Genomic DNA, 57,671 nt, shown 5'->3' with positions numbered 1-57,671 from the left:
TAAAAGAGAGTGATTTATCTAAAATAAACAAGGCTTTTTTTACAGTTAATGGTTTTGTAAGTATAATATATATGGTATTTGTTATTTTAGATACTTACCTTGGAGGATTGTTATGGAAAATGTAATGGATATTATGAAGGTCTTACCTCACAGATACCCCTTTTTACTTGTTGATAGGATATTAGAGTTAGATGTTGAAAATATGAAGATAAAAGCATTAAAAAATGTAACTTACAATGAGCCTTTTTTTGTAGGACACTTTCCTGATAACCCTGTGATGCCCGGAGTTTTAATTATAGAGGCTATGGCTCAAGTTGGAGCCTACTTAATGTTAAAAAAGGCAAACATAACAAATGGGACCGTTTTATTTGCAAGTATAGAAGAAGCTAAGTTTAGAAAACCAGTAGTCCCGGGAGACCAAATTATTTTTGAAGTAGAAGGAATAAACATAAAAAGATCGATGGGAAAAATAAAAGCCGTTGCAAAAGTTGACGGGCAGGTTGTTTGTGAAGCAATCTTAATGGCAGCTGTTAAGTAAGGTAATGAACTTTAAAAAACTTTTTAATATACTTTTAAGTTTTTATCTGTTATTTGTAAACAGTCTTACACTAACACACTATCACGAAGATAACCATCCTCATCCTGACTGTCAAATCTGTGTACTACAACTAAACCAACAATCCCAAGACCCTAATGATTTAGGATTAGATTTTGAGATAGTAAAGTACCAAGAAAGTCATAAAGTTTTATCAACCCAAGTTTACATCTCAAAAATCATCCCAATAAACACTCTTCCAAGGTCTCCTCCTCTCTACTTATAAAAGTATTTACTTATTAGTTTTTTAACCTTTTAAAACCTAAAAACTTTAGAGAGAAGGTATAGACTATGAAGAAGTACTTATTAACAGCTTTAATACCTTTTACAGTAGCTACAGCTTCAGAGTTAGATGAGTTAAAAAAACAACTACAAGAACAACAACAGATAATCCAGCAGCTCCAAGAAAAAGTTAAGAAGCTTCAAGAAAACCAAGAGGTTTTAGAACAAACAAGGGAGAAGTTGAAAAATGTAGATGGAAGAGACCCAATTGAAAAGATACTTTCTAACCCATTCTCCCAAGCTAAGTTTGTTCCGGATATATCTTTACTTTTTGATTTTTCCTACGTAAGTAGAAATCTTACAGATGACGCTTATAAGTCTGTGATGATACCGGGATTTAATCACGGACTTTTCCACTCCCATGAAGGACATAAGGGAGAAGGCCCTTACAACGCCGAAAGAGGTTTTAACCTAAACTACACTCACCTTTCTATCGCTCAAACGGTAGACCCATACTTTGACTTGGTTGGCATATTCCACCTAAGAGAAGACGCATTTGAAATAGAAGAAGCATACATAAAAACAAGGCAGCTTCCATACAACTTAGGACTAAAACTTGGTAAGTTTTATAGTAGTTTTGGAAGGTTAAACCAGCAACACCATCACTACTGGGACTTTGTAGATGCACCCCTTGTGTACTATGCAATCTTTGGTCCTCACAACCTACTTGAAAAAGGAGCACAACTTACATGGCTTGCACCAACACCTTTCTACCTACAACTTGAACTTGAAGTTTTACAAGGAGATAACGAAAATAACTTCAACAGAAACGGCTTTACTGTAAATACGAAAAAAGATGGTACTGGTGATAATATTAAAATATCAGATACTAAAAAGCCAAACCTTTACACGTTTTTCATAAAACCATCCTTTGATATAGGTAATGTATCTATACTTACAGGTCTGTCTTACGCACAAGGTGGCACAAGAATAGACCACTTAGCAGATAAAGACCCTCACGCTTTATCCGGTACAACCAAAATCTACGGAGCTGACCTAACAGTTAGGTATAACATAGACTCTTACAGGTACATAACTTGGCAGTCAGAGTACTTATACAGAAAGTTTGACGGAAAAGTTTATAAGTATAATACAACAGGAGATTTAATCACACCTTCAAGGGAAAGTAAACAAAGTGGTTTTTACTCCCAAGTTGTCTATAAATTTGACCAAAGATGGAGAGCAGGTGCAAGGTATGACCTTATAAACAAAAACGATGTTTTTGTAAACGGAGTAAATAGTAATCTACCTAACAACCTTTACAGATACTCATTTATGATAGACTTTTTACCTTCAGAGTTTTCAAGGATAAGGCTGCAGTATAACTACGATAAAAGCCTGTTTACTGAAGACTTAAACAGAAAACTAAACCAAGAGATTATCATACAGTTCAACATCGCTATTGGAGCTCACGGAGCTCACGGATTTTAAAAAACTTTACAGGAGGTAAGGACAATGAAGAAGTTCTTATACATTTTTATCACTTTCTTACTAACTCTAAACATAGCAAACGCAAAAATGAAGATAGTTACAACTTATCCATACATAGCAAGTATTACCAAGGAAATAGTTCAGGATAAGGCTCAAGTTGATTATCTTGCTTTTGGCAATTTGGACCCTCACTTTGTAGTTCCAAAACCTTCTTTAACTGTAAAACTTAGAGATGCAGACCTTCTTATAATAAACGGAGCTTCCTTGGAAGTTGGCTGGCTTCCTCCACTTTTAAACCAAGCTAACAACGCTAAAATACAACCTTCATCATCTGCATTTTTAGACTTATTTCAGTTTGTGAAACTTATTGAAAAACCTGAGAATGTCTCAAGAGCTGCTGGTGATGTCCACCCGGAAGGAAACCCTCACTTTCACTTAGACCCTTACAACATCTTGGTAATATCAGACGTTATAACTGCTAAACTTTGTAAATTAGATACTAAAAACTGTCCGTCTTACGAAGAAAACAATAAAGCTTTTAAACAAAAATTCAAAGAAAAACTACAGCATTGGAACGAAAAACTTGCAAAAGTAAAAGGTATGAAGGTAGTTCAGTACCACAAACTTTATGACTACCTTTTAAACAGGTACCAAATTGTTGCAGTTGGTAGTATAGAACCTCTTCCTGGTATTCCTCCAACAGCAAGACACCTTGAAAAACTTATTGATACAATAAAAGTAGAAAAAGTAAGTCTTATACTACAAGATGTTTACCATCCTACAAAGCCAGCTCAATTTTTAAGTGAAAAATCAGGAGTAAAGTATGTGATACTTCCTCACGATGTTGGGTCATTACCTCAAGTAAAAGATATATTTACTTTATTTGATGAGATAGTAGAGAGGTTAACACAATGATTGAACTTCTTATACCACCTATTTTACTGAGTTTTGTTTTACTACTTATTCACTCTTACTACGGACTACAGATAATAAAAAGAAACATAATATTCACAGACTTAGCAATTGGACAGATGGCAGCTCTGGGAGTTGCCATCTCCCTTTACCTTTTTGGAGGAAAGTATTTATATCCAGTATCTCTACTTTTTGCAGTTTTTACAGCTCTCTTAATAGCTTATATAAACCACAAAGAGAAATCTCTCCAAGAAGCTTTTATAGGGTTAATCTATGCCCTTGGAATATCGGGAGTGTTTATAGTAATGTCAAAGTCTCCCCACGGATTAGAAGAGTTAAACAACCTACTTGCTTACGATATTCTCTTTACATCATATGGTGATATACTCAAAGTTTCTATTCTTTACTTATTTATAGGACTAGTTTTATACTTTTTTGTAAGAAAGATAGAAGGATTTTTAAAAGACGTTTTATTTTTTACAACCTTTGCAATAACACTAACCAGCTCTGTAAAACTGGCAGGAGTGTTAGTTGTCTTTTCAATACTTATAGCACCATCTTTAATAGCTTTAAAACTTTTTAATAAAAATCATATACTTTATGCTACTGCTGTAGGTTCATTACTAATATTAATATCTATAATACTATCTTACAACTTTGACCTACCAACAGGATACACTATAGTGTTTATAAATACATTATCAGCTTTAGCAACAATTTTATTCAAAAAATGATAAAATTACTTTATGAAACTATCAGTTTTAATTTTAACAAAAAACGAAGAGAGAAATATAGAAAGAGCAATAAGGAGCGTTTTAGGTATTGCCGATGAAATTATTGTTTTAGACAGTGGCTCTACAGATAAAACCGTTGAGATAGCAAAAAATTTGGGAACTACAGTTTTTTTCAGAGAGTTTGACGATTACACTTCTCAAAAAAATTATGGATTGAGTTTATGTAGTGGAGAATGGATTTTTGTTTTAGATGCAGATGAAGAACTTTCAAAAGAACTCCAAGAAAACATAAAAAGGGAACTTGAAAACCCTAAATATGAATGTTATGAGGTCCCAAGAAGAACTTACTACCTTGGTAGGTTTTTAAACTACGTATGGTACCCAGAGTATAGAAAAAGACTATTTAAGAAGGGAAAAGTAAGATATGAAGGGAAAATCCACGAAGAAGTTTTATGCCAAGGAAAAGTTGGAAGGTTAGAAGGAGACCTTTACCACTACTCTTACAAAGACCTTTACCACCAGTTTATCAAAACCATAGATTATGCCAAAAAAATGGCACAGGTTATGCACTCTCAAGGTAAAAAGTTTAAACTTTATAAACTCATACTAAATCCATTTATTATATTCTTTAAACTTTACTTTTTTAAACTTGGATTTTTAGAAGGTACAAGGGGATTTATAATAGCCTTTTCGGGATTTTTATACGTCTTTTTAAAATATGCTTTTCTATACGAACTTGAGCTTAAAGAAAAGTATAAAGATAAACTCTGGCTTTAAACTATTTTCAACAATACAACTGTTTTAACTCCTTTATCATCTTTTACAGTTATGATTAAATTCAGACTTGCATATTTATAAAAGTATTATTATATTATTTTACAATAATAGACTAAAAATACGGAGGAATAGAATGTTTAGTGAAAATCTACTTGACAGAAAATCAAGGGAACTTTTAGAGACAGCCAAGAGTATTGCCAGTAAAAACCAAGATTCAATGGTTGACACAGACCATCTACTAATGGCGTTTATCTCAAAAGAAGATAACCCTCTTGTAAAGATAATAGAAAAAAGAGGGATAGACACAAAATCTTTAAAAGAGAACATAACAAACTACATTCAAGACTTGTACTCACAGATAAACAAAGCCGTGTCTGAGTACACAGACTACATTAAAAACCTATACTCTCAACTATCTCAAGTAAGAACTCAAGCCCTTGAAATCTACAGAGAGTTAAAAGAAATAAAAGCTCAAAAAGAAAGATTAAAAAGAGAGCTATCTTACGAATCAAGCTTTTTCTTTGGTGGAGGGTCAAGGTTAGAGTTAGAGAGACTTTCTATATACGAAAAACAACTTGAGTCTAACCTTAACTCTCTAAAGTCTCAACTTATTCAACTAACAGACCCTCAAACAGCTGATAGATTTTTATCCGGAGATTTAAACTTACTATCTTTCATCTACAAAGTTATAGAAAACAGCTCTCTTATAAAACAGATAGATGACCTTGGATTTTCAAAAGATAGATTTGTAGAAAAAATAGTAGAAAACGTAGTAGGTTCAAAAACTCAAAAACAGTACGCATCTAAACTTATAAAAGTGTTAGAAAATGCCGAAAAAATAGCGTTTAACAGTGGTTCTACCGTTGTAAGTCCATCACATATTGCAACGGCTTTAATAGAATCAAAAGACACAATAGCTGGAAAAGTTTTAAATGAAATACTAAATTTTGATAAAAAAGAAGGAGGAAAAGAAAAGATGGAAGGAAAAAACATCCAACAAGAAATGGCAGAAGAGGAAAAATCTGCATTAGAAAAATTTACAGTAGATTTAACAAAGGCAGCAAAAGAAGGTAAACTCGACCCTGTTATAGGAAGAGAGAGAGAAATCCAGCAAGTAATAGAGATACTACTTAGAAGAACTAAAAACAACCCAGTACTCATTGGAGAGGCAGGAGTAGGTAAAACCGCTATAGTAGAAGGATTGGCTCAAAAGATAGTCAATAAAGAAGTTCCGGAAGAGTTACAAAACAAAAGAATCTTATCTTTAGATCTAGGTGCTTTGGTAGCAGGAACAAAGTACAGAGGTGAGTTTGAAGAAAGAATGAAATCACTTTTAGACGAGTTAAAGAAGGACCCTAATATAATCCTATTTATAGACGAACTTCATACAATCGTTGGAGCTGGTAAAGGAGAAGGTGCCTCAGATGCAGGACAACTTCTAAAACCAGCACTAGCAAGAGGAGAGATAAGGGTAATAGGTGCAACTACACTAGATGAATATAGAAAGTATATAGAAAAAGACCCTGCATTAGAAAGAAGATTCCAACCTGTTTACGTAGAAGAACCTGACATAGATACAACTATAGAAATACTTAAAGCTTTAAGACCAAGACTTGAAAAACACCATAACGTAAAAATAAGTGATAAAGCTATAGAAGCAGCTGCAAAACTTACAGGAAGGTACATACCTGCAAGAAAATTCCCAGACAAAGCAATAGACGCGTTAGACCAAGCTTGTGCAAGGAAGAAGCTAAAGCTTGTTTACGCATCACCAGAGGTTATAGAACTTGAAAGAAAAATAAAGATGTTAGATGAACAGATAGTTCAGGCATCTTTAGATGGAAATTATGAAAAAGAAGCAAAACTTAAGATAGAAAAAGCAAACCTTGAAAAACAACTAAAAGACCTAAAGGCCAAATCCTCAAACGAAAAAGCCAAGTTAGAAGAGCTTGAAAGACAGCTTCAAGAAGTAGAAAAACAGATAGAATTTTACAGCCAAAAAGGAGACTACGAAAAAGAAGCTGAGTACAAGATTAAAAAGGCTCAAATAGAAAAAGAGATAAAAGCATTACAGCAAAAGTTAGCAGAATCAGTTGTAGTAACAGAAAATGATGTTGCAGAGGTTGTAGCAGAATGGACAGGTATACCTATATCTAAGATGAAAGAAGAAGAAATGGAAAGACTACTCCACCTTGAAGAAGAAATGCATAAAAGACTAATAGACCAAGAACACGCAGTAAAATTAGTAGCTGAAGCGATAAGAAGAGCAAGGGCAGGACTGTCAGACCCAAGAAAACCACTTGCATCATTTATGTTCCTTGGACCTACAGGAGTAGGTAAAACAGAACTTGCAAAAACCTTAGCAGAGCTACTATTTGACGACGAAGATGCAATGATAAGGTTAGATATGTCAGAGTTTAAAGAAGAACACTCTGTTGCAAAACTAATCGGAGCTCCTCCGGGATACGTAGGTTACGAAGAAGGAGGAAAACTAACAGAAGCTGTAAGGAGAAGACCTTACTCTGTAATACTCTTAGATGAGATAGAAAAAGCACATCCAAGAGTGTTTGATTTATTCTTACAAGTTTTAGATGATGGAAGACTAACAGACTCACAAGGAAGAACTGTAAACTTTAGAAACACTGTTATAATAATGACTTCAAACATAGGAAGCCAGTATCTAACAATAATACCAGTTGACGCTCCAGAAGATGTTATAGAAAAAGAGTTTGAAATAGCAAAGCAAAAAGTTTTAGAAGAAGTTAAACACTACTTCAGACCAGAGTTTTTAAACAGGATAGATGAGATAATTGTATTTAAACCTCTATTCAAGAAAGATATAATCCAGATAATAGACTTGATGATAAACGCTCTAAACAAAAGACTACACGACAGAAACATAAAAGTAGAACTTACAGACAAAGCAAAAGAAGTTCTAATAAAACTTGGATACGATCCTGTTTACGGTGCAAGACCTATGAGAAGAGCTATCCAAAAGTACATAGAAACTCCACTTTCTGAAAAAATACTAAGAAGAGAAATAAAAGAAGGAGACACTGTTATAATTGATGCAGAAGGAGATAATTTAACATTCTCAGTTAAACAGTAAAGATTTACAAGAGCCCTTAAACGGGCTCTTTTTTAAAAGAAAACACAAAAACAATTAAAAATCCAACTATAAAAGACAACTCCAAAAGAAAAAAAGATAAGAGTTTTACGGCAGAAAAAACTTCACTTACGTACCTTATAAGAAGACCTGATAAATTGTCTATAAAACTACTTATAAATCCAAAAACACCTAAAATAAGACTTAAAGTTTTGTTAAATGAAGTAAAAAACAGAAGGTGAATTAAAGTAAATGAAATTAAAGCTAGTGGAATTAAGTGAGGATAGAAAACTTTAAAGACACCCTCTAAAGTTTTAGGTTTTGTATAAAGCTCTTGACTACCTAAATAGTAAGTTTTAACACACTCTACACAGAATCCTATTTTATTATAAAAAAGAAGTACATTTAACAAAAAAAATACAATAATACCAAAACTAAAAAGAGCAATGTTTAATTTTAATAGTTTTAAATTTGGGTTAGAGTTTATTTTTAGAAGACCATAAATAGACATAAACAACGACAAACCAACAAAAAACTGGAACGCTAAGAATAAAACAGGTTTTAAAATTAAAATATTTTCCAAGTAGTACACAATCAAATCACTAATACTATATAAAAGCCCACTAATAGAAGTAGCAACAATAATAAACAGTTTTATAGAAGGTTTATAGTTAAAGATGTTAAATATTGACAGAATTATAAATACAAGGAAGCTATTGATAAACAAGTTTATATGAACGTTTTCAATAACTTGTTTTATTGAAATCTTTTCTGGAAAATCAACGTCAGTAAAGTAATACTTAAAAAGAGATTCATAACCAAAACCAAAGTTTATATAGTAGTATAAAAATCCACTTAACCAAAATAAAAGAGCAAAAATCAAAAATCCCCACAGGCCAAAATAAACACCTTTATTTTTTCGAACATTTCCAGTTATTACAAATTTCATTTTTCATCTCCCACCAAAACCTTCCAAATTGCCAAGGCAAGTCTTGCATAGTCTGTTACAGCTTTTGAAGTTAACGTAGCACCAGATACGTTAGGAATATCAGACCTTGTTTTTATACTATCTTTATCTAACGACTTTCCTTTGAAATTTTTAAACCAATTTTCTTCGGGAAGATACTCAAGAGGCTCACCAAAATAAAGAACTTCAACAACATCCAACTTTCCGTCTGGTGTTATGGTATAAAGTACAATCTCTGGTTTTGTTCTAACTGTGTGTACATCCACATAACCATATGCTAAAATCTTTCCGTCTTTCTTAACTATATATAATGAGACTAATCTAGAGTCAAATTTTATCTTTGATAACTGTCTTATTTTCTCTACCTGCTGGGGTGATAAAGTAAAGTTTTTAACTTCAACAGTAGAGCCCGGATATATTCTTATTAACACATCTTCAGGCTTTTTACCACTTGCATAACTAAACAACGCTACAACCAAAATCAGTATTAAAAATCTTTTTAACATTTTATCCTCTACAATTTTTTCTAAAATTATACCCCCTCCCTCAACTCTTTCCATAATTTAAAACATAAATCCAAGAGTAAATCTATACTCATTTTCATCTTTCTTGTTTGGACTGTAATTCAACCTTACATAATCAGCTTTCAATGCAACTAGAGGATGTGGTTTGTAAGAGAAACCAAAATTATAAACGTTTAGCTTGTGTCCGTTTGGTTTTGTAAAGCCTGCTGGAACACTTTTATGAGTATTTAGATATTCATAGTTTCCAAAAAGATAAAACTCTTGCATCGTATCTAACTTAAACAGTCTTAAGATATCGTATGCAACTTGGAAGTAAAAACCTTCTTGTTTGGAAGGAAATCTTGTTATACCTAAATCATTTCCTATTTTTTTGGCATCATCTATCTTAACTGATGCACCTACAAATCTAACATCCCATCCTTTATCCTGATACCAAAGGTGAGGAGATATTATAGTAATATTTCCAATATCTGTTCCTCTTCTAAGACCTAATGCACTATCGCTTCCCCCTTTACTCTGTACATCTCCAGTCCAGAATGACATTCCTACTTTAACTTTATCAAATAAGTTGTAATCTAACCTTCCTGTAAAACCAACCTTTTCAGATACTGCTCTTGCACCTCTCTGGATTAAATTTTTAAGTGGTTGTGTATCACTATAACCACCGTTACCTTTTATCATTAATCCGTTAGTTATATAGAATTTGTATTCTAAATTGTTAATTTTACCGTATATACCTGCACCCATCTCATCCCAAGTTGATAAAAGTATTCTAGTCTCCAGAAAAGGTCTCTGAGCAGTCGGAAAAGTTGGAGGTTCGTGATATTCATTTATTATTCCAACAGGCATTAGTAGTAAACCACCCCTTACACCAAACTCAGGTCTAAAATTATAGTCTAAAAACGCAAACTCAGTCTTAAAGTATCCTCCTCCTGTTCCATGACTACCACTTGTAGAAGAATGTTCAAGTTCAAGTTCAGAGTTAAATTTTAATTTCTCGTTAAAAGCATATCCTAAATATATTATAAATCTTTGCATGTCAGCAATACTCTTTGCTCCGTCTCTGGCATTAACATCGTTGTGAACAAAGGTTAATTCTCCATAACCGCCTATAGAAATGCCCTTTGGATTAAACATTGCCTTTGAAGCTGCAGGACCAAGACCGTAGTAAGACTTGTTTTCAAACTCTGGCATAGCAAATTCAAGTCTAAGCTTTCTAATCTCTTCCTTTAATGCTTCCGTCTCTTGCTTTGTCTCAGAAGCCGTTTTTTGAGCTTCTTTTAACTCTTGTATCTGCTGTTGAAGTAGTTTTATCTGCTCTTCTAACATTTTTATTTTTTCATCGTTGTTTGCATAAGAAGAGACAGATATACCGGCTATTAAACCCATAACTGCAAGTTTTTTATACATCTTACATAACCTCCTAAATTCATTTTTAAAAATTATATTATATTGAGACTAAATCTCATATGATTTTTTGAGATAAGCGGTCATATAGAAACTATGATTTAGATAATAGTTTAAAAAGGTTTGAAGGTTAGATATTCAAAGTATTCAAGAAGCTTCTTATTAAACTCTACTCTACCATCTTGATATATTATCAAATATCCAAACGTTACATTTTCTAAAAACTTTTTTCTTTCCTTTTCATTCATTGCAAATATTCCTGTGCTTATTGCATCTGTAAAACTACACTCTTCATAAACTACAGAAACTTGTAGTATATCAGTTTTTTTACCTATTATATGGTTTTGAAAGTAATTTCCTGACGTAGAGAGGCAAAAGTCTCTCTTATTTAAACCTACAGCAACAACTGATTTATCAATAGGGTTGTATATACCAATATTTCTTTGATGACCCCAAACTTTTAAATCTCCAGCAATAGCAATAAAGCCTTTACTGGTAGATATTTTTTCATATGCTTTTTCAATGGCAAAACCTTTCCCTATTCCCCCTAAATCAATAGCCATATACTTTTTCTTTAGAAAAACTGTATTTTGTTTATAATCTAATACTATATTATTACAGTTTACTAACTTTTCAGCCGTTTTTCTATCTATCATCTTTAGTCTACGATGGTTTATCGTTATAGAACCAACAGTTATATCAAAGGCACCTTTAGTTAATTTACAAATCTCCATAGATTTTTTTATGACTTCAAAAGTTATAGGACTAACCTTTACCGGTCTTTTTCCTGCCATCTTGTTAATTAAAGATATTTCAGAATCATCTTTGTAATCGGACAAAAGGTCTTCTATCTCTCTTAGATATCTATAAGTTTCGTAAATTTTTTGTTCATCTTCTAAATCTATGATTGCATATGTTCCCATTAAATTAAACACCTTTTCCTCAGCTTTAGAAAAAGTGTATGATAAAATCAAGAAAAAAAGAAGCATTAATCTAGTCATATCAAGCCTTCAAAGGTTGCTATAACTGGAGCGTGGTCTGATGGTTTTGGGTCTCTTCTTCTACGTGGCCACAAATCAACTTCTACATCTTTTAAATACTTTACTAAAGGTTTAGATATAAGAATATAATCAATTCTCATTCCTTCATTTTTCCATATAGCTCCACCTATATAATCCCACCATGTAAATTGAATTTTATCAGGGTAAAGGAATCTAAAAGAATCTATAAATCCTAAATCTAAAAGATTTCTTAACAGTTCTCTTTCTTCTGGCATCGTACCAATAGAATCTTTCAGTAAAATTGGGTCGTATACATCTTTATCTTCTAACGCTATGTTTAAATCTCCAAGTAGAATTACTTTTTGATTGTTAACATCAAAATTTTCTTTAAGGAAAGAGATAAAATGTTTATACCAATCTAACTTATAATAATACTTTTCTCCCCCTCTTAAATCTCCGTGAGGTGCATAAGTGTTTATTATGTAAACATCGTTTATTTTAGTTATCAACACCCTTTTTTGATTATCAAAGTAGTCGTGGTTTAATCCATCTAAGACTCTATCCATAGGAAATTTTGATAAAGTTGCAACTCCGTTATATGCTTTTTGACCTAAAACTTCCTGATAAATAAATCCAACACTTCTAAACTCATCAAAAGGAAAGTTTTTTTCTTCTACCTTTATCTCTTGAAAGCATAAAACATCTATATCATAGTTCCTATGTTTTAGCCATTGTAAAACTAAATCTTTTCTGGCTTTAATTGAGTTTAGATTAAAAGTACATATCTTCATTCTTGCCCTTTAGAGATATTATTCCACATTTTATACATCCCTACAGCAAATATTATTAACACAGATAACCAAACTAAAAATAGTGCTATGTATCCGGATTTAGCAATAATCTTTTCTACTGTTAGTCCACCGTACTTAACTAAAAGTGTTATTGATATGACAACTGCTAAAGCTGCTATTAAAGAGTATCTCATTACCTTAATATTCCACGCAAGAGCAATACCTACTAACAAGAAAAATATTAATCCCAATGCAAGAATGTTTTGAATTATAAACTCCATAGCTTCTCACTTTCCTTTTTCAGTTTATTATCTATTATTATAATACTTTTAGTAGTATAAACGATACTTTATATAAGTATTAAAATACTTATCAGTTGTTCCTTTAAAACCTTTAAAATAATTAAAACCTACACTTAAGTTATCTTGTCTGAAAAAAGTTCCGCCAAATCCTCCACCAGATCCATATCCAACGCCAGTAACATCGTTATAACTTAAATCGACGCTTAAAAACGGTCTAAAAACTCTTACATAAGAGTTATCATTTTCATAACCAAATAAAAATCCAACCCCAATTTGATTGTAAGTGGATGGTAAAACTTTAGGGTTTGGATACGGAGATATTTTTTCTATACTTCCTTTGTATCCATCCTTTTCATTGTAAATACCGTGGGAAGTATACAATCTAAATGTATAATCAGGGTATCCTACTCTCAATTTGTAGTATAACTCTTCATAAATATTAAAAGACGTTCCTATTTTAACTTTATCTGAAGAGTAGTACTGATTATAAGAAGGATTTATAAAATAACTTAATCTATTGTTAAAGTTATAAGTCAAACTTAATCCAAATCTATTTTTCATTCCACCGTAAAGTAAATAAAGTGTGTCATCAGCAGGAAGATTTAAACCTACTCTTGAACCTAAATTCAATCTATTATAGATATATTGAGTGTAATCAATATCTATATAAGGATTAGAATTAACTGTATCTAAAACCCCAATACTTATAGTTAATTTTCCATTATAAAAGGTTTTTTGTAAACCTATGCTAAAATCTTTTCTCCCACTTGTATTAATAAGTCCTGAAGCCAGTTTTTGTATGTCAGAATTACTGTATCTTATAAATACTTTAACATTTTCTGTTATATCTTTATATAAATATATATCTTCTTCTACTGCACTAACATTTCCCCTTTCTGTATAAGAAACTTTAGATTCAAATTTAGATACATTTTCAACAATTAAATCCCTCTGTTGTTTATATAGAAGATAATCATCTGGATTTTCCTCCAATCCTTTGTACCCATACTCCATAGCTTTTTGAATTTCCCCCGTTCTTCTCAATGCTTCTACTCTATCTCTTATAGGTAGAACATCAATATAATCTTCTAACAGCTTTTGTTGCCAGTAGCTATCATCCATCCACAGTGCTAAATTCAGCTTCATCCAAGGTCTTAAAGAGTATCGATGTTTCCTCATTAAAAATTCTACTTTATTTTGATTTTCCAACATGAATTGATAAGATAAATATATATCTTGATACACATCAGGATGGAGCTTAGCTTTAGCAATTTCTAACATCTCATTAAACTTTCTTGAGTTTGTGAATTCCATTGCTACCTTTAAATAGTTTTCTAATTCTTCATCTGTATAGTTACCACTATCTATTTTTTTGTGTAAGTATTTGTATATTTTGTATTTCAAATACAAGCTTTGTTCAAATTTTCCGTAAAGATTTAATACATCGGCAAATAAAACAAGCTCACTAAGATTTTTACTCTCTCTTAAATTAGACAATAAGTGTAAAGCTTTCTTTCCATTTTGTAGGAAAAGATATAAAAATCCAAACTCTTTTCTTAAATAATTTTCGTATTTAGAATATTTTCTAACAAGAAACTTTGCCAAATTTTGATCTGATGTGTCTATAGCAGTGTATATAAGTTCTGATAGTAGTGTAGGACTGAAATTTTTATCTAATACAGTGGAAACCAAGTTTAATACCTTTTCTTTCTCACCAATTTTTAAAAGGCTATTTATATATCTGGAAAAAACTAAAATAGATTGGGATGGCTGAATTTTTTCTTTTTCTACAAAATCTACTATCTTTTTATAATCTTTAAGTCTAAATAAGCTTTCTATATAACCTTCTAATAAAATTTGAGCTTTATATTTTTCATACCCTTCGTAAGCAAACTTTTGAGATAATTTATAATTTTGTTTATAAAAGTAATAAGTGTAAAGCCTTATAAAATCTTGTAAAGAGGCTTTATTCATTTGGTATAGTTTAGTTGAAGCATAAACAGATGTATCAAAATCTTTTAAAGCCCAAGCTAAATTTGATAAAGTTTCAAGGTATTCTACTTTGAGATTTTCGTCATCTCCTCCACTAATTTTATCCAAGAAACTTTTCAAAACTTTGTAAGATTCTTGAAATCTTCTATTTGAATATAAAATATTTGAATAGAGAAGGACATCTCTTAAGTTAGGACTATGGTTTTCTATAAGTATTTTTCCATACTGTAAAGCATCTTTTACATCTCCGTAATTGTACAGTAAAAATACTAAGTTATAAAGTATTTCTTTATCTTTTTCTTTGTTGTAAAGCTCTTTTAAGATTGAAATAAGTTCTTTTATATCACCTGCGTTATAGTATATGTAGTAAATATTTTTAAAATCCCTATACTTTCCAGATTTTATGTCTTCTTCAATAAGTTGCTTTGCTATATCGAACCTGTTTACAGCTATAGCTAAGTTTACAAGGTCTTTTTTTACACTTTCATCTTTAGTTAATTGAAATAGTTTTAAGTAGGCTTGTAAACCTTCCTCTGGTTTTTTATTCCATATAGCTATCTGCCCAAGCATTTTTAACCAGTAAGGGTCGTTAGGATAGAGTTCAGCAGCTTTTTTGGCTACTTCGTATGCATTTTCTAAGTCTTGATTTCCTAAAAATGTTTGAACTAAAAGTTTTAAAAGCTCATTGTCTTTAAAAGTCAGCTTTTTCTCAGTTGTTTTTTTTACAGGTTTTATATCTTCTTCATAATTATTATTCTCTTTAACATTTTCTTCTAATTTTATATCATTTTTATCTTTTTGTAGCTCTTTACCTTCTATTACTATATCTTCAATCTCTGTAGCAAAAACTGGCGTTATAAGTAATGTACTTAACATTAACCTTTTCATCTAAAACCCTCTTTGCTTTATTTCTAAAGCAACTTTATGAGCAAATTTTGGGTCCCCTGTAGCTAAAGCTGTCTTTAATATGAATTTTGCCATTTCTGGGTCATTTAAAAAGTCCTTATAGTAAGTATCAAGAAATGTTTTTAAATCGTCATATCTTTTACTCCAAAGCAAGATTTCAAGGGACTTTTTAAAGTATTCTTTCCTTTTATTTAAGCTCTTTTCTAATAAGAACACTTCTTTATAAGTATTAAAAGCATTTGAAAAATCTTTTTGAGATAAGTAAACATTTGCCATCAAATCAAGCCATTTACTTTTATTTAAAGTATCAGTTTTGTACATATCTTTAATAAGACTTAAAGCAGAATTATAATCTTTTATGTACAAGTAAAGGTCAACTAACTTCTTGTAGTAATTAAAAGAGTTTTTAACATCTATAAGAGCTATCTCCTTTAGTGCTTTAGATGCAGAATTATAATCTTTTATTGCAATGGATATGTTGTAATACTCATTGAGCCATTTTAGACTGTTGTCTTTATCTACTTTTGATAATCTATAGGAGAGATTTTGTGCATCTTTATAATGCTGGGTAGCTAACGCTTGAGTATATGCCTGCTTTAACCAAAATATATCATCTTTTTTTATACTTACAGCTTTCATGGCAGTTTTATACGCTATATCCACAAATGCCATTGAAAGTGATTCATTGTATATACTTTTTAAAGTATTTAAGTCTGTAGTAGAGTTTAAACTATCTAATAAAATATTGTGCATTGATTGGATTAGTTCTTTTTGTCTTTCTACAGATGTATTTTTAGAAAAGTATTCCACTTTTAATATTTTATAACTCAAAATTTTTGCTTTAGACCTTATTTCAGGATTACTGTCTGACTCTAAATTCTTCAGTATAGTAAGAGCCTTTTCCTTATAACCAAGGTTTATGTATCTTTCGGCAAGCAATAATCTCAAATTATCGTCATCAGTTATCCTTACTAAATTTTCAAGATAGATGTTAGATAAATCTATGTTTGTATCTTCTTGAAAGATTAACTTTTCAATTTTACCTTTTGGAAATATTGCCACAGAAAGCACTACAACTATTAAAACAAATCCAAAAATCTCCTTATAGGAAAAAATCTCTTTAGTTGCAGTAGGCTTCCACATAGGCTTCTTTTTCTCTTTTAAATCTATATTCATGGATATGTTTAGCTCCAGATTCCAAAGAATAATTTTTAGGTTCTATACTTACTTTACAGTTTCGGTTAAAAATCCTAAACTCTAAAGGAAGATAACTTTTTAAACGAATTTTTACTTTATCTGCTTCTACTTTAAAATCTTCTATTTGACCGTTAGAATCTATTAAATAAAAGTTTGGCAGTGTATCACTATAGCTTAATTTGTAATCTCCTGAGTTATCTAAATGAATGTAAGTACTATCATTAATTTTTTTAAATCCAACTACACCTTTACTATTAAAAATATCAACTTTAACATCTTTATCCAATCTTACTGTCCTAAGATTACCTTCACCTCTGATTATAATAGAATCATCTCGTATATCTCTACATATAGCAGTGTTTCTAAATTCTAAAACTCTTTGATCATACTCTGATAAAAACATAGGATTTACCTCTTGAGACAAAGCATAGCTGTATACTTCATCTAAAGCTTTTAGTGATAAAAGTTTTTGTCCAGAATAAAAGTGGTAGTATATAAATATTGGTTTAAACCTATAAGGTTTATCTGTAAGTTTATATGCACTTATAACATTTATATAACCGTAGTAATCTTTCCATAAGTCTGTATAAATATTCTCATTTTGGATAGGAGCGTAGATTTGAAAATACTCATCTCTATTTAATCCCATAGGTCCTATATAACTAAAAAACGGATTTTTAGAGTCTATTACAGTATCACCACCGTTTGTGTTGTATATTCCCAGTTTATATGTTAATTTAATTGCTTCTTCACTTGGAACACAATCACCTGTCCACAAAAAAACTTTAACTTTTTTATCCTTTGGAGCTAATTTTTCGTTAATGTAATTAACAGAACCTATTATTTCTCTTTCCAAGGAAAAAGTATAACCTTTTATTGGTAAGCTATATCCTTCTGTATTATTCTTATTTCGTGATAATTCTTCTATTTTTCTCCATTCAAAAGGATGGGAAAAAGAATGGCTTGCTATTTCTACATTATCTAATTTAAATATAGATCTTGCCACTTCTTCTAATCGCTTACTTTTTTCAGAATAAAGACCTTCTGGGGATATCTCTCCTTCTATTATTGAGACTGTATGTGGGATGTTATATTTTTTTATAATTTTATCTCTTATAATCTCTCCAACTGTTTTAGAAGGCTCAAAGTCTGCCACACCAAAAAAAGCATCTCCATCAATGTGAGCTGTAAGTATTCTTCTTCCGTTTTCAGTTGTTATATCTAAAGCTGGAAAATCAGGATTAAAAATGTCTCTAAATACTTTTACAGGGTCAAAAACAAACAGTTCATTTTTACCAAAAATTCTTAAAAAACTTCCTTCTAAAGCATACCCTCCCCACTTTGTAATTGCAAAAGGAACAAACGCCTTACTGTTAACTTTAATAGTCAAAACTGGATTTCCTTCTTTCACATTAACTAATGGAATACTATCAAAATCAGGTTCTATTTCAAAGTAGTTGTATCTTTTCTCTAATATATCAGCTTTATCAAATGTAGACTTAATTCCATAATAGTTAATTCCTAAAAGACTTAATAAATCTTCAGAAACTGGAAAGTAGTCAAGGAAAAAAACTTTTATTCCATCGTCAATCTGTTTTTTTACCCAATCAATAAACCGTTTTTCATTTTCTACTTTAGAAAGTCTTATTAAAACTCCTGCATATTCATCAGCTAAGAATCTAGCCGGTAATCCTTTTTGTATATCCTGCAGTACTGGAATGTATCCTAAATATTCTACATATAACTGGTATAATCTATGGATAGTTGAATAGGCTACATCATTTTCCTTAGAGTCATAAAACATAAGTACCTTTCTTGGTATTAGTTGATATATACTTGTCCCAACTGTTTGTAAATTTTTGTCTGCTACATATGGAATAAACCCAAGTTGGTATATTTTTTGAGCTACTTCCTTTGCCAGTTTTTTATTTTTAGGGTCTACATAATCAATTACTATTACTATAAAACCCAAATTTTTAATTTGACTAAGCTTATCTAAAAGCCACTGAGTGTCCTCTTTACTCATTTTTTTATACTTCATACTTTTTACATCAATTCCATAAAAAAGACTTTCTGCAACAAACCCATCTACGATTCCTACGACCTTATCTGCTATCTCAAAGCCTCTATTTACTAAAATAGTTTTATTTGAATACTTCTTTCTTATTTCTTTTAAAAAATCTATCATGGAATCTTCGTAAGATTTAAACTCCTGAGGTTTTAAAACTTGTTGATAACTGTCTAACGTATCAAAGAATATACCATCAAATCTATCAAGATTTTTAATTACCTTCTCTATTAAAAATTTTTGATATTCTTTATTTCTTATATCAGCAATGTATGTTTTCCAAGCCTTGTTTTCTCCTAAAATCCAATCCTTTTTTATCTCTTTATAATAACTTCTATAAGGCTCTATCTCTCCAAGGGATACGTAAGCTATAAGTTTAGCTTTTCTATTTTTAATGTAAAACTTTTCATCAAACTTCTCCCAAGAAAAGTTATCAGGGTCTACAACAAGCCAATCATAAAGATAAAAAGCCTCTTCTGGTGGTTCTCTGTATATAAAACCAACTGCAATATCTTTTCCATAAGATTTTGAAAATAATCCCATATAAAAACTAAACAAACATAAAAGTCCTATAATGAACCTCATTTAAGAACCTCCTAAGCAGTATAATAGCAACAACATTACTAACAAGTAGTGAAAACACAAAACCATATCCGTAGTAGTAAGGTCCTAAATAAATAGTGATTAAAGAAAAAATAAAGTTTGAAACAGCAAATATTAACGAAGAAATCATAGATTCTATCCTTCTGTCAAAATAATTTAAAAGAGCCAAAATAGACATAAATACAAGCTGAAGGTAAGTACCAAGCATAAGTATATGTAATAAAGGAATGTAAAGTAAAGATATTTTAAATAAACTAAGTAAAAATTTATCAAAGAGTAAAAATATTACAAATGCTATTCCTTGAATTCTCATCGTATCCAATATAACATTCCTTGCAGAGAGGATCATCTCATCTCCGTATTCGAATATTTTCGGTAAAGTAGCCCCTTCTCTAACAGACCTATAATATCTATCGTAATACTCTGCAAACTCAACTTCTAATTTTAAGAAAAATATTGCCATCCCCGGAGCTATTGATATATAAGCCAAAAACATAGGTATATCGTAAACCAAAGAAGATTTAATAGGTCCCAAAACTTCAATACTTGTAAAAGGTGTAAACCAAAACACAAATTTATCAACCCATACCCCAAGGTTATAAAAAAATCCTGAGAATATTAAAGATATATAGATTTGACTTTTGTCAAAGAAATCAAATCTAAGCAAATTATCAGAATCATGATTTTTAATCATATAACTTACTAACATTAAGAAAAGTATAGACTGTCCTAAAAAGAATGAAAACATCACTCCATTTAATCCAAATTTTACCAATAATAGCGAAAGTATTAAAAAAGTTAAGTAGCCTACCGCAAAAGATAAAACTATAAATTTATAGCTTTTTAGACTACTTAATACAATGTTTATAATCCATATACCACAAAATAACGTAAAGTTAAAAGAAAATAGAATAATAAAAAGAGAACCTTGATCCTTAAAAGAAAATATACTGAATAAAAGTGAGAGTATAAAGCCTATTCCCATATTGAGAATCATATTACCTAATAGATTTGGAAGAACTAAGTTATATCTCCTTTCAAAGATTCTATCAGCTATAAACCTTGTAATCATTAGTTGGGAAAATCCAGTTAAAATTAGACTAAATGCTACAAGGTAAGTTACTATAACTTGAAATTGTATAATTATCTTTCTATCATTAACAATAGGACTTAATAAATAGTAAGATGAAATTAAAGTTATAATTGATATTAAATAAGGACCTGCACTTAAAATTGTTGAATATCCAAAAGCTTTTGCAATAGAACCTAAAGTTCTTTCTCTTAAGACTTTTCTTAGTTCAAAGCTTATACCTGCCATCTTTCTCTCATCTCAGCATAAATCTTTCTATAATTATTCAGAAATTGATCTTTAGTATAGAAAGTGTTTACCCTTTTTATTGCAGCTTCTTGACAAGATTGCCAAAAATTTTCATCTTCTAAAAGTTTTATATACGCCTGTGCTAACTTCTCAGGATTGGCTATAGGAACAACTTCCCCCGCTTTTCCTATCTTAATATCTTCATCATTTAAACCACCGTATATAAGCTGTCTACAGGACCCAACATCTGTTGCTACACATGGAACTCCAGCTGCAAAACCCTCTAAAACAACCAAAGGCATACCTTCACTTATTGAAGTAAGGGTCAATATTCCTGTTTTTGGGAAAATATCCTTTGGATTTTGAAAACCAAGAAACTTTACGTTATTTTCTAGCTTAAAAGTTTCTACAAGATTTAAACACTCATTATAATAATCAGGGTCTTCATCGGTAGGACCTACTATCCATCCTTCCACATCGGGAATTTTATTACTTACAATCCTCATAGCTTTTATAAACGTTTTAACGTCTTTTATAGGAACAACCCTACCTAAAAGAGTTATCACTTTAGGAATATAGTTAGGTCTTTGTTTTAAAACTTTTGAATATCCTTCAACATCAACTCCATTTGGAACAATTATACACTTATCAGGGTCAGCTCCATACGATATTTGAATTTCCCTTGCGGTAGAAAAAAGAGATATAATCAAATTACTTGCCTTATAGATAAATCTTCCAATACTTTCAAAAAATCTTATCCAAAGATTTCTTATATGGTCAAGCTCTCCTATATCCTTTTGGAAAAATAACCTTTTATCAACAAGCCAATCTGTATTTAATAGATCTATTTTTCTTTCTCTTGTATAGATTCCGTGTTCAGTTAATATAAATGGCTTTTTCCTATCATAGGAAAGTAATGATGCCAAAAATCCTGCATAACCTGTTGAAGGACTATGAACTATATCAAAGTTTGGAACTTTTTTTGCTAAATTAGCTATAACAAAAATAGGTGCGTGAATATTCCTTATAGTCCAAAAATAATCAATAAAAGGACTTTCTATTGCATAGTTAGAATACATGTTTGTAATAAAATTCCAAGATTCCTTACTATATAAAAAAATTTCTTTAGTTATCTCATCTGTATAAAAAGATAGAGATTTAAGTTTATCTGGAAATTCAGATTGTGTAAGATGATATTCCTTGAACCATTTATGAAGAAACTCAAGATAAGAAAAAGCCTCTTTTTTGGCTTTTACAGTTCTAGGAAACGTATCTTCATAATTAAAAAGATAATCTACAGACAAATACACAAGATTATTTGGAAGTTTATACTTTATCTCTCCATAGTCTTCTGGTCTACTTCCTAAAAATACAACACCAAAATTCAAATCTGAAAGACCATTTATCAAGTCATGAATCCACGTAGATACTCCACCTCGTATATATGGATAAGTTCCTTCAGCTATTAATAGCACATCTATTTTTTTTCTTTATCAATTATAACCGACATCTCCCACCCAAAAATCCTTTACAAATTTAACTCTTAAGTCTAAAACTAAGTCTAATTCTTTTAAAATATTTTTCACAGTTTTGTAATCTTTTTTATAAAAATAACATTCTGCAAGATAAGGTATAACTTTTGATTTTATATTTTTATCTTTAACTGCTTCTTTTAAAAATTCAGTTGCTTTTTCCATATCACTTAATCTTAGGTAAATTCTCCCTAAAAGAAAATAAACGTATGGGTCTTCTTGAATAGATAAAGATTTTAAAGCATAATTTTTTGCTTCTTCTATCATAAAATTTTTAAACTCTTCATCAACTATGTTGTATAAAACAAAATCCCAATAGATTTGGGCCAAATTTTTATATAATTCTGCCTTTTCATCATCTTGTATATTTTCTTTTGATAGTTTATTTTCCAACTCATGAACTTTTTGTGTCATTTTTTTTTCCATTTTTGAAATCATACTAAACGCAAGTAATCTAATCTCATCAATAGGATTACTCAAATTTTCTTTTACTATATTAAAAACAAAAGGAGATTTTAAATCAGCTAAAGCTAAAAAAGCTTTTTCTTGTAAATGTTTAGGTACATTTTTACCTTTTATTAAACTCACTATCCCACCTTCCCCAAAATTCCTTCCATAAAAATCCATATCTTCATTATAAACCTCATCTAACGAAAAAGCCTCAACAGGTTTATATTCAATGTTTTTTTGTGCTCTTAAAAGATATATAGACAAAACAAAAAGAAAAATAAATCCAATTACAAATGTTAAAAATCCAAAAAGAAATAAGAAAATAAAACTTCTCTTTTTGTTATTTCTATATTTTTTTGGTATAAACATTAATAATGTACTAGAAAGTAGAAAGATAGCAATACTATGAAATAAGATATATATTCCTAAACCAATATACATATTTTCGTTAAAGATAAAAATAATACCAGTTAATTCACTTATAAGAGAATAAAAAATATTCTTCATTTTCTTATACCTTCATTATCTTTGATTGTATCAAAATAATTATAATTTGTGTAAATTTCAATTAGTATCTGTTTAATATCTTTATCTACGAGTTCTATCTTATATTTAATATTTTCTTCTAAAAATTTCTCCGAATAAACCTCTCTTATCATTTGAGTTATTCTTCTAACAAAACTTTGAGCACCACTAAATGGTGTAAATGGCAATAAAATTGGGAGAATAAAAACTCCTTTATCTATCTTCAATATATCCATTACATCAAGACCTCTAAGCTTTGTCTTTAAAAATAAAGGAAAATTTTGATCATCAGTTCTAACATAAAAAGTAACAATCGTAGATTCAACATTGAAATTTTTATACATTTGATACATTCTGTAAACTTCCTTTATAAAATCTACATTAAATTCTTTAAAGGACAATACAATTTCCTTTATATTCTTAAGGATATCCTCTTCCTTTAAAATATAGAACATAAATAAATTTATCATTAAAAGTGTATCTAAGTTCAATGATAAAAAGTTCATATCTTTTATAATAAAAAGATAATATAAGTTTTCTTCTTTTACAGGAATAACTGCTAAGTATTCTGAGTATTCTTCTATTTGTGAAATGTATGTTATAGCATCATCTTCTATAGCCTTTCTTATCAAAATATCATCAGTATAAATTTTAAAATCCTCATTTGTTGAAACAACGATTTCAAAGTTATTTTTTTCAGCAGAATAAGTAACAATGGCAGCATCATATATATTTTGTGTAGTAGACACTAGCTTTAATAAAAATTCTAAAGGTTCCTTTTCCTTTTTTGAAGTTAACATCTTTTCTCTTAAATCCAATATTACACTTCTTATACTTATTGGTTTAATAATATACTGTCTTTCAAGTTGATCATGAGATATATTTAAAAGCATTAATTCTCTAGCTAAATCTCTAAGTTTATCATATGTAAACTTAAATTTTTCTTCAGCTTTCATTAAGTTCTGTGACCAATAATGGTTAAACTCTGATGCAACTAAAGTAAATAAAAACATCCAAAGAAAGTAATTTAAATAAAATTCTTTATAGTAAAACATCATAACTACAAATATTAGGATTAAGATAACTACTCCAGCAGTTAAACCATAATAAAGTGTTAAAACAAGAATAGGTAATAAATAAAATAAATAACCATACTGAGAATTTATAAATAAAGGGTCATTTGGATTTGTATAAGCTCCAATCCCAACTAAAACTACAAAAAATAGTATAATTTCAGCTAAAAGTATCTTTAAACTTAAGCCGCTAAAAAATTTAGTCAAAAACATCTACGGAACTATTTTATTTAATATTTTTTGTGCTACAGTTGTTAAAGACTCGTGAGACCAGCCTGTCTTTGAACCAACAGCTGTATAAATAACTTTATCATTTTTAAGATCATATATTTTTAAGGTTATACTAACTGCAGGTTCAGCGTCAATTCCTGTTTTGTATCTAAACTCATTAACAGTTCCAGTTATAGCATAGTCATAATTCTCCTCTTTAAGCTTATTAATCATTTCTTTTATCTCTTCATGGCTATAATCTTTTTCATTATTAATAACAAAATTCCTAGCTATATATTCTTTAGAGTTTAGAACAGCGTAAGCAATGGAAGCTATCCTTAAACCAGCCAAAGGTGTTTCTGTATAGTTTTCAAAAGGAAGCACAACTAAAGTTTTATTCTTTAAATTTAAGTTAGCTTTTTCTGTATTAACTACACTAGAACATCCTGCTAAGAATAAAACAAACAGCCAAAGCACAAAAATTTTTTTCATTTCAGGCCTCCTCCTTTAATAACTTTTTTTCCCATTCCAAAGCTGTTTTACAAATTAATTCTAAATTATTATATTTGGGCTGCCATTTCATCTTATTTTTTATTTTTGAATTATCTGCTATTAAAATAGCTGGGTCTCCTTCCCTTCTTCCTGTAAATTCTACCTTAAAGTCTACACCAGAAACTTTTTTCATAGTATTTATAACTTCTAAAACAGAGTATCCATACCCGTAACCGCAATTAAATACGTCACTATCATTATCGGTTAAATATTCTAAAGCTTTAATGTGTGCATCTGCTAAATCATCTACATGTATATAATCTCTTATACAAGTTCCATCTTTTGTCGGGTAATCAGTTCCAAATACATACATCTTTTCTCTTTTACCTACAGCTGTTTCAGCTGCAACCTTTATCAAATGAGTTGCATTAGGGAACCTTTGACCTATTCTTATTTTTATATCAGCACCAGCCACATTAAAATACCTAAGAATTATATATTTAAAATCAGGATAAGCCAAGCCACAATCTTTTAAAACAGTCTCACTCATGAGTTTACTCATACCATAAGGATTTATAGGTTTTGTCGGAGTTGTTTCTTTGACAGGTATTTCGTAAGGCTGGCCATAAACAGCTGCAGTAGAAGAAAAAATGAATTTGTTAACATTATTGTCTAAACAAAGTTTAATTAAATTTGTTGTATTTACAGTGTTATTCATATAGTATTTAATAGGATTTTTAACACTTTCTGGAACTATTATACTTGCTGCAAAATGTATAACTGCATCAAATTTTTTAGCTTTTATTATTCCTTCTATTAAAGGAAAGTTAGATAAATCAGCTTCTATAAAATCTAAATTTTCTTCCTTATTATTAATTTTTGCTATTTCTTTTAAAGTTTTAATTGTTTTTATTGATCCTGTTGATAAATTATCTATAATAGTAATGTTATGATTAGTTTCATCTAATAGTTGTTTAACAACATGACTTCCTATATACCCTGCTCCTCCAGTGATTAAAATATTCACAATAAATCTCTCCTTTAAAAGATAATAGTTTTAGAAGAAATTATAACATGTTTGAATTTTATTCTTTGTGAAAATTTCGTAAAAATAAAAAAGAATTTAAAACTTAAGAAATACGAGATAGAGGTTTAAATTGGGGGAGGGAAAAATAGATAAAAGATCCCCGGCGTCGACCTACTTTCCCGATCGGTCTCCCGATCAGTATCATGGGCGCTGGTGGGCTTAACTGCCGGGTTCGGAATGGTTTCCGGGTGTTTCCCCACCGCTATGGACACCAGGGTTTCTTGACAATTGAATAAGGTAGTAGAATAGTAGATAGAAGAAGGCCAAGCCAAACGGGCTATTAGTACTGCTTGGCTCCACCCGTCACCGAGCTTCCACCTGCAGCCTATCTACGTGGTAGTCTCCCACGGCCCTTCAGGGATACCTTATCTTGAGGTGGGCTTCACGCTTAGATGCTTTCAGCGCTTATCCCGTAGCAGGATGGCTACCCAGCGCTGCTCTTGGGGAACAACTGGTACACCAGAGCCTGCCCCATCCCGGTCCTCTCGTACTAGGGATGGCTCCTCTCAAGTATCCTGCGCCTGCGGCGGATAGGGACCGAACTGTCTCACGACGTTCTGAACCCAGCTCGCGTGCCGCTTTAATGGGCGAACAGCCCAACCCTTGGGACCTACTTCAGCCCCAGGATGCGACGAGCCGACATCGAGGTGCCAAACCCCGCCGTCGATGTGGGCTCTTGGGCGGGATTAGCCTGTTATCCCCGGAGTAGCTTTTATCCGCTGATCGCATGCCCTTCCACGCGGAACATGCGGGTCACTAAGCCCGGCTTTCGCCTCTGCTCGACTTGTCAGTCTCGCAGTCAGGCACCCTTATGCCTTTGCACTCTAACGGTGGATTTCCGACCCACCTGAGGGTACCTTTGGGCGCCTCCGTTACCCTTTAGGAGGCGACCGCCCCAGTCAAACTGCCCGCCTGACATTGTCCCCGCTGTGGATTACACAGCTGGGTTAGATTACCCACACACTCAGGGTGGTATCTCACCGGCGGCTCCAGCACCCCCGAAAGGGTGCCTTCTCAGCCTCCCACCTATCCTGCGCAGAGTATGCAGGCAATCAGTGTCAGGGTACAGTAAAGCTTCACAGGGTCTTTCCGTCCTGCCGCAGGTAGCCGGAATCTTGACCGGCACTACAATTTCACCGGGACTCTCCTCGAGACAGCGTCCAGATCGTTGGACCATTCATGCAGGTCGGAACTTACCCGACAAGGAATTTCGCTACCTTAGGACCGTTATAGTTACGGCCGCCGTTTACCCGGGCTTCGGTTCTGGGCTTGCACCCATCCCCTTAACCTACGGGCACTGGGCAGGTTTCACACCGCATACGTCCTCTTTCGAGTTTGCGCAGTGCTGTGTTTTTGGTAAACAGTCGCCTGGACCTGGTTTCTGCGACCCACCTTGCGGTGGGCACCCCTTATTCCGAAGGTACGGGGTCAGTTTGCCGAGTTCCTTGAGGAGAGTTACCCCGAACGCCTTAGGCTGCTAACCCACTCCACCTGTGTCGGTTTCCGGTACGGTCAGCTAACCTTCATCGGCCACGACATTGTTTCTTGGCAGTTTGAAGTCATCCTGGTTGAGCAGCTTTAAGCTGCTCTCCTCATCACGCCTCAGGCTTGTTTGAGGGACGGATTTGCCTATCCCTCACCCTCGGACGCTTGAAGGGTGCAATCCGTATCACCCCCAGGACTATCCTCCTGCGTCATGCCTTGGCCTCCAGTTAGCTGGTGCAGGAATATTAACCTGCTTCCCATCGGCTACTGCTTTCGCCCTCGCCTTAGGGTCCCGACTAACCCAATCCTGATTTTCATTGGATTGGAAACCTTGGAGTTCCGGCGGACAGGTTTCTCACCTGTCTTCGCTGCTACTCATACCAGGATTCTCACTACCCAGCAGTCCATCACTCCTTACGGTATGACTTCTTCCCGCTGGGTACGCTCCCCTACCGATTGCCTAAAAGGCAATCCCGCAGCTTCGGTGGCATGCTTAGCCCCGTTAAATTTTCGGCGCAGAGTCTCTCGACGAGTGAGCTGTTACGCACTCTTTAAAGGATGGCTGCCTCTAAGCCAACCTCCTCGCTGTCTTAGAGACTCTACATCCTTCTCCACTTAGCATGCACTTTGGGACCTTAGCTGGCGATCTGGGCTGTTTCCCTCTCGACTACGGAGCTGATCCCTCGTAGTCTCACTGCCAAGCTACCTTTCCGGGCATTCGGAGTTTGGTTGGGTTCGGTACCCCTTTCGGGGCCCTAGCCCAATCAGTATCTCTACCTCCCGGAAGGAACGCTTGACGCTGCACGTCGATGCATTTCGGGGAGAACGAGCTATCACGGAACGCGATTGGCTTTTCACCCCTATCCACACCTCATCCAACTGTGTTGCAGCACCGACTGGTTCAGGCCTCCAGACGGTGTTACCCGTCCTTCACCTTGGGCATGGATAGATCGTTCCGCTTCGCGTCTGCAGCATGCGACTTATAGCGCCCTATTCGGACTCGGTTTCCCTACGCCTTCGCCTAACGGCTTAAGCTTGCCGCATACCACAACTCCCTGGCTCATTTTCCAAGAGGCACGCAGTCGGACTATTATAGTCCTTCCACTGGCTTGTAGATCCATGGTTTCAGGTTCTCTTTCACTCCCCTTCCGGGGTTCTTTTCACCTTTCCCTCGCGGTACTATGCGCTATCGGTCAGCCAGGAATATTTAGCCTTACCCAGTGGTCTGGGCTGATTCCCACTACCTTTCACGGGGGCAGTGGTACTCGGGATCATATCCTAGGAAGACCTCCAGGTTTCGCATACGGGGCTTTCACCCTCTATGGCGTAGCTTTCCAGCTACTTCTGCTACCTGTCGGTTTTGTAACTTCCCCAGAAGCCGGCAGACTTCTGACGGATATGTCCCACTACCCCGACGTAGCTAAGGCTGCCGCCATGGCACTACGTCGGTTTAGGCTCTTCCCCGTTCGCTCGCCGCTACTTAGGGAATCCCTTTCGGTTTCTTTTCCTCGGGCTACTAAAAGGTTTTACTTCGCCCGGTTCGGCTCCTCTTTCGAGGATACCAGCCTATGGGCTGGTGGGTTTCCCCATTCGGGAATCCTCGGATCAACGCTCGCTTGCAGCTCCCCGAGGCTTATCGCAGCTTGCCACGCCCTTCATCCCTTCTGGCTGCCTAGGCATCCACCATGGACCCTTAGCAGCTTGGCCTTTCCTTCTACCTACTTCCTACTACCTTATTCAATTGCCAAGGTCCTTTTTTCTTTTCCTATGGAGACGAGGGGACTTGAACCCCTGACCCTCTGCGTGCAAAGCAGATGCTCTTCCATCTGAGCTACGTCCCCATTCCTATGGGCCTTAGTGGACTTGAACCACTGACCTTACCCTTATCAGGGGTACGCTCTAACCGCCTGAGCTAAAGGCCCTTAGCAGTTTATTAAGGAGACCAATGTAAAGAGCAGGCCTTTCAGCCAATTTTTTGTATAGGTTTTCCCTATAAAGGAGGTGATCCAGCCCCAGGTTCCCCTAGGGCTACCTTGTTACGACTTCGCCCCAGTCATCAGGCCCATCATCGGCCCCTGCCTCCCTTGCGGGTTAGCTCGGGGACTTCCGATGAACCCGACTCCCATGGCGTGACGGGCGGTGTGTACAAGACCCGGGAACGTATTCACGGCGACATTGCTGATTCGCCATTACTACCGATTCCGCCTTCATGGGGGTGAGTTGCAACCCCCAATCCGCACCACGACAGGGTTTAGGGGATTTGCTCCGCATTGCTGCGTTGCGTCCCATTGTCCCTGCCACTGTAGCGCCTGTGTAGCCCAGGGCATAAAGGGCATACTGATCTGACGTCATCCCCTCCTTCCTCCGACTTATCGCCGGCAGTCCCCTGTGAGTACCCGGCTTTACCCGCTGGTAACACAGGGCAAGGGTTGCGCTCGTTGCGGGACTTAACCCAACATCTCACGACACGAGCTGACGACGACCATGCACCACCTGTGCGGCGCGGCTATGAATAATCATAGCCTAGGGTACTTTCATACCCGACACACCGCATGTCAAACCCTGGTAAGGTTTTTCGGTTAGCATCGAATTAAACCAGACGCTCCACCGGTTGTGCGGGTCCCCGTCAATTCCTTTGAGTTTCAACCTTGCGGCCGTACTCCCCAGGCGGGATGCTTAACGCGTTAGCTTGCGGCACAGCCTACTTTCGTAGGCCACATCTAGCATCCATCGTTTACGGCTAGGACTACCCGGGTATCTAATCCGGTTTGCTCCCCTAGCTTTCGTCCCTCAGCGTCAGGACAGTTCCAGTCGGCCGCCTTCGCCACTGGTGTTCCTCCCGATATCTACGCATTTCACCGCTACACCGGGAATTCCGCCGACCTCTCCCTGCCTCAAGTCCAGCAGTTTGGAAGGCAATTCTACGGTTGAGCCGTAGGATTTCACCTTCCACTTACCAGACCGCCTACGGACCCTTTACGCCCAGTAATTTCGCGCAACGTTCGGGACCTACGTATTACCGCGGCTGCTGGCACGTAGTTAGCCGTCCCTTATTCCTGGGGTACCGTCATTATCTTCCCCCAGAAAAGGTGTTTACACCCCGAAGGGCTTCATCCACCACGCGGCGTTGCTGGGTCAGCCTTTCGGCCATTGCCCAATATTCCCCACTGCTGCCCCCCGTAGGGGTGCGGGCCGTGTCTCAGTCCCGCTGTGACCGATCATCCTCTCAGACCGGTTACCCGTCGTAGCCTTGGTGAGCCATTACCTCACCAACTAGCTGATGGGACGCAGCCCCATCCATAGGCGCCCAAAAGGGCTTTGGAGTCTCCTCATTATTGGGTATTAGCCACCCTTTCGGATGGTTATCCCCAACCTATGGGTAGGTTAGCTACGCGTTACTCACCCGTTTGCCGGTCGCCAGCACTATTACCCGAAGGTAATAGCCTGCTGCCCCACGACTTGCATGTGTTAGGCACGCCGCCAACGTTCGCGCTGAGCCAGGATCAAACTCTCCAAAGAAATCTTCGAGTTTACCCGCTCTTTAATTGGTCTCCTTATTCAACTGCCAAGGTCCTTTATCTCAGCCGATTATGGCTGCTGATTTTTGACAGATATTCAGTTTATCATACTTGACTTTTTTTGTCAAGTGCTTTTTATCTTTCTTATTCGCTTATTCATTTTTGGGATATATATTTTATCCCTTCTTTATCCTTTTGTCAAGTCTTTGTATGAGTTCTATACATCGTGAACACCTTCACCTAAAAATTTTATCATACTCCATAAACAATGTCTGCTGGTCTTTTGTATCCTAAAGAATGATGTGGCCTTATAAAATTGTACTTCCTTACATACTTCCTTAACTTCTTATTCATCTCCTCTAATGTGTAATCTAATCCCTCTATCAACCATAACTCCTCTTCTATTGTCCTTATCAATCTTTCTACAACACCATTAGTCTTTGGACTCCTTGGATAGCTAAAGTAATGCTCCACTCCTATATCCGTTAAATACTTGTTAAACTCCCCTAAAAACTCACTCCCGTTATCTGTTTGTACCCTCTTTATCTCAAATTCAAAATACTCATTTAACTCAATATAAAATTCTTTTGTTTTCTTTGAATTTTTACTTTCATATACCCGTGCAAAACAAAATCTGCTATACTTATCTATAGCTGTGAATTGGTAATATGTTGCACCTGCGATGTTCAGGTGTTTTACGTCTATTTGTACTACATCCCCTGGGGCTTGTGCTTGCAAGCCTCTTTTTGTCCTTTTCTTCTTTATACTCTTTTTTCTTTTGTTTTGTATTTTAATTGATTTTGTTCTCTCTATTAATCCTTCTTCTTTTAATACTTTATACACTGTAGATGGTGATACTTTTATGTTTTTTTCTTCTTGTAGATATGCCGATATTTTTTCTTTGCTCCAAGTTGGGTTTTGTTTCCTGACTTTTATTATTTGTTCTCTGTACTGATTTCTTATAGTTGGTTTTCTTGTGTTTTTTGGTGTTTTAGGTCTATCAAGAAGTCCTTCAAGTCCGTCTTTTTTGTATCTTTCAAACCATTTATAGAAGGTAGTTCTTGATATTCCGAAGTATCTGCAGGTTTTGGATATATTTTTTGTATCTTGGTAGTGCTGTATCCATTTTAGTCTTTTTTTGGCTTCTTTTGTTAAAGGAATGTCTTTAATCTTGTTTGATAGTTTTTTAGGAAAGAGTGTTGTCATATACATAGGGGTTCCTATAATACCTTTCATATAACCTACCTCCTGTTTTTGTTGAAATTATTTTAAAGGGGTAGGTGTTCACTGTGTATTGAAACTTATACACTGTTTTATGATAAAATTTAAAAAACTTTACGGGGAGAAAAAAGTGGTAAAGATAGCTGTTCCTATTATTGATGAAAATGTAGAAAATACACTATCAATTGCACTTTTAGAAAATGTAGATATTATAGAACTGAGAATAGACCAGTTTAAAAGTAAAGATTTAGCACATATATTAGGTATTATTAAGAAAGTAAAAGAAAAAGGATTTATAGCACTGGCAACTGTAAGAAGTAAACTTGAAGGTGGAGCTGATATTCCAGACGAAGAAAGGCTAAAAATATTTAGTAGCATAGCTGATTACGTAGATATGGTAGATATTGAATATACTTCCTTTAGAATAAATAAAGAAATTGTAGACCTTTACCACTCAAAAGGAAAAGCTGTAATAATGTCCTACCACGACTTTGAAAAAACACCTTCTGATGATTATATTCAATCTATCATAGATGAGAGTAAAACATTGGGAGCTGATATAGTGAAATATGCTTTTAAAGCAAACAGTTTTCAAGATGTGGCAAGGGTTATGTGTATTACCCACAGAAACAGAGAAAAAAATTTAGTAGCAATACTTATGGGAGAGATTGGAAAAGTCTCTAGAGTGGTAGCACCAGTGTTTGGGAGTTTGATAACCTATACGTTTATAGGTCAGTCCTTTGCACCAGGACAAATAGAAGTTCAAAAATTAAATGAACTTTTAGAGTTTTTTAACATACAAAAAGGATGGAAATTGGATTAAAAAGATATAAATTAATCCAAAATTTAAGTAGGAGGTTTTAAACATTTTAAAGTTAGAAGTACAAATACCTGTTGAAGCCTTTTTTAATGTAGTTGGAACAAGGGATGAAAATCTAAGATACTTTGAAGAACTTTTTAATCTAAAGATATTTGCAAGAGGAACATCAATAATAGCTTCCGGTGAAGAAGAAAACCTTGACAGATTTGAAGAGTTTATGGAAAAAGTATCTTCATACTTTGAAGTAGGTCATATACTATCACCTCAAGATATAAGAAACCTTGCGGTTGGATTTAAGCTTGAAAGAGAGAAGGAGGAAAAGGTAGAAAAAGAAGAAAGTATATCAGATACTATACTTTTTTCATACAAAAGAAAGCCTATTATGGCAAAAACACCTACTCAGAAATTATACGTTGAAACAATAAAGAAAAATGATATCACTTTTGGAATAGGGCCAGCTGGAACAGGTAAAACATACCTTGCAATGGCCGTTGCAGTCTCTTATCTAAAACAGAATAAAGTAAGTAGAATAATCCTCACAAGACCAGCAGTAGAAGCTGGGGAAAAGTTAGGATTTTTACCGGGTTCGTTAGAAGAAAAAGTTGACCCGTACTTAAGACCATTATACGATGCACTTTATGATATGGTTGACCCTGAGAAAGTAAACGATATGCTTGAGAAAAAAGTCATAGAAGTAGCACCACTTGCATTTATGAGAGGTAGAACATTAAACGATGCTTTTATAATTCTTGACGAAGCACAAAATACAACAAGAGAGCAGATGAAAATGCTTCTAACAAGAATAGGTTTTGGTTCAAAAGCAGTAATAACAGGAGACGTAACCCAGATAGACCTACCAAAGACAAGTCAGTCCGGATTAATAGAAGCTATAAAAATTTTAGATGGTGTAAAAGGAATAGGTTTTACACGATTCTCAGAAAAGGACGTTGTAAGACACCCTATAGTACAAAGAATAATAGAAGCCTACAACAAATACGAAGAACAAAACCAAAATGAAAAATAAAATACTAATAAATAAAGAAGTTTATGATAAAGAAATAACAAAAGAATTTGTAAAAAAAGCCGTAGAACAGATTCTAAAAAACCTTCAACTAGAAAATATAGAAATAAGTATAACACTTACAGATAACGATACAATAAAAAGTATAAATAAAGAGTGGCGTAATAAAGATAAACCTACCGATGTTTTATCATTCCCCTTTGGAGACACTATAGGTTATAAATACAGAGTATTAGGAGATGTGATTATATCTCTACCTTATGCAAAAAAACAAGCACAAGAGATAGGCTTTTCTTATAAACAGGAAATAGTAAGACTGCTTACACATGGTATTTTACACCTTTTAGGTTATGACCACGAAACAAACGAAGAAGATGCAAAGGTAATGTTTAACCTACAAGATAAAATCTTTGAAAAAGTTATCGACGAGCTACAAGTCCCATAGATATTAAGGCATTGTAAACTTTGTATTCATAATCTTTTCTACCGTTATAACGCCAGATGGCATCCCAAGTTAAACCGTATTTATTAATGTTTTCCCTTAGAATGTAAGCAGAAACCTTTATGTTATTGCAAGGGTCTAAGAGCTGTTCTGGCTGAAGGTGTAATCTTTTTATATTCCATACATTTATCTGACCTATTCCAACATCGTAGTTATAACCATTGTCATGTAGATATCTAACATAAACCATAGCTTCTGTTAAAGATTTTGGATTTATTACTTTAACTGATTTTCCATTTTGGTTTATATTTATAACCCAAGGTCTAAATCCTGATTCTACTTTTGCAATTGCAACAAGTAATGCTTGAGGAATGTTATAAGTAGTAGATGCTTCGTAAAAGCAACGGTTTAAATCTTCACTTAACGCAAAAGTTGGTCTGACAAAGAAAGCAAACACTAAAAGTCCTATTAAAAAGTTTAAAAAATTTTTATTCACCATTAAAAGTTATTATATCAAAAATTATCAAAATTTTTTGCTATACTATTAACTAAACTTTCGGCAGTTTGGAGGAAAAAATGAGAAGTGATGAAATAAAAAAGGGAATAGAAAGAGCTCCCCATAGAAGTTTACTTAGAGCATGCGGACTTAAAGATGAGGATTTTGGAAAACCGTTTATAGGAGTTGCAAACTCTTACATAGATATAATCCCAGGGCACGTTCACCTTCAAGAGTTTGCAAAACACGTAAAACAGGCTATTAGAGAAGCTGGTGGAGTTCCTTTTGAGTTTAACGTTATAGGTGTTGATGATGGAATAGCTATGGGACACTCTGGTATGTTTTACTCTCTTCCAAGTAGAGAGTTGATAGCAGATAGTGTAGAGACAGTCGTTCAAGCCCATAAATTAGACGGTTTAGTTCTAATTCCTAACTGCGACAAGATAGTTCCCGGTATGATAATGGCAGCTGCAAGGGTAAACATACCTACTATTTTGGTAAGTGGTGGTCCTATGGCAGCAGGCCATACTCAAACAGGCAAACCCATAGATTTGGCAACAGTTTTTGAAGCTGTAGGGTCTATCAAAAAAGGTTTAATAAAAGAAGAAGAACTTTTAGATATTGAGTCCCATGCTTGTCCTACTTGTGGGTCTTGTTCTGGAATGTTTACAGCAAACTCTATGAACTGTCTTGCAGAAGTTTTAGGAATTGCCCTTCCTGGAAACGGTTCAATACTTGCAGTTGATCCAAGAAGGATAGAGCTTGCAAAACAAGCAGGAAGACAGATAGTTGATCTTGTTAAAGCTAATATAAAATTCAGAGATATAGTAAACTATCAAACTATTGAAAATGCTTTCACCCTTGATATAGCTATGGGAGGATCTTCAAATACAGTTTTACACCTTTTAGCTATAGCCCACGAAGCTGGAATTGAGTTCCCTATGGAAAAGATAGATGAAATCTCAAGAAGAACACCAACACTTTGTAAACTTGCACCCGCTTCCCAATACCATATGGAAGATTTAGATAAAGCTGGAGGAATTTACGCAATACTAAAAGAGTTATCTAAAAAGAATCTATTACATTTAGATAGACCTACTGTTTTAATGAAAACCTTAGGAGAAGCTATAAAAGACGCAGAAATAAAAGATTACAATGTTATAAGACCTATAGATAATCCTTACAGTGAGACTGGAGGACTTGCAGTACTCTTTGGAAACATAGCACCAAATGGCTGTGTAGTTAAAGCTGCAGCTGTAGACCCTAAAATAATGGTACATAAAGGAAAAGCTGTTGTTTTTGATAGTGAAGAAGAGGCTATAGAAGGGATAACAAACGGAAAAGTAAAAGAAGGAAACGTAGTTGTTATAAGATACGAAGGTCCAAAAGGTGGTCCCGGAATGAGAGAGATGCTTGCTCCAACATCTACAATAATGGGAATGGGACTTGGAGATAAAGTATCCCTTATAACAGATGGAAGATTTTCTGGTGCTACAAGAGGAGCATGTATAGGACACGTATCTCCAGAAGCTGCAGCTGGAGGACCTATAGGTATAATTCAAGATGGAGATGAGATACTTATAGATATACCAAATAGAAAGATAGAATTATTGATACCTCAAGAAGAGTTTGAAAAGAGGATGAAAGAGTTTAAACCTAAGAGAAAAGAGATACCAAGTCCTTGGCTTAGAAGGTACTCTAAGTTTGTTACATCTGCAGACAAAGGTGCTATTTTATCAGATGAATGTAGTTAAGGAGTAAAGAATGAAAACTATAAAAAGTGCAGAAAGTGTCTGTCAAGGGCATCCTGATAAAATAGCAGATATAATAGCAGATGCTATATTAGATGATTTACTATCAAAAGACCCTTATACAAAAGCTTCTATTGAGGTCTTAGTCACAATGGGTCTTGTCCATATAGCAGGTGAGATATCTACCGACGCTTACGCTGACATTCCTACGATAGTGAGGAACACACTTATAGAAATAGGGTACACAAAACCGGAATACGGTTTTGATGGATACACAGCTGGTGTGATAACAACCATAAACGACCAAAGTCCAGAAATAGCCTTAGGACTTCCCTCAGACAGAGCTGGAGATAGTTGTATCGTTGTGGGGTATGCAACAAACGAAACAAAAAATTACATGCCCCTTCCTTGTAATGTAGCAAACGAAATAACAGAAAAACTAACTATCCTAAGAAAAAACGGTACATTACCCTTTTTAAGACCAGATGGTAAAGCTTTAGTCAGTGTTGAGTATGAAAATGAAATACCTGTTAGAGTAAAAAGTATAGCTATAATGGTTCAACATGAGCCATACGTTACAGAAAAAGATCTAAAAGAAGCAGTTATAGAAGAAGTGATAAAAAAGCTAAAGTATAAAGAATATATAGACGAAAAAACAAATGTAGTTATAAACCCTATTGGAAGATTTATAATAGGTGGACCGATGGCAGACACAGGACTAACAGGTAGGAAAATTGCAGCTGACGCCTACGGAACAGCTTGTCCAAACGGTGGAAGCGCCTTTTCTGGTAAAGACCCTACAAAAGTAGACAGGTCTGCCTCTTACTTTGCAAGGTTTATAGCAAAAAATATAGTTTCAAGAGGATTTGCAGATAGATGTAAGGTTGAGATGGTTTATGCTATAGGTTCAGAGTATCCGTTAGTTGTAAGCATAGATTGTAAAAATGGAGAAAAAATTGAAAAAAAACTTCGCAAATTTAGTGTAAGTGATATAATAGAATTACTAAAACTTAGAAAGCCTATATATAAGAAGGCGACATTGGAAGGACATTTTGGGAAAGAAGATGATGAATTTTTATGGGAAGAAACAGAGAAACTTTTTGATTTATTTTTAAAGGGGGACATAGAATGAAAACTAATGAAGAGTTAAAATTTTATGATTTTGAAGTGTTTAAGGCTTTAGTAGAAATAGAGATAGAAAGGATTAAAAGATATGGAAAAAGTAAACATTTTTCAATAGCATTTTTATACTTTCCTTCTATTACAAAGCTTTTACAAGAAAATAAGCCGAAAGATATAGATATATTCTTCAAACTAAGAGAAAACATTAGAAGTGTAGATGTTTTATCTCCTGTTGATGATGATTTTGTATTTTTATTCTTTCCTGAAACAGATAAAAATCAAGTTGTAAAAGCTATAGAAAGAATAAAAAAGTCTGTAAAAATAGAGTTAGTCGAAGGTATAGCCTCATATCCAGAAGATGGAAAAACTTCAAGAGAGCTTTTTGACTATATGGTAAAGATAATGAACGACAAACTTTTACCTATTATCGAGATTTAGTTTATCTATCTTTAAAAAGTGGGTTGCGCAGGATATACAAGGGTCAAAGTCTCTTACTATATATTCTCCATAGCTTATTAAAGTCGATTCGTCTTTTAACTCTTTATTTGTTAGGTTTTTTCTTAGTAACTCTTCCATTACAGATTGGTTTTGAGATGTAGGTGGGATTATATTTGCCTTCTCTATTAATCCATTAGAATTGATTTTATAGTAATGCCATAGTATTCCCCTTGGAGCTTCTGACACTCCTGTCCCTTCCCCTTCAGAAACTTCGTATTTTTCATTTTTAAGGCTGTTTTTTTGATACAGATTTATTAACTCTATAGACCTTTCTATACTATCTAAAATCTCAATCACCCTTACTATTATCGTTTTAGACATATTTCTTTCTACTGGTTTTACTCCATACTTTAAAGCTATCTTTTTAGAGTTTTCTGTTAGATTATCAAAACTGTTATTAAACCTTGCTATAGGTCCTACAATATAAGTTTTTCCATCTTTAGTTTTACTGTACTTTGCTGTTGAGTGAGGTTTTTCAAACTCGTAAAAGTACTTTAAAAACTCATCTTTATCTAAGCCAACGCCTGTTGACAAGTATATTTTGCCTTTTAGTATTGGATAGTGATCTTCCTCTTTTAATGATACAAAGAGTATATCTTCAGGAAGAAGATGCTGTGGGAAGTTTAACGTTGATAAGAAGTCTAATATCTCTAAAGAGTAATCGTAGGATTTTTCCAAGCTTGGAATAAGGGATTTTATCTCTTCATCCTTTGGAAAGTGGGTAAAACCTCCTACACATACTGTGACAGGATGAACATCCCTTCCTCCTATTACTTCAAGTATCTTTCGACCTGTTTGCTTTATAAAGAGAGCCTTTTTAGATAAATCTGGATTTAACTTTAAAAATTCAAAGAAAGAACTTAAACCTAAAAAATCTGGAAGGTGCATAAAGAATACGTGTATAGCATGACTGTGAATCCACTCTCCGTAGTAAAATAGTCTTCTAAGGTCTTCAACTTCTTTACTTACCTTTACATTAAATACACTTTCAACAGCTTGAATACCACTCATCTGATAAGCAACGGGACAAATACCACATATCCTTGCTGTAATATCCGGTATAACTTCAAATCTTTTACCTTTCAATATAGATTCAAAAAACCTTGGTGGTTCAAATATGTTTAGAACTACATCTTGAACTAAATCATCCTTTAATATGAGTTTTAAAGTTCCTTCTCCTTCTACCCTTGTTAAAGGTTTTGCTTCCATAGTTTCTCCACAAATAAATGGTTGTAAGGATTTAAACTGTTTTCAATGAAATCTCTTATACCCCAACCTTTTTCCTTAAATAGGTTATAAAATGCTTCAATGTTTGCATCTTTGTAAGGACCAAAACAGCCGTAACATCCCCTATTCACAGATGGACATAAAGCGTTACATCCTGCTGTTGTAATAGGACCTAAACATGGCTTGTTCAAAACAAGCAAGCAGATATTACCTCTTCTCTTACATTCAAGACAAACAGGGTAATTGTAATTATGAGGACTTTTCCCTATTAAAATAGAGTTTATAAAATCCTTTACAACATCTGTTGATACTGGACATCCTCTAATCTCAAAATCAACTTTTACCACCTGAGATATAGGTAGAGCATTTTCAAGAACGTTTTTAGTAATATCTACAGTGTTATACACTGTTTTAATATCATCTATGTTTCTAAAATTTCTGATAGATTGAACTCCTCCTGAAACTGCACAAGCACCAATACCAACAAGAACTTTACTTCTTTCCCTAATATCTTTTATCCTCTCAATTTCCTCAGTTGTAGATACAGACCCTTCCACAAAAGAAAAATCAAAGTACTCATAGTTGTTTACAGATTGACCTTCTAAAAAGTAATCTATACTAAAGTTCTCTAACTCAGCTAACTCTCCAGAAAGGTTTATAAAAGAAAGCTGACAACCATCGCAAGAAGAAAACTTAAATATACCTACTCTCATCAAACACCTTTTTTAGTGTAAAAGTACTCTATATCTTTGTAGTTAAACACTGGACCGTCTTTACAGACAAAGTAAGGACCTATCATACAGTGTCCACATGTACCAACAGCACATTTCATATGTCTTTCTAAAGATACGTAAATGTTTTCTTTTTTTATATCTTTACTTTTAAGTATTTCAATAACAGCGTTCACCATAGGGTCAGGACCACACATAAATACAACACTATCTTTATCTATCTCTATCTCTTTTACTAAATCTGTGATTAATCCCACTTTTCCCTTCCACATTTCATTTTTTATATTCAAAATCGTTCTAAAATCTATTTCTTTTTCCCATTCCCCAATCTTTTCTCTATAAAGGATATCATCGTAGCTTTTTGCACCGTAAAGTGAAATTACATTTTTAAATCTATGCTTTTGTTTTATAACCTCTTCTAACAGCCATCTTGTAGCGGCAAGTCCTAAACCACCAGAGACAACGATAATATCTTTTCCAAAAGCTTTATTGGTAGGCCACAGATTACCGTAGGGACCTCTCAGATGTATAACATCTCCTTCCCTTACTCTATCAAAGTACCCTGTTACATCTCTTACTATCCTGATAGTGTTTACCATGAAACCGTCTCGGTAATCAGCTATTGTAATTGGGGCTTCTCCTCTACCGATTGCGTAAAACATAACAAACTGTCCGGGCTTTGGATTATTTAAATTTACTTCTACATTTACAGTTACTGTGTTGTAATTCTCTCTATAAACCTTTAAAATTTTCCCTTCTGTTAAATCGTAAGGTTTCATAAAATATCTCTCACATTGTTTGTTTCTACTTCAATATCTATTTTAGCTGGACACCATGTAATACATCTTCCACATCCTACGCAACCCACATCTCCAAACTGGTCTTGCCAGTATGCCATTTTGTGGAGTAACCAGTGTCTGTACCTAAAAGAGATTTTATCCCTAAGATTGAATTTATGAACCGTTGCAAAAGTTGGATTAAAACAAGAGTCGTAAACTCTCACCCTTTCAGAGTAACTACCATCTAGAGAATTTCTCTCAACTATATCGAAACAGAAACACGTAGGGCAGACTTGTGTACAACTTGAACACCCAAAGCATCTAATTCCAATATTTTCCCAGTAAGGATGGTCAATCTTTTTATAAAGGTCTTCTTTTAGGTTTTCCTTGTTTATACTTTTTTTAATTTTAGTGTAAGTTTGAGTTAGGACTTGATTTTTTTCTTTTATATCATCTTCTTTTGCTTCTTGCAAAACTAATCCTTCTAACAATCTCTTTCCTTTTTCTGTTTTAACTTCTAACAAGAATCCGTCTTTTAACTCAGTTAAAACTATATCAGCCATATAATCGTTGTTAAAATCTACATTCATAGAACTGCAAAAACATACATTTGATACTTCACTACAGTTAACGGCTACGATGAATATATTTTCTCTAAGTGCTTTATAGTAGTCATCAGGATAGTTGTTTTTATTTATAAAGACATCATCTAATATAGACAAAGCCTTTAAATCACACTTTCTAACATCAAAAAAAGCCATAGGTCTTTTAACGTGTGTGCTTTCAAAGTAAATTTTTTCATCTTTTTTATATACTTTGTATAAAACTTCCTGAGGTGGTCTTAAAAAGTTTTTTAAGGTATTTGAAGGCCTTACATAACTAATGTAATTTTTTTCAGTATCTGATACAAAATAGGTTCCTGCATACTCTATCTGTGTCTTTCCAAAAGGAATAGCATCAAAACTTGGATTTTCTCTATACTGTATTACACCGTTATCGTAAACGGGAGAGATAACTTCATAACATTCTTTAAGTTTTTCATAAATCTGTCTCAATGTGGTAATATCTATTTTAAAAGCCATTTAAAACACCTTAATTTACTTGTATTTTTAAGTATAACCTCTTTCATTTAAAAAGACAATAAAAAATGATAAAATTATTCTCAAATTTTTTTACAGGAGGATAGTATTATGAGAAAAGTTTTAGCACTTACAACAACACTATTAATCACAGCTTCTTCCTTTGCTATCACTAAGCAAGAGGCAGAAAAAAAGATACAGTCTTATATAGGAAATACGAAAGATTACGTTGTAAATGTATGTGAAAATGATAAGTATTTTATCGGAGAAGTTAACTTAAAAGGATACGGGAATCTATCTACAGTAAGAATAGTTTACGTTAACAAACAAACAGGGGATATAATACCGGAAATGGCTCGAGCTTCTGATTTTTGCTATATGCAAAAGTAATAATGAAAAGAATTGGAGTGCTTACAAGCGGCGGAGACTGTCCTGGGCTTAATGCCTGTATTAGGGCAGTTGTCCGGACTGCAAGCTACTATAACATCGAAGTTATAGGGTTTATGAGAGGATTTAAAGGTTTAATAGATAATGACTACAAAGTGTTAGATTATAAAAGTGTTGCTGGGATACTTCAAAGAGGTGGAACTATACTACTTACAGCCAGAGAGCCAAGATTTAAAGAGTACAGCTACAGGAAAAAAGCCTTTGAGAACATAAAAAATTTAGGTATAGACGCTTTGTTTGTGATAGGTGGAAACGGTAGTTTCCAAGGTGCATACCTTTTACATAAGGACTTTGATTTAAACGTTATAGGAATTCCAAAAACAATCGATAACGATATATACGGTACTGAGTATGCAATAGGTTTTGACACAGCTGTTAACAACGCAATGGAAGCTATAGACAAAATAAAAGATACAACAATGTCCCATGAAAGGGTTTTTATTGTAGAAGTAATGGGAAGAGACAGTGGATTTATAGCACTGGAAGTTGGAATGGCTACAGGAGCTGAAATAACACTTATACCAGAGTATCCTCTTCCAATTCACGTGATAGAAGAAAAGATTTTAAAAGCAAAGGAGATGGGAAAAGGATTTGCTATCATTGTTTTGGCAGAAGGTGTTGCGTCAGCAAAGGAACTTGCAGAAATACTAAATCAAAGGTTAAAAGATAAATCTATAGGAGAGATAAGATATCAAGTTTTAGGATATATTCAAAGAGGAGGAAGTCCGTCAGCTTACGATAGGATTATGGCTTCTAAATTTGGCGTTTTTGCAGTAGAAAAGTACATGGAAGGGAATAAAAACTTTATGGTAGCTTACGAAGACGGTCAATTAAAAATAAAACCTCTTGAAATTTCTTTTGGAAAAATAAGGATACCTAACATTCAAGAGTACGAAATAAACAACATTCTCTCACTATGAAAATAACAGATGTAAGAATATATCCTTTTGATACTGGAAGAATAGGAGGAAGAGTCAGAGCTGTTGCAGAGATAGTTATAGACGATATCCTTTTAATCCGAGATATAAAGGTCATAGAGTCAAAACATGGAGGGCTTTTTATAAACTTCCCAAAGAAAAAAAGTAGCTCCAACAGATTTTTAGAGATAGTAGAACCATTATCAAAAGAGTTTGCAGAAGAGGTAAGAAGAGCTGTAGTCGATAAATACAAAGAGTTGATTAACATAAATCTGGAGGAAAACCTTGATTAAAAAAATAGTCTCATTTTTAGGAAATGTAAAGTTAGGAGTCATCTACCTTATCCTACTTGCGATCTTGTCTGTATTAGGTTCTACTTACATTAAACAGGGAGAAACGTATATAACGTACTACAAAGAGTACGGTGAAATCCCTGCGAAATTAATATGGCTTACTTGGTTAAATAATGTATTTCATTCTTGGTACTACCAACTTTTGATAGTTTTAGTTGCTATAGCAGTTATATTTGCAACGATAGAAAGATTTCCTGCCATTTACAAAACTGCCTACGGTAAAGTTGAAAAAAAACTTCCGGAAGGAATGTTAAAAAAACCTTCAACTATCCATCTTAGGTATAGTAAACCTTTAGATGAAGTTTTAAACTACATAGTTAGTGTAATACACAGACTTGGATTTAGAAAGGTTGAGGCTATAAAGGAAAGTGATAACGTTGTTTACCTTTACGCAGAGAAAGGTAGAATATCAAGGATGGGAATGCTTGTAACCCATGTGGGTATCATAGTTTTTCTAATAGGTGCTTTTATGGGTTCTGTTTTAGGTGTAAGGGGACAGATAGAGATTCCAGAAGGGGAATCTGCAGACTACATAAGAAAATACAGAGAAGGGTCTTTAATTCCGGGAGATGAAACCTATAAACTACCTTTTAGTATATACCTTAAAAAGTTTGAACTTGAGTTTTATGATAGTAAAGAGTTTGCAGGAGCTGTAAAATCTTACAAAAGTACGGTAGATATTATCAAGGACAGAGAAGTAGTAAAATCCGGTGTAATTGAAGTTAACAAACCTATGGAGGTAGAGGGTTATAGAATATTTCAAACATCTTACGGTAAAACAGGAGAGATAAAAGAAGCAAAGTTAGTTGTATTTAGGTACGATGAGTTGTTGTCTTTTATGAATGAAGGGATGTTGATAAACCAAAAACTTGCCCAAGAAACAGATGAAGAAAAGAAAAAAGAGTATGAAAAACAGCTTAGAGATTTAGACAGAAGATGGATGGAGTTTATATCAAAAGCAACTAAACTTGATTACACTTACAAAAATCCTAACCTAAACTTTGATTCTGTACAACTTCAAATAAAAAATACAACTCTTAACTACAAAAACCCTATGCTTGCTCAACAAGACGTTTACGACCCTTTAATGATTGCCCAAGTAAACTACAACCAAAAAGAGTTTAATATTCCCATACCTTCAGACCCGTTTGTTGCCATCCCTGCTTACGAAAAATTTGCTAAACCTTACCAATTCCCTTATGTTATCCTTATCGATTCATTCCAACCAAGATACTTTTCAGGATTACAAGTTAGCTATTTTCCTGGAACTAACCTTATTTGGATTGGAACAGTTATAGTAGTAGTTGGAACTATGCTTGCGTTTTATACAGTTCATAGAAGAGTGTGGGTAAAGTTAGAAAAAGATCAAGAAAACCAAACTAACGTTTACATCGCTTTTTATTCTCAAAAGTTTAGAGAGTCTTTTCATGAGAAATTAAAACAAGAGTTAGGAATATGATAAAATACTTAAAACTTACAGTAGAGATTCTGATAGCCTAAAGGGAGTGAGTGATATGGAAAAAAGAGTTATAGAGTTTACTGATGTCACTTTAAGAGATGGTCAGCAGAGCCTCTTTGCAACAAGGGTAAGAACAGATGACCTTTTACCTGCCTTAGAGAAGTTAGACGATGCTGGATTTTGGTCTTTAGAGGTATGGGGTGGAGCTACGTTTGATGTGTGTCTTAGGTACTTAAAAGAAGACCCTTGGGACAGATTAAAGAAGTTTAAACAAGCGGCAAAAAACACAAAACTTGAGATGCTCCTTAGAGGTCAAAACTTAGTAGGATATAGACATTATCCGGATGATGTTGTAGAAGCTTTTGTAAAAAAGGCAGCTGAAAACGGAATAGATGTATTTAGAATCTTTGATGCGTTAAACGATGTAAGAAATATGGAAGTTGCAATAACTACAGCTAAAGAGTGTGGTAAGATTGTAAAAGGTGTTTTATCTTATACAATAAGCCCTGTCCATACTGTTGATTACTATGTAAACATCGCAAGACAACTCAAAGACTTAGGCGTTGATATAATATCAATAAAAGACCAAGCAGGAATACTATCTCCAAAAGTAGCCTACGATCTTGTAAAAAGACTAAAAGAGGAGATAAAACTACCTGTTCACGTCCATTCTCAATCTACAGCTGCGATGGCAGAGATGACACTTTTAAAATCTGTTGAAGCTGGAGCTGACATAATAGATACAGACGTTTCAACATGGTCCTGGCTTACAGCCCATCCACCAAACGAGACAATGGTGTACGTTTTAAGAGAGTTTGGATATGAAACGAAGATAGATTTAGATATCATTGTAGAGGTTGCAGAGTACCTTAAAGAGGTAAGGAAAAAGTATGCTAAGTATGATACAGTTGATAAATGGCCGGACTGTCAAGTTTTAATACACCAAATTCCTGGTGGAATGATGTCTAACTTTATAAACCAATTAAAAGAAAACAACGCATTAGACAAATTAGATGAAGTCAAAAAAGAAGTAGCAAGGGTAAGAGAAGATTTAGGCTATCCTCCACTTGTAACACCTACAAGCCAGATAGTAGGAACACAGGCACTTTTAAACGTAGTACAAGGAGAAAGGTACAAAGTTGTAACAAAGGAGACAAGAGACTACGTAAAAGGACTTTACGGAAGACCACCAGCTCCTATAAAACCAGATGTGATGAGAAAGATTTTAGGGGATGAACAACCTATCCAAGTAAGACCAGCAGATTTATTAGAACCAGAACTTGATAAATGTACAGAAAAAGCCTACCAATCAGGAGCAAGAAACGAAGAAGATGTCCTATCTTACTGTCTATTCCCTCAAGTAGCATTGGAGTTTTTCCAATGGAGAGAGAAGTTTGAAAAAGGAGAGGTCTTACCACCCCAAATAGAAGAGCTTACACAAGAAGAGATGAAACATCTTGCTCCTATAGAGTTTAATATAACAGTCCATGGAGAGCAGTACCACGTTAGAATTGCGGGAGTAGGAAGTCCTACAGAAGGTAGAAGACCATACTTTGTAAGAATAGATGGAAGGTTAGAAGAAGTTTTAGTCCAACCTATCAAAGAGATAGAAGTTGGCACCACAGAAGTCTCTCTACCAGAAGGTGGAAAAATAATAGGAGAAAGACCAAAAGCAATGGGTTTAGGAGATGTTTCATCTCCTATGCCGGGAAAGGTAACTTCTATAAAAGTAAACTTAGGTGATAGAGTTAAAAAAGGAGATGTTGTTTTAACTGTTGAAGCGATGAAGATGGAAAATGAGATTCACGCTCCAATAGATGGAGCAGTAAGTGATATATTTGTAAAGGTTGGAGATAACGTAAATCCAGATGAGTGTTTGATAAGAATCACTCCAGATTAATTATGAAAAAAATTTTTATAAGTGTAGGTGAGATTTCTGGAGATAACTACGCCAGTGAATTAGTAAAAAGGTTAAAAAATTATCAGATATACGCAGTAGCAGGACCGAAAATGGAGGTAGCTGGGGTAATACCAGTTGCCTCTATAAAAGACATATCAGTAGTAGGTCTAACAGAGGCAATCTCTAAGTACAAAAAAATCAAAGAAGTTTTTGAAAAATCAGTGAATATATTAAAAGAAGGTATTGACCTTCTTATAGTAGTAGACTTCCCCGGATTTAACATAAAACTTATAAAAAAAGCAAAAAAGTTAGGGATAAAAACAGTTTACTTTATATCTCCACAGGTTTGGGCTTGGGGTAAAGGTAGGATTAAAGATATCGTTGAAAATACAGATGTTTTAATATCTATTCTACCTTTTGAAGAGGAGATTTACAAACCTTTTGTAAGTGGTAAGTTTAAATTCTTCTTTGTAGGACATCCCCTCTTAGATATAGTGAAAACTTACGAAACAGAAGAGAGTTTTAAACAAAAACTGTCAATACCAAAACATAAAAAGATTATTGGACTCCTTGCAGGAAGTAGGGAAAGTGAAGTTAATGTTTTGCTCCCTATTATGCTTCAATCTGCCAGACTTTTATCTAAAAGTCTAGAAAATACTCACTTTGTAATTCCTGCAACTGTAAATATGGTTGAAAAGGTTTTAGAAAAAACAAAAAACTTTAACGATTTACCTTTAACTGTAATAACATCTAACTTGTCAAAGTTAGATATTCCAAGATTTGAAAATCCTTCTTACGAAGTTATGAAACATAGTGTCTTTTCTGTTATAGCTTCCGGTACTGCAACCTTAGAAGCTGCGATAATAGGAAATCCATTCATACTAGTGTATAAAGTTAGTCCTATTACATATTTTATAGGTAAAAGGTTGGTTTCTATACCTTTTTTAGGACTTCCTAACATTATAGCAGGTAGAGAAGTAGTTCCAGAACTCCTGCAAGAAAAATGCACCCCTATAAACATTGCAAATAAAACATTAGAATTTCTTTTTGATAAAAAACTTCAAGAAAAACAAAAGCAAGATTTGCTAGAAGTTAGGTCTAAACTTGGAGAGAAAGGAGCTATAGACAAAGCAGCTGAAATAATCAGCATACTACTTGAGAAAGGTCAAGTGTAAAAACATTTTCTCCGTTTTCGTATGTGTAATCTATCTTAACGTTGTGAAAATCTAGTATAAACTTGGTTATATATAAACCAAGTCCCAGTCCTGTCTGGTTTTTTAAAGAAGTCTCTTTTATAAAAGGCTCAAACAGAAGTTCTTTATCAAAAGGAGGTTTACTACCTTTGTTTTTAAAGTAGATTCTTTTATCTTTCACAATTACTTCTACTTTTCCATCTTCACTGAATTTTAGTCCGTTATCTAACAGGTTTTTTATTGCAATAGAAAATATGTTTACATCTACATTTATTTTAAGCGTTTCTTCAAAAACTGTATGGACATTTGGTTTTTCATAAGATAAGAGTAGAGAAATTGCATTTTCTATAACTTTTTTTACATCGACACACTCAAACTTTAACTTTAAGTCTTTAGAGGCGATTTTTTCTACAGTCATCAGTTGATTTACCAAAAACTCAAGTCTGTTAAATATTCTCTCAAAGTGCTGTTTTCCTTTTTCATCTTCTAACAGTTCTATGGCTATCTTCCCTTTTGTGATAGGAGTTTTTAGCTCGTGGGCTATATTTCGTAAAAACCACTTTCTTACCTCTTCATTCTTTTTGAGAGTGTTTATAGCTTCATTAAACTCTTTTGCTATAAAACCTATTTCGTCGTTGTTTTTAATATCTATACTTACGTTGAGATTACCTGATTTTAAGGCTTTTATCTTTTCTCTCAAAACTTTTAAAGGATAAAATGATTTTACTATACCTATGTATATACCTAAAATAACAAGGTTGAACATTACCCATCCGATAACGACTATCCTATGTAAACTAAACTCTCCCTTTTTCTTGACAAGGTAGCTTATTCCAAACTGATTTACTAAAACGTAATGTGTGTTTTCGTATTTAATAAGGAAAATTTTTATGGTTAAAAAGTCTCTTTCAAGCTCTATACTTCCTTTTGTGTAAACAGTGTATATAAACTCTGGGTCTTCTATAAGTTCATAGTTTGATTCAATGTTTTTAGACAAACCAGACCTATCTGAAGATACAAGTAAAACCGCGTTTTTTATAAGATCTCTCAGCTCGGTTTCTTTTGCATTTTTATAAAGAATGTAAAAAAATGTAGATGATAAAACTATGATTAACAAAAAAGCTAAACTTATCCTAAATAAGATTGAGTTTCTTTCAATGTTTAACATTCAAACTTGTATCCAAGCCCTCTGACGGATATGATGTACTTTGGATTTTTAGGGTCGTCTCCTATCTTTTTCCTTATTCTTCCTATTATAACGTCTACTGTTCTATCTATGCTATCATAATTTAGATGGATTGTGTTGTCTAATATGTAATCTCTTGTTAAGACTCTTCCTTTGTTTTTAATCAGCATTGATAAAAGTTCAAACTCAGCAGAAGTTAAGTTTAATGGTTCTCCGTTTTTCTTTATGGTAAATCCTTCTTCGTCTAACTCAAACTCTCCACAGACAATCGTTTTAGGTTTTTTCTCCTTTCTTCTTAAAACTGCTTGGATTCTTGCAACTAACTCCCTTGGATTGTAAGGCTTTGCTAAGTAGTCATCAGCTCCCACTTCCAGAGCAACTATCTTATCAGTATCATCACTTCTTGCAGAGGATATTATTATAGGGATGTCCTCTTCTTTAGCTACTTTTTTACATACCTCTATTCCGTCCATCTGGGGAAGGGATAGGTCTAAAATCATAATATCATAATTTTTGTTTTTTTCTAACTCTTGCAGTGCTTTTACTGGGTCTTCAAAGTTCTTTACTGAGATGTTAAACTTTGCTAAGTATTGGGTTAAGAGTTCTGCAAGTTCTTTATCGTCTTCTATCATTATTACCTTTATCATCTTCTACCTCTTAAAAATAAAAAAGGGGAAGACCTTTGACGGTCTTCCCAGTTAATGGAGGGGAGGAGGTTAAGCCATGAGGAGGGCTCGCAATTAAAATTTTAAAACTCTTTATGCATCTTCTCATGCATTCTATCTACCTTTTCTTTCATAATTTCTATAAATTTTTTCTTCTGGTCTTCATTTAAGACTGAAAACATCTTTTCTAAGTATTTAGCTCTTATTTCTGCCATATTTTTAGCATTTTCTACAACTGTGTTTTTAAACGCTTCTTTATCAAAATTACCATTCTTAGTAGCTTCTAAAACAGGGTTTTTATGCTGTTTCATAAACTCTTTCATCTCTTCTCTTTGGGCTTGCTTTATCTGTTTTATTTTTTCTACTTGGTCTTGTGTTAAATTTAGCTCTTTTTGTAATTTTTCAATATATCTCTCTTGCTTTTGATGGTAATCATAGGCATTTGCCGTATAATTTGCTCCTGCCATAAAACTTGCTGCTAATAATACTGCTGTAATTAACTTTTTCATCTTTCCTGCCTCATTTCAATCTTGATTATAATATATACTCTTTTTGTAAATATAAAATAAACAAGTAGTTAATCTTTTGAAAAGGAAAAATTAAAAGTTAATGGTGTGTTGTATTTTGTTTTTTACCAAATCTGTTATCTCATCGTAAGAGAGATTATCAGGATAAACAGCTTCTAAAAATTTGACTTTTATCGGATAGGGTTTTGGGATTTTTGCGTTTATCGGGTAGCTTTCAAAAGCTCCGCTTATAACAGTTGGAATAACTGGAATGTTTAACTCTTTAGAAAGTATTGCAAAGCCTTTTTTAAACGGTAGTAGACTACCGTCTCTCGTCCTTGCACCTTCTGGGAATATAACCAAGTTTTTTCCACTTTTTATAACAGCTGCAGATTTTATAAGAGAATCTTTCAGGTTTTTGTTTATGTTGACTGGAATTACATTAAAGTTTTTAGCTATAAACCTTCTAAACGCTGAGTTAAAGTAAGTCTCTTCTGCTAAAAAGTAGGTATCTTTTAAAATATCATTTGGTAGAGATGCTATTAATAAAAAGCCATCAAGGTAGCTTTGATGGTTTGGTGCAAATATAACAGGTTTTTCTTTTATGTTCTCTAAACCTTCTACCTGTAAGTTGTTGTAGATTTTAAAAAATGTTTTTAGTATAGGTTTTAAGTATATGATAAATCCTTCTTTTATCTCAGCTGTAGATTCTTGATTAAGTATTTCTTTCAAATTTACTGTTTGTGTCTCTATTTTTGTTTTTATCTCTTCTATCAGTTTATACAAACTTTCAACCGTTGGATTTTGTGCTAAATCTTTTTCTGTGATAGATACTCCAAAAGTTGTTTCTATAAAGGTAAGGAGTTCTACTTTTCCAAGAGAATCTAAGGCAAGGTCTATCTCTATATGGGAATCTGGGTAAACAGGTAAGTTGGTGTAAGATTTTAAATAATCTTTAAGTATTTGATATACCTGACTGTCTGGCTCTTTTATCTGCCTTGGTTTTTCTTGTGATTTTTCTAAAAAGTCTTTTAACATAAACCTTCTTATCTTACCAAGTCTTGTTTTAGGTAGCTCCTGATTTACTATTTTAAATCCGCCTATCCTTTTGTAAGGTGGTTGAGTTAGGTTGTACTTGTCTATAACGTTCCACTTTATTGTTTCTTCAAGGTTTACAATACCTTTTTTCTTTACAGCTTCAAAGTCTGGATAGATTATTGCAAAAAGTGAGTTATCTTTTTCAATTACAGCAACTTCTTTTACAATGTCTGACATTTTTAAAATGTGGTTTTCTATCTCTTCTGGATTGATGTTTTTACCGTTTGGCAGGACTATTATCTCTTTTTTTCTTCCTGTGATATATAGATAACCTTCATCGTCTAAATAGCCTAAATCTCCTGTCATAAAGTAGCCGTCTTTAAAGCTGCTTTGGGTTTCTAATGGTTTGTTGTAATAGCCTTTAAAGACATTATCCCCTTTTACAAGTATTTCACCATCTAATATCTTTACTTCTACACCTTCTATAGGTTTTCCGACTGAACCTAACTTTATTTTATCCGGAGGATTAAAAGATACTATCGGAGATGTTTCTGTAAGTCCATACCCTTCAACTACTTTAAATCCCAAAGCCCAAAGGTCTTTTGCTACCTCTAAGTCAAGCTTTGACCCACCACTTACAAAGTACTTTATATTACCACCAAAAACTTGATGAACTTTTTTAAAGATTAATCTACTTAAAGGTTGGTAATTGATTGTTTTCACTACTTTAAAAACTGTCTTTGTAAGGCTACTTTTATTTATCTCTTGAAAGATTCTTCTGTGAAAAAGACTATAAACCCTTGGAACTGCTATTAAGATAGATACTTTGTAAGTTTTTAACTTTTCTAAAATATCTTCAGGAGTAAGTTTGTCTAAGAATACTATCGTAGCTTGTAAGTTTAAAGGAATAATCATAGACACAACCAAAGGGTAAGAGTGATGAAAAGGAAGTAGTGCAAGGGTTGAGTCTTTTTCCGATGCTATACCTACCTTCTCTACAGCCCTAACGTTTGAGAGTATATTTTTGTATGTAAGCATAACACCTTTTGGGTTTCCCGTTGTCCCGGAAGTGTAAAGAATAACTGCAACATCTTCTAAATCTTTTTCTACTTCTTTTGACTCTCCTTTAGATTTAAAATCTAACTCTTCAAAAACAAAAACCTGTATATCATAGTCTAACTTTTCTTTTATAGAAATAACTTTTTCTTTGTTGTTTTTAGAGGTAAATATAACCTTTGGTTTACAGTCTTGGAGTATGTAAAGAAGTTCTTCTTGGTTTGACATAAAGTCTATTGGAACGTTAACAGCTGCCTTTTTCCAAACGGCAAAAAATGTATAAATCCACTCTGGACGGTTTTCAGAAAAGATAGCTACTTTATCTTCTTTAGATACTTCCAGAAGGGAAGAGAATACGTCTATATGATGTAAAAGTTGATGGTAAGATATCTTTTCTCCTGCGTATATTAATGCAGTTTTATCAGATGGTTTTATAGTTATCATAGGGATATATTATAACAAAAGCTTTTATGGTAAAATGTTTAAAATGAGAAAATTAGAGGTTTATTAATGGAGTTTATGGCAGCAGATGAGATAAGAGAGAGTTTTTTAAAATACTTTGAAAGTAAAGGGCATACTATCGTAAAATCAGCTTCTATCATTCCAGAGAACGACCCTACACTTTTATTTGTTAATGCCGGAATGGTTCCTTTTAAAAATGTTTTTTTAGGATTGGAAGAAAGACCTTATAAAAGAGCTGCATCTTGTCAAAAAGTCTTTAGAGTATCAGGAAAACACAACGACCTTGAAAATGTAGGATATACACCAAGACACCACACATTTTTTGAGATGCTTGGAAACTTCTCATTTGGAGATTACTTTAAAAAGGAAGCAATAGAGTTTACTTGGGATTACTTAACAAACTACTTAAAAATTCCACAAGAGAAGTTGTTAGTATCAGTATTTGAAGAAGATGATGAAGCTTTTGAGATTTGGAATAAAGTTATAGGTCTGCCAGAAGAAAAAATAAAAAGGATGGGGTATAAAGATAACTTCTGGTCTATGGGAGATACAGGTCCATGTGGTCCTTCTTCTGAGATTTACTACGACAGGGGAGAAAAGTTTGGCAATCCTGAGTTTGGGTCTGATGAAGATTTTAGGTACTTAGAGATATGGAACCTTGTTTTTATGCAGTATAACAGAGATGAAAGTGGCAATTTAACTCCTCTTCCAAATCCAAGTATAGACACAGGAATGGGGTTAGAGAGAATAGCATCTGTTATACAACAAGTCGACAGCAACTACGATACAGACCTCTTTAAACCTATAATAAGGTTTGCAGAGGAGATTGCAGGAAAAACCTACGGTAAAAACGAAAAAGATGACGTTGCAATGAGGGTTATAGCAGACCACTTAAGAGCTATAACCTTTTTAATATCAGATGGAGTTTTACCATCAAACGAAGGAAGGGGATATGTACTCAGAAGAATCCTTAGAAGAGCATTAAGGTATGGTAGAAACTTAGGAATAGACAGACCTTTCCTTTATGAGGGTGTTGACGTTGTAATAGATAAAATGAAAAACGCTTATCCGGAGCTTGTACCAAACAGAAATTACATAAAGAAAATAACAAAGTCAGAGGAAGAAAAATTTATAAAAACACTTAGAAGGTCAATGGATATTCTCTACCAAATGATAGAAACAGCAAAAAAAGAAGGAAGAAAATTCTTAACAGGAGAAGAAGTTTTTAAACTTTACGATACTTATGGATTTCCAATAGACCTTCTTCAAGATATCCTAAGAGATGAAAGTATGACCTTTAATATAAAAGAGTTTGAAGAGTTAATATTAGAGCAAAAAGAAAGGTCAAGAAAAGCATTCAAAACAACGGCAAAACAGGTAAAACCTATATACTTACAGCTAAAAAGTAGACTTCCAGAAAACGAGTTTATCGGTTATAACACTTTAATTTCAGAAAGTTCAAAAGTTTTAGCAATAGTTAAAGAAGACCAAACAGTTAGCCAAGCAAAAGAAGGAGAAGAAGTAGAGATAATACTTGATATAACACCATTTTACCCTGAAAAAGGTGGTCAGGTTGGAGACAGAGGGGTAATAGAAGGAGAAAACTTCTTAGCAGAAGTGATAGACACTCAAACACCAACAGAAGGGTTAATCCTCCACAAAGTTAAAATCCTATTTGGGACAGTAAAAGAAGGGGAGTTTGTAAGGGCAAAAGTTGACAAAGAAAGAAGAGAAAACATAATGAGACATCATACAGCTACACACCTTCTTCATTCAGCTCTTAGAAATATTTTAGGAGACCATGTAAAACAAGCTGGTTCTTTAGTATCAGACGAGTACTTAAGGTTTGACTTTACCCACTTTGAAAGCCTTTCAGATGAAGAAATAAAGATGATAGAAGAGTTTGTTAATAGAGAAATCATGAAGAATGAAGAAGTAGTCTGCCAAGAGATGAGTTATGAAGAGGCTTTAAATAGTGGTGCAATTGCAATATTTGAAGAAAAGTACGGAGATGTTGTAAGAGTAATATCTGCAGGAGTATCAAAGGAGCTGTGTGGAGGGACCCACGTAAAAAGAACAGGAGACATTGGATACTTTAAAATACTTTCAGAGTATGCAGTATCTTCAGGAACAAGAAGAATAGAAGCTGTAGCAGGGATAAGGGCAGTAGAACAAGGACTAAAAGAACATTTCCTACTAAAAGACCTCTCAAGACTCCTTACGGTAAAAGAAGATGAGTTAATAGACAGAGTAGTAAAACTTCAAAACCAGCTTAAAGAAAAAGAAAGAGAGTTAGAAAACCTTAAGAAAAAAGCAGCTTTAGATAAGTTAAACCAAACCTTAAACATCATAGAAAAAGAAGACTACAAAGTAGCCTACGGAGAGATTGAAAACGTATCTCCAAACGAGTTAAGAGAGATAGCAGATAACATAAAGCAAAAGTTAGGAAAAGCTGTAGTACTTTTAGTATCAAAAGATAAAGAAAAATCAAAAGTTAACATTGTTGCTTTAGTATCAAAAGACCTTACAGACAGGTATAAAGCGTCTGAGATACTGAAAAAACTGGCACCTATCGTAGAAGGAAGCGGTGGTGGAAAGCCAGACTTTGCCCAAGGTGGAGGAACAAACTTAGAAAAAGTTCCACAGCTACTTCAAGAGTTTAAAAACTTTATATAAAGGAGGTATTATATGCAAGGAGATCCAATGGGTGGTTTAATAAGTGCAATAGTATGGATGGTTTTACTTATTGGTATATTCTACTTTTTACTTTATAGGCCACAACAGCAACAGAGAAAAAAACACGAAGAGTTCTTAAAAAATCTAAAGAAGGGAGAAAAAGTTATAACAACTGGTGGTATTATAGGGGAAGTTAAACAGATAGATGAAAAAACTATAACTTTAAAAGTGTGTGAAACATGTAGTATAAAAGTCTTAAAACCATCTGTAGCTGCTTACTACACAGAAGAAGAAGAAAAGAGCCAAAGTTAAAAGAGGTAGTTAATGTTTAAATCTTTTTTTGAAAAGATAAAGACAGGATTAGAAAAAACAAAAAAACAGCTTATAGAAGGGTTTAATAAGATATCCTTTGGAAGAAAAATTGATGAATCTCTTTTTGAAGAGATTGAGACAGTCCTTTTAAAAGCTGATGTAGGAGTAAGTGCTACTACTGAAATTATTGATTTTTTAAGAAAAGAAAGTAAAAAAAGGGGTATAACAGAAGGAGAACAGTTAAAGGAACTTCTAAAAGAAAAACTTTACGATATATTGAAAGACTGTCAAAGCTCTCTTAAACTTTTAGGAGAAAAACCGGATGTGATACTTTTTTTAGGTGTAAATGGAAGTGGCAAAACTACCACTGTTGGGAAACTTGCTTGGATGTTAAAAAACGAAGGAAAATCTGTAGTTTTAGCCGCAGCTGATACTTTTAGAGCAGCAGCTATAGACCAGCTTGAAGTATGGGCAAACAGGGTTGGAGTAAGAATTGTAAAACATCAACCGGGAGCTGACCCTTCTGCAGTAGTTTTTGACGCCATAAACAGTGCAAAAAGTAAAGGAGATGACATAGTAATAGTAGATACAGCCGGAAGATTACACACAAAAGAACATCTTATGAAAGAACTCCAAAAGATTAAAAGAACTATTCAAAAGTTTTCTCCAAATCAGCCTGTAGAAACACTTTTAGTGTTAGATGGAACATTAGGACAAAACTCTATAAACCAAGCAAAAGTTTTTAAAGAAGCTACAGACGTAAGTGGTATAGTAATAACTAAACTTGATGGAACTGCAAAAGGTGGTGCCATAATACCTATATGTAGAGATTTAAAGATACCTGTTAAGTTTATAGGTGTTGGAGAAGGTTTAGAGGATTTACAACCTTTTGATGCTAAAATGTTTGTATATGCCTTGTTTGATTAAAATTCTGGTATAATATATATCTCTGTTCGCGGGTGTGGCGGAATTGGCAGACGCGCGGGACTTAGGATCCCGTGGTGGCAACACCGTGTGGGTTCAACTCCC

General features: G+C 33.8%; 48 protein-coding genes, 3 tRNA genes and 3 rRNA genes (2 of these 54 only partly in view). 24 read left to right on the top strand and 30 right to left on the bottom strand.

The features are described from left to right. The 8 genes from SULAZ_RS04545 to SULAZ_RS04510 form a co-directional block, all read left to right on the top strand. A protein-coding gene (locus SULAZ_RS04545; protein WP_012674055.1) for a UbiA-like polyprenyltransferase crosses the window boundary here: on the top strand, window positions 1-125 show its 3' portion. The gene continues 748 nt to the left of window position 1, outside the view; the window shows 125 of its 873 coding nt (coding positions 749-873); its start codon lies off the left edge, out of view; its stop codon occupies window positions 123-125. After that, entirely contained in the window at window positions 113-538 is a 426-nt protein-coding gene (fabZ, locus tag SULAZ_RS04540; protein ID WP_012674057.1) for a 3-hydroxyacyl-ACP dehydratase FabZ, read from the top strand. Before SULAZ_RS04545 ends, fabZ begins: the two co-directional genes overlap by 13 nt. Before the next feature lie 4 nt (window positions 539-542). Continuing rightward, window positions 543-821, top strand: coding sequence for a hypothetical protein (locus SULAZ_RS04535; protein ID WP_012674734.1), 279 nt, complete (start codon window positions 543-545; stop codon window positions 819-821). Between the two features lie 65 nt (window positions 822-886). Continuing rightward, entirely contained in the window at window positions 887-2,308 is a 1,422-nt protein-coding gene (locus SULAZ_RS04530; RefSeq protein WP_012674569.1) for a TonB-dependent receptor, read from the top strand. A 24-nt stretch (window positions 2,309-2,332) separates the two neighbouring features. Beyond that, a complete protein-coding gene (locus SULAZ_RS04525; RefSeq protein ID WP_012673622.1) occupies window positions 2,333-3,223 on the top strand; it encodes a metal ABC transporter substrate-binding protein in 891 nt (296 codons plus the stop codon). Next, on the top strand, window positions 3,220-3,954 hold the full coding sequence (locus SULAZ_RS04520) for a metal ABC transporter permease (RefSeq protein WP_012674050.1): 735 nt from the start codon (window positions 3,220-3,222) through the stop codon (window positions 3,952-3,954). Before SULAZ_RS04525 ends, SULAZ_RS04520 begins: the two co-directional genes overlap by 4 nt. A 12-nt stretch (window positions 3,955-3,966) precedes the next feature. Beyond that, entirely contained in the window at window positions 3,967-4,731 is a 765-nt protein-coding gene (locus SULAZ_RS04515; protein ID WP_012674797.1) for a glycosyltransferase family 2 protein, read from the top strand. 133 nt (window positions 4,732-4,864) lie between these two features. Further along, window positions 4,865-7,840 carry an AAA family ATPase gene (locus SULAZ_RS04510; RefSeq protein ID WP_012674646.1) on the top strand — a complete coding sequence of 992 codons (2,976 nt, stop codon included), beginning with the start codon at window positions 4,865-4,867 and terminating at the stop codon, window positions 7,838-7,840. Between the two features lie 16 nt (window positions 7,841-7,856). On the opposite strand, the gene SULAZ_RS04505 is transcribed toward SULAZ_RS04510, so the two are convergent. The 21 genes from SULAZ_RS04505 to SULAZ_RS04405 all read right to left on the bottom strand — a co-directional run bounded on the left by SULAZ_RS04505 (window position 7,857) and on the right by SULAZ_RS04405 (window position 32,521). Then, window positions 7,857-8,786 (bottom strand): hypothetical protein, encoded by a 930-nt coding sequence (locus SULAZ_RS04505; protein ID WP_012674058.1) that lies wholly within the window; start codon window positions 8,784-8,786, stop codon window positions 7,857-7,859. Beyond that, a complete protein-coding gene (locus tag SULAZ_RS04500; RefSeq protein ID WP_012673689.1) occupies window positions 8,783-9,364 on the bottom strand; it encodes an FMN-binding protein in 582 nt (193 codons plus the stop codon). The genes SULAZ_RS04505 and SULAZ_RS04500 overlap by 4 nt, the downstream gene beginning before the upstream one ends. 3 nt (window positions 9,365-9,367) lie before the next feature. After that, window positions 9,368-10,738, bottom strand: a complete 1,371-nt coding sequence (locus SULAZ_RS04495) for a FlxA-like family protein (RefSeq protein WP_012673501.1) — start codon at window positions 10,736-10,738, stop codon at window positions 9,368-9,370. Window positions 10,739-10,848: 110 nt separating this feature from the next. Next, entirely contained in the window at window positions 10,849-11,736 is an 888-nt protein-coding gene (locus SULAZ_RS04490; protein ID WP_012673531.1) for an FAD:protein FMN transferase, read from the bottom strand. Continuing rightward, window positions 11,733-12,527 (bottom strand): exodeoxyribonuclease III, encoded by a 795-nt coding sequence (gene xth / locus SULAZ_RS04485; RefSeq protein ID WP_012674190.1) that lies wholly within the window; start codon window positions 12,525-12,527, stop codon window positions 11,733-11,735. The genes SULAZ_RS04490 and xth overlap by 4 nt, the downstream gene beginning before the upstream one ends. Beyond that, complete coding sequence (locus SULAZ_RS04480; RefSeq protein WP_012675022.1) at window positions 12,524-12,808, bottom strand: hypothetical protein; 285 nt, start codon at window positions 12,806-12,808, stop codon at window positions 12,524-12,526. The genes xth and SULAZ_RS04480 overlap by 4 nt, the downstream gene beginning before the upstream one ends. Before the next feature lie 48 nt (window positions 12,809-12,856). After that, window positions 12,857-15,709, bottom strand: a complete 2,853-nt coding sequence (locus tag SULAZ_RS04475; protein ID WP_012674023.1) for a tetratricopeptide repeat protein — start codon at window positions 15,707-15,709, stop codon at window positions 12,857-12,859. Next, on the bottom strand, window positions 15,710-16,903 hold the full coding sequence (locus SULAZ_RS04470; protein WP_041675830.1) for a tetratricopeptide repeat protein: 1,194 nt from the start codon (window positions 16,901-16,903) through the stop codon (window positions 15,710-15,712). After that, complete coding sequence (locus SULAZ_RS04465; protein WP_012673627.1) at window positions 16,848-19,577, bottom strand: bifunctional glycoside hydrolase/polysaccharide deacetylase family protein; 2,730 nt, start codon at window positions 19,575-19,577, stop codon at window positions 16,848-16,850. The genes SULAZ_RS04470 and SULAZ_RS04465 overlap by 56 nt, the downstream gene beginning before the upstream one ends. Beyond that, window positions 19,543-20,913 carry an exopolysaccharide Pel transporter PelG gene (pelG, locus tag SULAZ_RS04460; RefSeq protein WP_012674602.1) on the bottom strand — a complete coding sequence of 457 codons (1,371 nt, stop codon included), beginning with the start codon at window positions 20,911-20,913 and terminating at the stop codon, window positions 19,543-19,545. Before pelG ends, SULAZ_RS04465 begins: the two co-directional genes overlap by 35 nt. Then, window positions 20,901-22,388 (bottom strand): GT4 family glycosyltransferase PelF, encoded by a 1,488-nt coding sequence (pelF, locus tag SULAZ_RS04455; RefSeq protein WP_012674722.1) that lies wholly within the window; start codon window positions 22,386-22,388, stop codon window positions 20,901-20,903. The genes pelG and pelF overlap by 13 nt, the downstream gene beginning before the upstream one ends. Before the next feature lie 18 nt (window positions 22,389-22,406). Beyond that, window positions 22,407-23,402 carry a tetratricopeptide repeat protein gene (locus tag SULAZ_RS04450; RefSeq protein WP_012673877.1) on the bottom strand — a complete coding sequence of 332 codons (996 nt, stop codon included), beginning with the start codon at window positions 23,400-23,402 and terminating at the stop codon, window positions 22,407-22,409. Continuing rightward, complete coding sequence (locus SULAZ_RS04445) at window positions 23,399-24,706, bottom strand: PelD GGDEF domain-containing protein (protein ID WP_012673856.1); 1,308 nt, start codon at window positions 24,704-24,706, stop codon at window positions 23,399-23,401. The genes SULAZ_RS04450 and SULAZ_RS04445 overlap by 4 nt, the downstream gene beginning before the upstream one ends. Then, entirely contained in the window at window positions 24,707-25,195 is a 489-nt protein-coding gene (locus SULAZ_RS04440; protein ID WP_012674433.1) for a lipoprotein, read from the bottom strand. A 1-nt stretch (window position 25,196) separates the two neighbouring features. Continuing rightward, the gene (gene galE / locus SULAZ_RS04435; RefSeq protein ID WP_012673695.1) at window positions 25,197-26,222 is read right to left on the bottom strand and encodes a UDP-glucose 4-epimerase GalE; all 1,026 of its coding nucleotides are present in this window, start codon (window positions 26,220-26,222) and stop codon (window positions 25,197-25,199) included. Window positions 26,223-26,380: 158 nt separating this feature from the next. After that, window positions 26,381-26,498, bottom strand: a 5S ribosomal RNA gene (gene rrf / locus SULAZ_RS04430). Between the two features lie 43 nt (window positions 26,499-26,541). Continuing rightward, window positions 26,542-29,474, bottom strand: a 23S ribosomal RNA gene (locus SULAZ_RS04425). A gap of 61 nt (window positions 29,475-29,535) precedes the next feature. Then, window positions 29,536-29,608, bottom strand: a tRNA-Ala gene (locus tag SULAZ_RS04420). Between the two features lie 7 nt (window positions 29,609-29,615). Further along, a tRNA-Ile gene (locus tag SULAZ_RS04415) sits at window positions 29,616-29,689 on the bottom strand. Between the two features lie 72 nt (window positions 29,690-29,761). Next, window positions 29,762-31,286 (bottom strand): 16S ribosomal RNA (locus tag SULAZ_RS04410). Together the 16S, 23S and 5S rRNA genes with 2 tRNA genes alongside form the textbook arrangement of a ribosomal RNA operon. 251 nt (window positions 31,287-31,537) lie before the next feature. Continuing rightward, complete coding sequence (locus SULAZ_RS04405; protein WP_012673450.1) at window positions 31,538-32,521, bottom strand: IS481 family transposase; 984 nt, start codon at window positions 32,519-32,521, stop codon at window positions 31,538-31,540. Window positions 32,522-32,600: 79 nt separating this feature from the next. On the opposite strand from SULAZ_RS04405, the gene aroD reads away from it, so the two are divergent. The 3 genes from aroD (at window position 32,601) to ybeY (ending at window position 34,792) form a co-directional block, all read left to right on the top strand. Further along, window positions 32,601-33,329 carry a type I 3-dehydroquinate dehydratase gene (gene aroD, locus SULAZ_RS04400; protein ID WP_041675826.1) on the top strand — a complete coding sequence of 243 codons (729 nt, stop codon included), beginning with the start codon at window positions 32,601-32,603 and terminating at the stop codon, window positions 33,327-33,329. A gap of 214 nt (window positions 33,330-33,543) precedes the next feature. Beyond that, window positions 33,544-34,350, top strand: coding sequence for a PhoH family protein (locus SULAZ_RS04395; protein WP_012673690.1), 807 nt, complete (start codon window positions 33,544-33,546; stop codon window positions 34,348-34,350). Next, window positions 34,340-34,792, top strand: coding sequence for an rRNA maturation RNase YbeY (gene ybeY / locus SULAZ_RS04390; protein ID WP_012674612.1), 453 nt, complete (start codon window positions 34,340-34,342; stop codon window positions 34,790-34,792). The genes SULAZ_RS04395 and ybeY overlap by 11 nt, the downstream gene beginning before the upstream one ends. On the opposite strand, the gene SULAZ_RS04385 is transcribed toward ybeY, so the two are convergent. Further along, window positions 34,767-35,288, bottom strand: a complete 522-nt coding sequence (locus SULAZ_RS04385) for a lytic transglycosylase domain-containing protein (protein WP_012674656.1) — start codon at window positions 35,286-35,288, stop codon at window positions 34,767-34,769. The two genes, ybeY and SULAZ_RS04385, sit on opposite strands and share 26 nt — an antisense overlap. 77 nt (window positions 35,289-35,365) lie before the next feature. On the opposite strand from SULAZ_RS04385, the gene ilvD reads away from it, so the two are divergent. The 3 genes from ilvD to SULAZ_RS04370 are packed head-to-tail and all read left to right on the top strand — an operon-like array spanning window position 35,366 to window position 38,596. Next, entirely contained in the window at window positions 35,366-37,039 is a 1,674-nt protein-coding gene (gene ilvD / locus SULAZ_RS04380) for a dihydroxy-acid dehydratase (RefSeq protein WP_012674810.1), read from the top strand. Between the two features lie 10 nt (window positions 37,040-37,049). Next, the gene (gene metK / locus SULAZ_RS04375) at window positions 37,050-38,168 is read left to right on the top strand and encodes a methionine adenosyltransferase (RefSeq protein WP_012674006.1); all 1,119 of its coding nucleotides are present in this window, start codon (window positions 37,050-37,052) and stop codon (window positions 38,166-38,168) included. Next, a complete protein-coding gene (locus SULAZ_RS04370; protein ID WP_012673515.1) occupies window positions 38,165-38,596 on the top strand; it encodes a nucleotidyl cyclase domain-containing protein in 432 nt (143 codons plus the stop codon). Before metK ends, SULAZ_RS04370 begins: the two co-directional genes overlap by 4 nt. Here the strand turns inward: SULAZ_RS04370 and SULAZ_RS04365 are convergent. From SULAZ_RS04365 to SULAZ_RS04350, 4 genes are read right to left on the bottom strand one after another with little or no spacing between them, the layout of a single operon-like run. Continuing rightward, window positions 38,576-39,865, bottom strand: a complete 1,290-nt coding sequence (locus SULAZ_RS04365; RefSeq protein ID WP_012674555.1) for a Ni/Fe hydrogenase subunit alpha — start codon at window positions 39,863-39,865, stop codon at window positions 38,576-38,578. The genes SULAZ_RS04370 and SULAZ_RS04365 overlap by 21 nt on opposite strands. Then, window positions 39,847-40,596, bottom strand: coding sequence for an NADH-quinone oxidoreductase subunit B family protein (locus SULAZ_RS04360; protein WP_012674983.1), 750 nt, complete (start codon window positions 40,594-40,596; stop codon window positions 39,847-39,849). The genes SULAZ_RS04365 and SULAZ_RS04360 overlap by 19 nt, the downstream gene beginning before the upstream one ends. Continuing rightward, window positions 40,596-41,393 (bottom strand): FAD/NAD(P)-binding protein, encoded by a 798-nt coding sequence (locus SULAZ_RS04355; RefSeq protein WP_012674202.1) that lies wholly within the window; start codon window positions 41,391-41,393, stop codon window positions 40,596-40,598. Before SULAZ_RS04355 ends, SULAZ_RS04360 begins: the two co-directional genes overlap by 1 nt. Then, the gene (locus SULAZ_RS04350) at window positions 41,390-42,475 is read right to left on the bottom strand and encodes a 4Fe-4S dicluster domain-containing protein (RefSeq protein WP_012674745.1); all 1,086 of its coding nucleotides are present in this window, start codon (window positions 42,473-42,475) and stop codon (window positions 41,390-41,392) included. The genes SULAZ_RS04355 and SULAZ_RS04350 overlap by 4 nt, the downstream gene beginning before the upstream one ends. A 108-nt stretch (window positions 42,476-42,583) precedes the next feature. Between SULAZ_RS04350 and SULAZ_RS04345 the strand changes: the two genes are divergently transcribed. The 6 genes from SULAZ_RS04345 to lpxB are packed head-to-tail and all read left to right on the top strand — an operon-like array spanning window position 42,584 to window position 48,723. Then, window positions 42,584-42,862 carry a hypothetical protein gene (locus SULAZ_RS04345; protein WP_012673987.1) on the top strand — a complete coding sequence of 93 codons (279 nt, stop codon included), beginning with the start codon at window positions 42,584-42,586 and terminating at the stop codon, window positions 42,860-42,862. Window positions 42,863-42,864: 2 nt separating this feature from the next. After that, window positions 42,865-43,839 (top strand): 6-phosphofructokinase, encoded by a 975-nt coding sequence (pfkA, locus tag SULAZ_RS04340; RefSeq protein WP_041676036.1) that lies wholly within the window; start codon window positions 42,865-42,867, stop codon window positions 43,837-43,839. Next, window positions 43,836-44,129 carry a SpoVG family protein gene (locus SULAZ_RS04335; protein WP_012674193.1) on the top strand — a complete coding sequence of 98 codons (294 nt, stop codon included), beginning with the start codon at window positions 43,836-43,838 and terminating at the stop codon, window positions 44,127-44,129. Before pfkA ends, SULAZ_RS04335 begins: the two co-directional genes overlap by 4 nt. After that, window positions 44,122-45,648 carry a cytochrome c biogenesis protein ResB gene (resB, locus tag SULAZ_RS04330; protein WP_012674353.1) on the top strand — a complete coding sequence of 509 codons (1,527 nt, stop codon included), beginning with the start codon at window positions 44,122-44,124 and terminating at the stop codon, window positions 45,646-45,648. Before SULAZ_RS04335 ends, resB begins: the two co-directional genes overlap by 8 nt. Before the next feature lie 55 nt (window positions 45,649-45,703). After that, entirely contained in the window at window positions 45,704-47,548 is a 1,845-nt protein-coding gene (gene oadA / locus SULAZ_RS04325) for a sodium-extruding oxaloacetate decarboxylase subunit alpha (RefSeq protein ID WP_012673582.1), read from the top strand. Between the two features lie 2 nt (window positions 47,549-47,550). Further along, complete coding sequence (lpxB, locus tag SULAZ_RS04320) at window positions 47,551-48,723, top strand: lipid-A-disaccharide synthase (RefSeq protein ID WP_012674208.1); 1,173 nt, start codon at window positions 47,551-47,553, stop codon at window positions 48,721-48,723. On the opposite strand, the gene SULAZ_RS04315 is transcribed toward lpxB, so the two are convergent. The 4 genes from SULAZ_RS04315 to SULAZ_RS04300 all read right to left on the bottom strand — a co-directional run bounded on the left by SULAZ_RS04315 (window position 48,692) and on the right by SULAZ_RS04300 (window position 53,636). Further along, window positions 48,692-49,909, bottom strand: coding sequence for an ArsS family sensor histidine kinase (locus SULAZ_RS04315; RefSeq protein WP_012674959.1), 1,218 nt, complete (start codon window positions 49,907-49,909; stop codon window positions 48,692-48,694). The two genes, lpxB and SULAZ_RS04315, sit on opposite strands and share 32 nt — an antisense overlap. Next, window positions 49,903-50,574: a response regulator gene (locus SULAZ_RS04310; RefSeq protein ID WP_012674733.1), complete on the bottom strand. Its 672-nt coding sequence runs from the start codon at window positions 50,572-50,574 to the stop codon at window positions 49,903-49,905. Before SULAZ_RS04310 ends, SULAZ_RS04315 begins: the two co-directional genes overlap by 7 nt. A 101-nt stretch (window positions 50,575-50,675) precedes the next feature. Beyond that, a complete protein-coding gene (locus SULAZ_RS04305) occupies window positions 50,676-51,101 on the bottom strand; it encodes a Spy/CpxP family protein refolding chaperone (RefSeq protein WP_012674015.1) in 426 nt (141 codons plus the stop codon). A 90-nt stretch (window positions 51,102-51,191) separates the two neighbouring features. After that, the gene (locus tag SULAZ_RS04300) at window positions 51,192-53,636 is read right to left on the bottom strand and encodes an AMP-binding protein (RefSeq protein ID WP_012673712.1); all 2,445 of its coding nucleotides are present in this window, start codon (window positions 53,634-53,636) and stop codon (window positions 51,192-51,194) included. A gap of 66 nt (window positions 53,637-53,702) precedes the next feature. On the opposite strand from SULAZ_RS04300, the gene alaS reads away from it, so the two are divergent. The 4 genes from alaS to SULAZ_RS04280 all read left to right on the top strand — a co-directional run. Further along, window positions 53,703-56,330, top strand: coding sequence for an alanine--tRNA ligase (alaS, locus tag SULAZ_RS04295; RefSeq protein ID WP_012674665.1), 2,628 nt, complete (start codon window positions 53,703-53,705; stop codon window positions 56,328-56,330). A gap of 12 nt (window positions 56,331-56,342) precedes the next feature. Next, a complete protein-coding gene (gene yajC, locus SULAZ_RS08905) occupies window positions 56,343-56,642 on the top strand; it encodes a preprotein translocase subunit YajC (protein WP_012673495.1) in 300 nt (99 codons plus the stop codon). Window positions 56,643-56,654: 12 nt separating this feature from the next. Further along, complete coding sequence (gene ftsY / locus SULAZ_RS04285) at window positions 56,655-57,569, top strand: signal recognition particle-docking protein FtsY (protein WP_012674464.1); 915 nt, start codon at window positions 56,655-56,657, stop codon at window positions 57,567-57,569. A gap of 28 nt (window positions 57,570-57,597) precedes the next feature. Beyond that, window positions 57,598-57,671: transfer RNA gene (locus SULAZ_RS04280), tRNA-Leu, on the top strand (it continues 10 nt past the right edge of the window).

Source organism: Sulfurihydrogenibium azorense Az-Fu1, assembly GCF_000021545.1.
GTDB lineage: Bacteria > Aquificota > Aquificia > Aquificales > Hydrogenothermaceae > Sulfurihydrogenibium > Sulfurihydrogenibium azorense.
This window is presented reverse-complemented; position numbering and strand designations above follow the sequence as displayed.

Bases quoted from the DNA above. Each gene is read 5' to 3' on its own strand.
- SULAZ_RS04480 (WP_012675022.1), bottom strand. From the start codon at position 12,808: ATGGAGTTTATAATTCAAAACATTCTTGCATTGGGATTAATATTTTTC.
- SULAZ_RS04360 (WP_012674983.1), bottom strand. From the start codon at position 40,596: ATGAGAGTAGGTATATTTAAGTTTTCTTCTTGCGATGGTTGTCAGCTT.
- SULAZ_RS04465 (WP_012673627.1), bottom strand. From the start codon at position 19,577: ATGAGGTTCATTATAGGACTTTTATGTTTGTTTAGTTTTTATATGGGA.
- oadA (WP_012673582.1), top strand. From the start codon at position 45,704: ATGGAAAAAAGAGTTATAGAGTTTACTGATGTCACTTTAAGAGATGGT.
- SULAZ_RS04305 (WP_012674015.1), bottom strand. From the start codon at position 51,101: ATGAAAAAGTTAATTACAGCAGTATTATTAGCAGCAAGTTTTATGGCA.
- aroD (WP_041675826.1), top strand. From the start codon at position 32,601: ATGATAAAATTTAAAAAACTTTACGGGGAGAAAAAAGTGGTAAAGATA.
- SULAZ_RS04500 (WP_012673689.1), bottom strand. From the start codon at position 9,364: ATGGAAAGAGTTGAGGGAGGGGGTATAATTTTAGAAAAAATTGTAGAG.
- SULAZ_RS04365 (WP_012674555.1), bottom strand. From the start codon at position 39,865: ATGGAAGCAAAACCTTTAACAAGGGTAGAAGGAGAAGGAACTTTAAAA.
- SULAZ_RS04370 (WP_012673515.1), top strand. From the start codon at position 38,165: ATGAAAACTAATGAAGAGTTAAAATTTTATGATTTTGAAGTGTTTAAG.
- SULAZ_RS04355 (WP_012674202.1), bottom strand. From the start codon at position 41,393: ATGAAACCTTACGATTTAACAGAAGGGAAAATTTTAAAGGTTTATAGA.
- SULAZ_RS04530 (WP_012674569.1), top strand. From the start codon at position 887: ATGAAGAAGTACTTATTAACAGCTTTAATACCTTTTACAGTAGCTACA.
- ybeY (WP_012674612.1), top strand. From the start codon at position 34,340: ATGAAAAATAAAATACTAATAAATAAAGAAGTTTATGATAAAGAAATA.
- SULAZ_RS04510 (WP_012674646.1), top strand. From the start codon at position 4,865: ATGTTTAGTGAAAATCTACTTGACAGAAAATCAAGGGAACTTTTAGAG.
- xth (WP_012674190.1), bottom strand. From the start codon at position 12,527: ATGAAGATATGTACTTTTAATCTAAACTCAATTAAAGCCAGAAAAGAT.
- ftsY (WP_012674464.1), top strand. From the start codon at position 56,655: ATGTTTAAATCTTTTTTTGAAAAGATAAAGACAGGATTAGAAAAAACA.
- metK (WP_012674006.1), top strand. From the start codon at position 37,050: ATGAAAACTATAAAAAGTGCAGAAAGTGTCTGTCAAGGGCATCCTGAT.
- SULAZ_RS04520 (WP_012674050.1), top strand. From the start codon at position 3,220: ATGATTGAACTTCTTATACCACCTATTTTACTGAGTTTTGTTTTACTA.
- SULAZ_RS04440 (WP_012674433.1), bottom strand. From the start codon at position 25,195: ATGAAAAAAATTTTTGTGCTTTGGCTGTTTGTTTTATTCTTAGCAGGA.
- SULAZ_RS04475 (WP_012674023.1), bottom strand. From the start codon at position 15,709: ATGAAAAGGTTAATGTTAAGTACATTACTTATAACGCCAGTTTTTGCT.
- SULAZ_RS04300 (WP_012673712.1), bottom strand. From the start codon at position 53,636: ATGATAACTATAAAACCATCTGATAAAACTGCATTAATATACGCAGGA.
- alaS (WP_012674665.1), top strand. From the start codon at position 53,703: ATGGAGTTTATGGCAGCAGATGAGATAAGAGAGAGTTTTTTAAAATAC.
- SULAZ_RS04350 (WP_012674745.1), bottom strand. From the start codon at position 42,475: ATGGCTTTTAAAATAGATATTACCACATTGAGACAGATTTATGAAAAA.
- SULAZ_RS04535 (WP_012674734.1), top strand. From the start codon at position 543: ATGAACTTTAAAAAACTTTTTAATATACTTTTAAGTTTTTATCTGTTA.
- SULAZ_RS04385 (WP_012674656.1), bottom strand. From the start codon at position 35,288: ATGGTGAATAAAAATTTTTTAAACTTTTTAATAGGACTTTTAGTGTTT.
- lpxB (WP_012674208.1), top strand. From the start codon at position 47,551: ATGAAAAAAATTTTTATAAGTGTAGGTGAGATTTCTGGAGATAACTAC.
- SULAZ_RS04405 (WP_012673450.1), bottom strand. From the start codon at position 32,521: ATGAAAGGTATTATAGGAACCCCTATGTATATGACAACACTCTTTCCT.
- SULAZ_RS04515 (WP_012674797.1), top strand. From the start codon at position 3,967: ATGAAACTATCAGTTTTAATTTTAACAAAAAACGAAGAGAGAAATATA.
- SULAZ_RS04505 (WP_012674058.1), bottom strand. From the start codon at position 8,786: ATGAAATTTGTAATAACTGGAAATGTTCGAAAAAATAAAGGTGTTTAT.
- SULAZ_RS04525 (WP_012673622.1), top strand. From the start codon at position 2,333: ATGAAGAAGTTCTTATACATTTTTATCACTTTCTTACTAACTCTAAAC.
- SULAZ_RS04495 (WP_012673501.1), bottom strand. From the start codon at position 10,738: ATGTATAAAAAACTTGCAGTTATGGGTTTAATAGCCGGTATATCTGTC.
- SULAZ_RS04445 (WP_012673856.1), bottom strand. From the start codon at position 24,706: ATGTTTTTGACTAAATTTTTTAGCGGCTTAAGTTTAAAGATACTTTTA.
- fabZ (WP_012674057.1), top strand. From the start codon at position 113: ATGGAAAATGTAATGGATATTATGAAGGTCTTACCTCACAGATACCCC.
- pelG (WP_012674602.1), bottom strand. From the start codon at position 20,913: ATGGCAGGTATAAGCTTTGAACTAAGAAAAGTCTTAAGAGAAAGAACT.
- SULAZ_RS04470 (WP_041675830.1), bottom strand. From the start codon at position 16,903: ATGAATATAGATTTAAAAGAGAAAAAGAAGCCTATGTGGAAGCCTACT.
- yajC (WP_012673495.1), top strand. From the start codon at position 56,343: ATGCAAGGAGATCCAATGGGTGGTTTAATAAGTGCAATAGTATGGATG.
- SULAZ_RS04345 (WP_012673987.1), top strand. From the start codon at position 42,584: ATGAGAAAAGTTTTAGCACTTACAACAACACTATTAATCACAGCTTCT.
- pfkA (WP_041676036.1), top strand. From the start codon at position 42,865: ATGAAAAGAATTGGAGTGCTTACAAGCGGCGGAGACTGTCCTGGGCTT.
- SULAZ_RS04310 (WP_012674733.1), bottom strand. From the start codon at position 50,574: ATGATAAAGGTAATAATGATAGAAGACGATAAAGAACTTGCAGAACTC.
- SULAZ_RS04315 (WP_012674959.1), bottom strand. From the start codon at position 49,909: ATGTTAAACATTGAAAGAAACTCAATCTTATTTAGGATAAGTTTAGCT.
- SULAZ_RS04450 (WP_012673877.1), bottom strand. From the start codon at position 23,402: ATGAAGAATATTTTTTATTCTCTTATAAGTGAATTAACTGGTATTATT.
- SULAZ_RS04335 (WP_012674193.1), top strand. From the start codon at position 43,836: ATGAAAATAACAGATGTAAGAATATATCCTTTTGATACTGGAAGAATA.
- ilvD (WP_012674810.1), top strand. From the start codon at position 35,366: ATGAGAAGTGATGAAATAAAAAAGGGAATAGAAAGAGCTCCCCATAGA.
- SULAZ_RS04395 (WP_012673690.1), top strand. From the start codon at position 33,544: ATGGAAAAAGTATCTTCATACTTTGAAGTAGGTCATATACTATCACCT.
- SULAZ_RS04490 (WP_012673531.1), bottom strand. From the start codon at position 11,736: ATGACTAGATTAATGCTTCTTTTTTTCTTGATTTTATCATACACTTTT.